At 69.0% G+C, this 57262-nt stretch carries 50 protein-coding genes (2 of these 50 only partly in view); 15 read left to right on the forward strand and 35 right to left on the reverse strand.

Translation table 11 applies throughout. The features are described from left to right. Positions 1-272: the 5' end (the start) of an ABC transporter permease gene (locus ABD658_RS06520; protein ID WP_344683986.1), read on the reverse strand. It extends 760 nt beyond the left edge of the window; the window shows 272 of its 1032 coding nt (coding positions 1-272); its start codon is at positions 270-272; its stop codon lies off the left edge, out of view. Between the two features lie 100 nt (positions 273-372). Then, positions 373-1428 (reverse strand): siderophore ABC transporter substrate-binding protein, encoded by a 1056-nt coding sequence (locus ABD658_RS06525; RefSeq protein ID WP_311024475.1) that lies wholly within the window; start codon positions 1426-1428, stop codon positions 373-375. A gap of 284 nt (positions 1429-1712) precedes the next feature. On the opposite strand from ABD658_RS06525, the gene ABD658_RS06530 reads away from it, so the two are divergent. Continuing rightward, positions 1713-3113: a THUMP-like domain-containing protein gene (locus ABD658_RS06530; RefSeq protein WP_344683984.1), complete on the forward strand. Its 1401-nt coding sequence runs from the start codon at positions 1713-1715 to the stop codon at positions 3111-3113. An 80-nt stretch (positions 3114-3193) separates the two neighbouring features. On the opposite strand, the gene ABD658_RS06535 is transcribed toward ABD658_RS06530, so the two are convergent. Then, on the reverse strand, positions 3194-4063 hold the full coding sequence (locus ABD658_RS06535; protein WP_311024477.1) for an alpha/beta fold hydrolase: 870 nt from the start codon (positions 4061-4063) through the stop codon (positions 3194-3196). 50 nt (positions 4064-4113) lie between these two features. Next, positions 4114-6069 (reverse strand): glycoside hydrolase family 3 N-terminal domain-containing protein, encoded by a 1956-nt coding sequence (locus ABD658_RS06540; protein WP_344683980.1) that lies wholly within the window; start codon positions 6067-6069, stop codon positions 4114-4116. A gap of 305 nt (positions 6070-6374) precedes the next feature. Here ABD658_RS06540 and ABD658_RS06545 point away from each other — a divergent pair, with 305 nt between their 5' ends. Beyond that, a complete protein-coding gene (locus tag ABD658_RS06545; protein ID WP_344683977.1) occupies positions 6375-7550 on the forward strand; it encodes a glutamate--cysteine ligase in 1176 nt (391 codons plus the stop codon). A 15-nt stretch (positions 7551-7565) separates the two neighbouring features. Here ABD658_RS06545 and ABD658_RS06550 read toward each other — a convergent pair whose 3' ends face one another. From ABD658_RS06550 to ABD658_RS06560, 3 genes are read right to left on the reverse strand one after another with little or no spacing between them, the layout of a single operon-like run. Then, positions 7566-8510 carry an ornithine cyclodeaminase family protein gene (locus ABD658_RS06550; protein WP_344683975.1) on the reverse strand — a complete coding sequence of 315 codons (945 nt, stop codon included), beginning with the start codon at positions 8508-8510 and terminating at the stop codon, positions 7566-7568. 35 nt (positions 8511-8545) lie between these two features. Next, the gene (locus ABD658_RS06555) at positions 8546-9565 is read right to left on the reverse strand and encodes a proline racemase family protein (protein WP_344683972.1); all 1020 of its coding nucleotides are present in this window, start codon (positions 9563-9565) and stop codon (positions 8546-8548) included. Position 9566: 1 nt separating this feature from the next. After that, entirely contained in the window at positions 9567-11165 is a 1599-nt protein-coding gene (locus ABD658_RS06560; protein WP_344683970.1) for an aldehyde dehydrogenase (NADP(+)), read from the reverse strand. 371 nt (positions 11166-11536) lie between these two features. Between ABD658_RS06560 and ABD658_RS06565 the strand changes: the two genes are divergently transcribed. From ABD658_RS06565 to ABD658_RS06595, 7 genes are all read left to right on the forward strand, one after another. Next, on the forward strand, positions 11537-13003 hold the full coding sequence (locus ABD658_RS06565; protein ID WP_344683968.1) for an alanine/glycine:cation symporter family protein: 1467 nt from the start codon (positions 11537-11539) through the stop codon (positions 13001-13003). A gap of 111 nt (positions 13004-13114) precedes the next feature. Beyond that, positions 13115-14017 carry a dihydrodipicolinate synthase family protein gene (locus ABD658_RS06570; RefSeq protein ID WP_344683966.1) on the forward strand — a complete coding sequence of 301 codons (903 nt, stop codon included), beginning with the start codon at positions 13115-13117 and terminating at the stop codon, positions 14015-14017. A gap of 99 nt (positions 14018-14116) precedes the next feature. Next, a complete protein-coding gene (locus ABD658_RS06575) occupies positions 14117-15118 on the forward strand; it encodes a proline racemase family protein (protein WP_344683964.1) in 1002 nt (333 codons plus the stop codon). Further along, the gene (locus ABD658_RS06580) at positions 15115-15855 is read left to right on the forward strand and encodes a GntR family transcriptional regulator (protein ID WP_344683962.1); all 741 of its coding nucleotides are present in this window, start codon (positions 15115-15117) and stop codon (positions 15853-15855) included. Before ABD658_RS06575 ends, ABD658_RS06580 begins: the two co-directional genes overlap by 4 nt. Beyond that, complete coding sequence (locus tag ABD658_RS06585) at positions 15852-17018, forward strand: NAD(P)/FAD-dependent oxidoreductase (protein WP_344683960.1); 1167 nt, start codon at positions 15852-15854, stop codon at positions 17016-17018. Before ABD658_RS06580 ends, ABD658_RS06585 begins: the two co-directional genes overlap by 4 nt. Positions 17019-17022: 4 nt before the next feature. After that, positions 17023-17301 carry a (2Fe-2S)-binding protein gene (locus ABD658_RS06590; RefSeq protein ID WP_344683958.1) on the forward strand — a complete coding sequence of 93 codons (279 nt, stop codon included), beginning with the start codon at positions 17023-17025 and terminating at the stop codon, positions 17299-17301. After that, complete coding sequence (locus ABD658_RS06595) at positions 17298-18833, forward strand: FAD-dependent oxidoreductase (protein ID WP_344683956.1); 1536 nt, start codon at positions 17298-17300, stop codon at positions 18831-18833. The genes ABD658_RS06590 and ABD658_RS06595 overlap by 4 nt, the downstream gene beginning before the upstream one ends. Here ABD658_RS06595 and ABD658_RS06600 read toward each other — a convergent pair. The 7 genes from ABD658_RS06600 to ABD658_RS06630 form a co-directional block, all read right to left on the reverse strand. Continuing rightward, a complete protein-coding gene (locus ABD658_RS06600) occupies positions 18827-19615 on the reverse strand; it encodes a GntR family transcriptional regulator (protein ID WP_344683955.1) in 789 nt (262 codons plus the stop codon). The two genes, ABD658_RS06595 and ABD658_RS06600, sit on opposite strands and share 7 nt — an antisense overlap. Before the next feature lie 77 nt (positions 19616-19692). Further along, positions 19693-20472, reverse strand: a complete 780-nt coding sequence (locus ABD658_RS06605; RefSeq protein ID WP_344683954.1) for an inositol monophosphatase family protein — start codon at positions 20470-20472, stop codon at positions 19693-19695. A 94-nt stretch (positions 20473-20566) separates the two neighbouring features. After that, positions 20567-21553, reverse strand: a complete 987-nt coding sequence (locus ABD658_RS06610) for an extracellular solute-binding protein (RefSeq protein WP_344744127.1) — start codon at positions 21551-21553, stop codon at positions 20567-20569. A 112-nt stretch (positions 21554-21665) separates the two neighbouring features. Further along, positions 21666-23381 (reverse strand): ABC transporter permease, encoded by a 1716-nt coding sequence (locus ABD658_RS06615; RefSeq protein WP_344683949.1) that lies wholly within the window; start codon positions 23379-23381, stop codon positions 21666-21668. After that, positions 23378-24460, reverse strand: coding sequence for an ABC transporter ATP-binding protein (locus ABD658_RS06620; RefSeq protein WP_344744129.1), 1083 nt, complete (start codon positions 24458-24460; stop codon positions 23378-23380). Before ABD658_RS06620 ends, ABD658_RS06615 begins: the two co-directional genes overlap by 4 nt. Positions 24461-24770: 310 nt before the next feature. Then, positions 24771-25511, reverse strand: a complete 741-nt coding sequence (locus ABD658_RS06625) for a response regulator (RefSeq protein ID WP_344683947.1) — start codon at positions 25509-25511, stop codon at positions 24771-24773. Beyond that, complete coding sequence (locus ABD658_RS06630) at positions 25508-27208, reverse strand: ATP-binding protein (RefSeq protein WP_344683945.1); 1701 nt, start codon at positions 27206-27208, stop codon at positions 25508-25510. Before ABD658_RS06630 ends, ABD658_RS06625 begins: the two co-directional genes overlap by 4 nt. A gap of 152 nt (positions 27209-27360) precedes the next feature. Between ABD658_RS06630 and ABD658_RS06635 the strand changes: the two genes are divergently transcribed. Continuing rightward, positions 27361-28908, forward strand: coding sequence for a CitMHS family transporter (locus ABD658_RS06635; RefSeq protein WP_344683943.1), 1548 nt, complete (start codon positions 27361-27363; stop codon positions 28906-28908). 175 nt (positions 28909-29083) lie between these two features. On the opposite strand, the gene tsaD is transcribed toward ABD658_RS06635, so the two are convergent. From tsaD to glmS, 10 genes are all read right to left on the reverse strand, one after another. Then, positions 29084-30232 carry a tRNA (adenosine(37)-N6)-threonylcarbamoyltransferase complex transferase subunit TsaD gene (tsaD, locus tag ABD658_RS06640; RefSeq protein ID WP_344683941.1) on the reverse strand — a complete coding sequence of 383 codons (1149 nt, stop codon included), beginning with the start codon at positions 30230-30232 and terminating at the stop codon, positions 29084-29086. Between the two features lie 13 nt (positions 30233-30245). After that, positions 30246-30785, reverse strand: a complete 540-nt coding sequence (gene rimI / locus ABD658_RS06645) for a ribosomal protein S18-alanine N-acetyltransferase (protein ID WP_344683938.1) — start codon at positions 30783-30785, stop codon at positions 30246-30248. Continuing rightward, entirely contained in the window at positions 30782-31444 is a 663-nt protein-coding gene (gene tsaB, locus ABD658_RS06650; RefSeq protein ID WP_344683936.1) for a tRNA (adenosine(37)-N6)-threonylcarbamoyltransferase complex dimerization subunit type 1 TsaB, read from the reverse strand. Before tsaB ends, rimI begins: the two co-directional genes overlap by 4 nt. Positions 31445-31541: 97 nt before the next feature. Then, positions 31542-32900, reverse strand: a complete 1359-nt coding sequence (locus ABD658_RS06655; RefSeq protein ID WP_070159414.1) for a Na+/H+ antiporter family protein — start codon at positions 32898-32900, stop codon at positions 31542-31544. Positions 32901-33193: 293 nt separating this feature from the next. Then, entirely contained in the window at positions 33194-33781 is a 588-nt protein-coding gene (tsaE, locus tag ABD658_RS06660; protein ID WP_344683933.1) for a tRNA (adenosine(37)-N6)-threonylcarbamoyltransferase complex ATPase subunit type 1 TsaE, read from the reverse strand. Then, complete coding sequence (gene alr / locus ABD658_RS06665) at positions 33778-35025, reverse strand: alanine racemase (RefSeq protein ID WP_070159412.1); 1248 nt, start codon at positions 35023-35025, stop codon at positions 33778-33780. Before alr ends, tsaE begins: the two co-directional genes overlap by 4 nt. A 154-nt stretch (positions 35026-35179) precedes the next feature. Further along, the gene (locus ABD658_RS06670; protein ID WP_070159411.1) at positions 35180-35596 is read right to left on the reverse strand and encodes a hypothetical protein; all 417 of its coding nucleotides are present in this window, start codon (positions 35594-35596) and stop codon (positions 35180-35182) included. Positions 35597-35639: 43 nt separating this feature from the next. Further along, the gene (locus tag ABD658_RS06675) at positions 35640-37172 is read right to left on the reverse strand and encodes an NAD(P)H-hydrate dehydratase (RefSeq protein ID WP_344683929.1); all 1533 of its coding nucleotides are present in this window, start codon (positions 37170-37172) and stop codon (positions 35640-35642) included. A 3-nt stretch (positions 37173-37175) separates the two neighbouring features. Then, positions 37176-37532 carry a holo-ACP synthase gene (locus tag ABD658_RS06680; RefSeq protein WP_085437408.1) on the reverse strand — a complete coding sequence of 119 codons (357 nt, stop codon included), beginning with the start codon at positions 37530-37532 and terminating at the stop codon, positions 37176-37178. Between the two features lie 72 nt (positions 37533-37604). Then, entirely contained in the window at positions 37605-39476 is a 1872-nt protein-coding gene (gene glmS, locus ABD658_RS06685; RefSeq protein WP_070159406.1) for a glutamine--fructose-6-phosphate transaminase (isomerizing), read from the reverse strand. A gap of 143 nt (positions 39477-39619) precedes the next feature. On the opposite strand from glmS, the gene coaA reads away from it, so the two are divergent. From coaA to mscL, 3 genes are all read left to right on the forward strand, one after another. Further along, positions 39620-40573, forward strand: coding sequence for a type I pantothenate kinase (gene coaA, locus ABD658_RS06690; protein WP_070159437.1), 954 nt, complete (start codon positions 39620-39622; stop codon positions 40571-40573). 10 nt (positions 40574-40583) lie between these two features. Further along, a complete protein-coding gene (locus ABD658_RS06695) occupies positions 40584-41774 on the forward strand; it encodes a M15 family metallopeptidase (protein ID WP_344683926.1) in 1191 nt (396 codons plus the stop codon). Between the two features lie 79 nt (positions 41775-41853). Continuing rightward, positions 41854-42249 carry a large conductance mechanosensitive channel protein MscL gene (mscL, locus tag ABD658_RS06700; protein ID WP_344683924.1) on the forward strand — a complete coding sequence of 132 codons (396 nt, stop codon included), beginning with the start codon at positions 41854-41856 and terminating at the stop codon, positions 42247-42249. A 100-nt stretch (positions 42250-42349) separates the two neighbouring features. On the opposite strand, the gene glmM is transcribed toward mscL, so the two are convergent. From glmM to ABD658_RS06725, 5 genes are all read right to left on the reverse strand, one after another. Further along, positions 42350-43702, reverse strand: coding sequence for a phosphoglucosamine mutase (gene glmM / locus ABD658_RS06705; RefSeq protein ID WP_344683922.1), 1353 nt, complete (start codon positions 43700-43702; stop codon positions 42350-42352). A gap of 274 nt (positions 43703-43976) precedes the next feature. Further along, on the reverse strand, positions 43977-44471 hold the full coding sequence (gene rpsI / locus ABD658_RS06710) for a 30S ribosomal protein S9 (RefSeq protein WP_070158737.1): 495 nt from the start codon (positions 44469-44471) through the stop codon (positions 43977-43979). A 39-nt stretch (positions 44472-44510) separates the two neighbouring features. Continuing rightward, the gene (gene rplM / locus ABD658_RS06715) at positions 44511-44954 is read right to left on the reverse strand and encodes a 50S ribosomal protein L13 (protein WP_070158740.1); all 444 of its coding nucleotides are present in this window, start codon (positions 44952-44954) and stop codon (positions 44511-44513) included. A 461-nt stretch (positions 44955-45415) separates the two neighbouring features. Then, positions 45416-46558 carry a mannitol-1-phosphate 5-dehydrogenase gene (locus tag ABD658_RS06720; protein WP_344683918.1) on the reverse strand — a complete coding sequence of 381 codons (1143 nt, stop codon included), beginning with the start codon at positions 46556-46558 and terminating at the stop codon, positions 45416-45418. A 26-nt stretch (positions 46559-46584) separates the two neighbouring features. Next, positions 46585-48540 carry a PTS mannitol transporter subunit IICBA gene (locus tag ABD658_RS06725; protein WP_344683916.1) on the reverse strand — a complete coding sequence of 652 codons (1956 nt, stop codon included), beginning with the start codon at positions 48538-48540 and terminating at the stop codon, positions 46585-46587. On the opposite strand from ABD658_RS06725, the gene ABD658_RS06730 reads away from it, so the two are divergent. Next, complete coding sequence (locus tag ABD658_RS06730; RefSeq protein WP_344683914.1) at positions 48539-48682, forward strand: hypothetical protein; 144 nt, start codon at positions 48539-48541, stop codon at positions 48680-48682. The two genes, ABD658_RS06725 and ABD658_RS06730, sit on opposite strands and share 2 nt — an antisense overlap. A gap of 22 nt (positions 48683-48704) precedes the next feature. Here the strand turns inward: ABD658_RS06730 and ptsP are convergent, their stop codons facing one another. Both ptsP and ABD658_RS06740 read right to left on the reverse strand, forming a co-directional pair. Then, complete coding sequence (gene ptsP, locus ABD658_RS06735; RefSeq protein ID WP_344744137.1) at positions 48705-50465, reverse strand: phosphoenolpyruvate--protein phosphotransferase; 1761 nt, start codon at positions 50463-50465, stop codon at positions 48705-48707. After that, positions 50462-50800 carry a PTS sugar transporter subunit IIB gene (locus ABD658_RS06740; RefSeq protein ID WP_344684320.1) on the reverse strand — a complete coding sequence of 113 codons (339 nt, stop codon included), beginning with the start codon at positions 50798-50800 and terminating at the stop codon, positions 50462-50464. The genes ptsP and ABD658_RS06740 overlap by 4 nt, the downstream gene beginning before the upstream one ends. A gap of 230 nt (positions 50801-51030) precedes the next feature. On the opposite strand from ABD658_RS06740, the gene ABD658_RS06745 reads away from it, so the two are divergent. After that, complete coding sequence (locus ABD658_RS06745) at positions 51031-52941, forward strand: BglG family transcription antiterminator (protein WP_344684322.1); 1911 nt, start codon at positions 51031-51033, stop codon at positions 52939-52941. 228 nt (positions 52942-53169) lie between these two features. Here the strand turns inward: ABD658_RS06745 and ABD658_RS06750 are convergent, their stop codons facing one another. The 4 genes from ABD658_RS06750 to ABD658_RS06765 all read right to left on the reverse strand — a co-directional run. Continuing rightward, positions 53170-54603: a sugar porter family MFS transporter gene (locus ABD658_RS06750; protein WP_344684324.1), complete on the reverse strand. Its 1434-nt coding sequence runs from the start codon at positions 54601-54603 to the stop codon at positions 53170-53172. Positions 54604-54873: 270 nt separating this feature from the next. Next, entirely contained in the window at positions 54874-55725 is an 852-nt protein-coding gene (locus ABD658_RS06755) for a tRNA pseudouridine synthase A (RefSeq protein ID WP_344684326.1), read from the reverse strand. A 186-nt stretch (positions 55726-55911) separates the two neighbouring features. Continuing rightward, entirely contained in the window at positions 55912-56457 is a 546-nt protein-coding gene (gene rplQ / locus ABD658_RS06760; protein WP_344684328.1) for a 50S ribosomal protein L17, read from the reverse strand. A 78-nt stretch (positions 56458-56535) separates the two neighbouring features. Next, a protein-coding gene (locus tag ABD658_RS06765; protein ID WP_311024500.1) for a DNA-directed RNA polymerase subunit alpha crosses the window boundary here: on the reverse strand, positions 56536-57262 show its 3' portion. Its footprint extends 287 nt past the window's final position; 727 of the gene's 1014 nt are visible here — the last part of the coding sequence; its start codon lies beyond the right edge, outside the window; it ends in the stop codon at positions 56536-56538.

The raw sequence follows: 57262 nt of genomic DNA on the forward strand, positions 1-57262 counted from the left end.
AGCTGCATGATGACCCCGCACATGGCCATCGAGGCTCCGGCGAGCACGAGCGCGACGGTCCGCGGGATGCGAGTGATGCCGAACATCCAGAAACTGCCCTCGGCGAAGACGTCGAACTGCCCCACCAGCAGTGAGGCGGCCAGCAGGCCGAGGGTGACGACGACGGCGAGCAGGAACGACGGCGTCAGCAGCGGGCGCCGTCGGGAGCGCTGCTCGTCGACGAGGATGTCGCGGCTCGTGTAGGCGATGTCCTGCCGCAGCGTGGAGGTCATGGTGTCTTTCCGGGTGGGTCAGGTGCAAGGGCACGGCCGAGCCCCGCCCGTGAGAAGACGGCCGGGGCTCGACCGGCTCAGCGGTCGGCGTCGAGGACGCTCACCGGGCGGCCTCGAGCGCGTCGGCGAAGTCCTCCAGGAACTCGGTGTAGGCCTGGATGTCCTCGGTGAGGTACATGTTCTGCGGCATGTAGACGATCTGGTCCTCCTGCACCGCAGTGACCTCCTGCAGCGCCGGGGAGTCGGCGATCAGCTCGCCGGCCGGGGTGTACTCGGGGTCGTCGGGAGCCATGCCGTCGCGGTCCAGGACGATGATCCAGTCCGGGTTCGAATCGGCGATGGCCTCCACGGAGATGTCGTCGCCCTCATGGTCGCTGGACTGGTCGTCGACCTCCAGCGCCGGGACGAGGTCGAACTCCTGGAAGATCGGGGCCACGCCGCGGCCCTGGTTCGGGCCGGCGTAGTTGATGTCCCCGCCGGAGGTCAGCACTCCCATCACGCTGGAGTCGCCGTCGTAGGCGGCCTCCACCCGGTCCATGGCGGCCTGCAGACCCTCGACGAGCTCGGCGGCCTCGTCCTCGGCCTCGAATACCTGGCCGAGCTTTTCGGTCATCTCGATGAGCCCGTCGAAGAATGTCTCCGGGTCGGTGGTGGCCTCGTCGAACTCAAGGATCACGCTGTCATCCGGCAGCAGGGCGGCGATGTCGTCGTAGTACTGCTGGTAGCGCTGCCCGGTGACGACCAGGTCCGGCTCCGCGGCGACGATGAGCTCGAGGTTGGGCTCACGGTGGTTGCCGGTGTCGAGGATGTCCTCGTCGTCGGCGTAGTCGGTGATCCCGGTGCCCATCAGAGCCCGGGCGGCGACGGTCAGCTCGACGCCGAAGTCCTCCAGCGTGCGGAAGGTGCGGTTGTCGAACGCGCCGACGGACTCGATGGAGTCCACGTCGATCTCATGGGTGCCGTGGTCGTCGTCGATGGTGACGACACCGGCACCCTGTGACGACGAGGCCGCGTCGGCGTCGGATCCCGCCTCGGATCCGGCGTCGGACCCGGCGGATGCGTCGGAGCAGGCGGTCAGCGCCAGGGCGGCGACGGCGAGCACGGACAGCCCGGCGGCGGCACGGGAGGTGGAGCTGGTGGTCTCAGCAGAGGTCATGGGGCCTTCCTCAAGGTCACGGGTCGGCGCCGGTGCGGGGCGGCCGACAGTGGTGGAGTGTGTGATGGACTCGGGTGCGAGGCGGCGGGTCGGACCACAGACTGCGAAAGAGGTCACACCTACCTTCGCCGAATGACTTAGCCCAGCCTAAGCAAATAAGAACCTATCGACTTGGCTAATGCGCTGCAAGTTGGTGACGACCCCATGACGGATCGCAGCCCTCCACAGCCTCGTCGGACCGGACGGACCAGCATTCGAGGGCGGCTCCGGCTAGGCTGGCGGAGATGTCTGAGACCTCTGCGCTCGCCCCGCTGCTGACGCCCGAGGGCTGGGAGCTGCTGAACTCGCTCCCGCCCTATGATGCCGACGACGCCGCCCGGCTCAACACCGAGCTGCGGCGCGCCGGCCACTCGCCGGAGCTGGTGGCCGCCGCACTGACGCAGTCCCGCCTGCGCCGGGACGCCGCAGCGAAGTTCGGTGACTTCGCCGCCCGGATGCTGTTCACCCAGGACGGGCTGCAGCAGGCCACCCGACTGCCCGTGGCGGCGGGTCACGCCCGGCGCTTCCGCGAGGCGGGCCTCACCCATGTGGCAGACCTGGGATGCGGCCTGGGAGGCGATGCGCTGGCACTGGCCTCCCTGGGACTGGAGGTCATCGCCGTCGACGCCGACGAGGATGCCGCCGCGGCGGCGACGATGAACCTCACGCCGTTCCCAGAGGCCGAGGTCCGGCACACCACCGCGGAGGCCTTCGTCGCGGAGGTGGGCCTGACGATCGGCCAGCCCGACGAGCCGGACGGGACAGACAGGACAGACGGGGCAGACAGGACAGACGGTCCGGGCGGCGCCCCCGCCGGCTGGGGCCTGTGGCTGGATCCGGCGCGCCGGGATGCGGGCCGCGGGCACAGCGCCGACGGCGCCTCGCGCCGCATATGGGACCCGGAGTCCTTCTCTCCGCCGCTGAGCTTCGTGACCTCGCTGGCCGCCACTGGCATCCCCCTGGGCGTGAAGCTGGGGCCGGGGATCCCGCATGAGCTCATCCCCGCCGACTGCGAGGCCGAGTGGGTCAGTGTGGACGGCCACGTGGTGGAGGTGGTCCTGTGGTTCAACGCACTGGCGCGCCCCGGGGTGCGACGCGCAGCGACTGTCCGCAGCGCGGACGCCGTGGAGGAGCTGACCTCCGCCGCTGAGTTCGGCGAGCGCCCCGACGCCGAGGCCCTGGGCCCGGACGGGCTCTCCGGACTGCTGTGTGAGCCTGACGGCGCCGTGATCCGCGCCGGGCTGGTCTCCGATCTGGCCGAACGGCTCGGCGGAGCCATGCTGGACGAGCACATCGCCTACTTCGTGCTCCCCGACCGGGCCGCGCCGCCGTCGACCTCCGCCGTCCGGTGCCACCGCGTGGTGGAGGTCTTCCCGTTCCAGGTCAAGCGACTGCGCGCCTGGGTGCAGGAGCACGGCGTGACCAGCGTGGAGATCAAGAAGCGCGGGGTGGACGTGGTGCCGGAGACGCTGCGCAAGCAGATCCTCGCCGGGCAGGACCGGCGCGGCAAGAATGGACGCAGGAAGGACGGACGGGAGAGGACCGCCGCGACGGCGGATCTGGCGCCCGCCGGACCCCGGCACCGCACCCTGGTGATCACGCGGGTCGGCGACCAGCGGCTGGTCGCCGTCGTCGAGCCGGTCTGAGGTCCCGGGCTTGTCTCAGGCGCCGGTGCGACGCCCGGTGCTGCCGTCGAATCAGGCGCCTGGCTTCCGCTGCGCCTGACTCATCCGCGTGAGGTCAGGCGCTCAGCCAGCCAGGCGTCCAGCTCCCGATGGATGGCCGCCGGAGATTCGACCGGCCCCAAGTGTCCGACGCCTGCGAGCGTGGTCGTCTCCGGGTCCCCGGGGAGGGCGCGACGGAGCCGGTGGGCCTGCTCGACTGCGATCCAGGGGTCGTCCTCACCCCAGCCGATGCGCACCGGGCAGCGCAGCTCGCCCAGGCGGTCGACCACCGGGCGGGTGTCCTCCACCCGCAGCTGGGAGATCTGGCGGTAGAAGGCCGCCTGACCCGTGGGGCCCAACCACGGTTCGGTGAGGATCTCCACCCAAGCCGGAGTCAGGGGCTGACGTGCGGCTCCGGCGATGTACTCGCGGACCAGGGCGGCATGCAGCTCCGGCGGAAGCTGGGAGAAGACCTCCTGATGGGCCGATACGAGGCGGAAGAACGGTGAGCCCCACGGCTCCAGCGCGACGATGTCCCAGAGATGCAGGGAGGCATAGTCCCGCCCGTGCAGAAGGTGCGCGCCGAGGGCGACCGCGCCGCCGATGTCATGAGCGATCACCGAGGGCGCGGAGAGCCGCCAGCGGTCCAGCAGCTGGGCGAAGCGGCGCATCTGCGACCCCAGATCCACCGGAACCTGTTCCTCCTTCGCGGAGGCGCCGTAGCCGGGCATGTCCCACAGGCGCACCCGCCGATGCCGCGCCAGGTGACGGGCCGCCGCGCTCCACACGGCCGCAGACCACGGCGTACCGTGGCAGAGCACCACATCCGGTCCACGGGGCGGCCCATCGGGCTCCAGGAGCCAGGTCGCAACGGCGACGCCGTCGACATCGATGAAGGTGGGCTCAGGAAGGAGGACTGCGTCGTGCGACATGTCAGGAATCTATCTCTCCAGGCTTCGGGCGGCCAACACCTTCCGGCGGCTCAGCAGACCGAGTGGCCGACCTCGTGTTCCCCCACCGGAGTCGGCAGGGCGCCCGGCGCCGGGGCGCCGGCCAGGACCTCCACCAGGGCCGTGAAGCTCTCCTCCCCGCGTCCATAGAGGGCCACCTGGGTCTCGGCCGGGTGCAGACGCAGCGGCTCGGGACGGTCCAGGGCCACCACGACGTCGGCGCCCTGCGACGGCGGCGCCCCCGGCGCCACCAGGCCGATCACGGTGCCTCCGGCGCCCAGCTGATGGCCGGCCGCCTGCAGCGCCGACTCCAATCGCGCGCGGTCCTGCTCCTGTCCGCCGACCACCGTCACCGGACCCTGCAGGACATCGGCCTCGCACTGGCCGGCGACCAGCGTCACCGCGTGACGGGCGACGGCGGCGGCGACCTCGGCGGCGCCGTCGCCCGTGTCCTCACCAGCGTCCTCGCCCGCGTCCTCGCCCGTGATGCTGGGCAGGTCGGCGTACCCGCCGCCGTCCTGTTCGACCTCCTCCTCGAGGCCCTGAAGGACCTCCGGCAGGGCGACGCCGGGGCCGGCGTCGAGCTCCCCGGCAGCCAGATCCTGCTGCCAGAGCATCAGCGCGACCACCCGCTCGGCGGCCTCCGTCAACCGGTCCTCCTCGAGCCGCCCCGACTCCACCGCGTCGACGATCGCCGCGTGGGCGGTACGCACATCCGAGGGCATCAGCAGCAGGTCAGCACCGGTCTCCAGGGCCCGCACGGGCGCCTCGGCCGGACCGGCCTGGTCCACCACGGCGGCCATGTTCAGCGCGTCGGTGACGATCACGCCGTCGTGCCCCATCTCGCGCAGCCGCTCATAGGCCGCCGGCGACAACGACGACGGCACCCCGGCCTCCAGGGCGGGGACGTCGAGGTGCCCCATCATGATCATCGGGGCGCCGGCCTCGATCACCTGCTGGAAGGGCGCCCAGTCATGGTCCTCCAACTCGCTCAGCTCGGCAGGCTGGACCGGCAGCGTGAGGTGGGAGTCCTCGGTGACGCCACCGTGGCCGGGGAAGTGCTTGGCCGAGCCGGCCAGACCGCCCTCGGCGAGCCCGCGGAGCCCTGCGAGCGCCAGGTCGGCCACCAGCTGGGGGTCAGCACCGAAGGATCGGGAGCCGATGGCCACATCCTCAGCGCCGAGGGTGACGTCCGCATTCGGGGCGAAGTCCATGGTGAAACCAAGCTCCGCCAGGTCCTCCCCCATGGCCCGGTGCCCCAGCGCCGCCAGGGCGTCATGACCGGCGACTGCGGCCTCCTCTGCGGCCTCGTCCGGGGCTTCCTCTGGGGCTTCGTCCGAGTGCTGTCCGTCCAGCGCTCCGAGGCGCGCGGCACCATACGCCATGGGCGCGGGCCACTCCGTCAGCGGGTGCCCCACCCGTGTCACCAGGCCGCCCTCCTGGTCCACGGCGACCACCGCGGGCCAGTCCCGGGACACGGCGGCCTGATGCAGGGTGTCCAATTCACCGGCGAGGGCATCGAGGTCCGCACCGTCCTCGCCGCGGGGAACGTTGTCCCCCATCACGATGGCCCCGGCCAGGTGGAGCTCCTCGATGAGCCCTGCCATGCCGGAGGCGTCGGTGCCGCCGTACTCCCCCACGAGCACCTGCCCGGCCTGCTCGTCGATGCTCAGCTCAGCGACCGCCGCGGCCGCCGCATCACGGTGCTGGTCTCCCGGTCCGGCCAGGGCCGCCTCACGGGCCGCGAACGCCTCCCGACGCTCTTGCTCGTCCTGCTCCTGCTGGTCCCGCTCCTGCTGGTCCTGGTTCTGCCCGTCTCCGCTCGCCCCACCACCGGTGCCGTCAGCGTCGTCCCCGGCGCCGCCGTCGTCGCCCGAAGCGCAGGAGCTCAGCAGCAGGGCCGGAACCATCAGCAGGGGCGCCAGACGGCGCAGCGCCGAAGTCATCCGGCCAGCCGCCCGGGGAGCATCAGGAGACGAAGAGATCATGGCCCCAGGGTATCCAGCGTGCGGCATCGAGCGCGCATCGGGCGCCGGGCCCTGGCGACCGTCTCTGACGACCGTCTCCGATGACCGTCTCCGATGACCGTCTCTGACGGCGTCGCGGTCCCCACTCCAGGGACCCACCGGACCGCTGACGCGCTTCATGCCCGGGCCCCATCCCTGCAACGGGGACAGCGATCCTCACCTGAGGCGCCGCGAGACGCGCGAAGGTCGCCTCACCGAAGGCGGAGGGGCGCCCTGTCCCCGGTATCCTGAAGCTCCCCGCCTGTCGTCCCAGCTGAGGAGCCCCCATGGACCTGCCCTTCGCTCCCTCGGAGCGCTCGACCCTCGGCCTTGAATGGGAGCTCGCCCTGGTGGACAGGTCCTCCGGGGATCTGCGCTCCGTGGCGGAGCATGTGCTCACCGCCTGCCTGGACGACGCCCGAAACCCAGGCGTCGAGCCCCATGAGGACGAGGAGCACCCGTATGTGAAGCGGGAGCTGCTCACCAACACGGTGGAGATCATCACCGAGGTGTGCGACGACGTGGCCGAAGGGGTCGGCTCCCTGCGGGAGACCGCCCAGCAGGTGCTGCGCCACTGCGACCCGCTCGATGTGGAGCTCTACTCCCAGGGATCCCATCCCTTCGCCCCGCCCACCGAGCAGCCGGTCACCGACAAGGAGCGGTACGCGGAGCTGATCCGCCGCACCCAGTGGTGGGGCCGCCAGATGGTGATCTACGGGGTCCACGTGCACGTGGGGCTGGACGATCGCCGGCAGGCCATGCCTGTGGTGGACGGCCTGCTCAACTTCTACCCGCACTTCCAGGCGTTGTCGGCGTCGTCGCCGTACTGGTCCGGGGAGGACACCGGCTACGCGTCCCAGCGGGCGCTGATGTTCCAACAGCTGCCCACCGCCGGGCTGCCGTTCCAGTTCGAGGACTGGTCCGGCTTCGAGCACTGCGTCGGGGACCTGGCCCACACCGGGGTCATCGACGACGTCACCGAGGTCCGCTGGGACGTCCGCGCCGTGCCGCGGTTCGGCACCGTGGAGATGCGCATCTGCGACGGCCTGGCCACTCTGGAGGAGATCGCCGGGATCGCGGCCCTGACCCAGTGCCTGGTGCATTCCCTGGTGGAGCGGATCGAGGACGGGGAGAAGATCTCCACCATGCCGCCGTGGTTCACCCAGGAGAACAAGTGGCGGGCCGCCCGCTACGGGATGGACGCCATCATCATTCTCAACGCCGACGGCGACGAGGAGCTGGTGACCGACCACCTCTCCCGCGAGCTCGAACGGCTCGAACCGGTGGCGAAGCGTCTCGGCTGCGCCGACGAGCTCGCCCTGGTCGAGGACATGATGCGCGAGGGCCCCGGCTACCAGCGGCAGCGCAGGGTCGCGGAGAACCACGACGGCGACCTGCGGCAGATCGTGCTGGACTCCTCCGCCCGCACCCGGATGTCCATCAACGGGGGCCGGACCGTCTGAGGGGCGGGGAGCCGGTCACCGGCGGGCTTCCAGGTCGAGACCTGCGACGACCGCGAGGTCCTGCCAGGACATCCCTGTCCCTTTGAAGATGTTCGGACAGTCCTGCCGACGAGTCACCTCCCCACGGACAACGGCGGCCAGGTCCCAGAGGTTCTCCCCCTCTCGTGGGAGCAGACCTTCGCAATGGGCCAGCACAATGTCGCCCGCCTCTCGGAATGCGGTCTCTCGGTCCTCGACGGTCACCAGCGAGCGGCTGAGCAACTGACCTGGCAACTCCCGTCGGGTCGGCTGGTGCGAGCCCACAGCGGCGACGAAAGCGCCAGCACGAATCCATGAATTCTCGACGACCGGATCTGCCGAAGATGTAGCGCACACGACGATGTCTGCCTCGGCGACGTCCTTCGGGCGTCCTGCGGTGGCCCTGTGCCCCCGCTCGCTGAGCTGATCCAAAGCGACACGGGCTCGTCCCTCGTTCCGGCCGATCAGCTTGACGGACCGAATCTGCCGAATCCGTGCCACGGCCTCCACATGCTCCATCGCCTGAGGGCCGCTGCCGAAGACCACGAGGTGAGAGGCCTCGGGGTCTGCCAGCCGGTCGCAGGCCACCGCTGTGGTCGCTGGCGTACGCAGTGAGGTCAGGCCGGCGCCGTCCACCAGGGCCCTCGGCGTGAGGGTCTCGGCGTCCATCAGCACATAGACTGCTTGAATCCGTGGCAACCCCTGCCGGGGGTTGTCTGGCGCCACCGAAGCGACTTTCACCCCGACCCAACGTCCCACGGCCGAGGGCATCAGCAGCAGATGGCCCGAGCCGGCTTCCACGTGCTGTCGTGCCGGATCCCCCGCGGGGTCGTACCCATCCACCAATGCTCCTTCGATCAGCTCACGCGCGCGGTCCGGGGTGATCTGGCGCCGGACTTCCTCCGCGGAGATGAGAGGGAGATCCTTCAGGGTCTGAAGCATGGCGAGGTCCTCCTCGGCAGCGATGGTATGGGGGATCAACGCAGGACGAAACCGCGGCCGAGCGGGTCGGCCGGATCATGCTCGAAGAGGTGTCGTCCCGTACGGAAAGCCATTCCGTTCACCTGCGGGATCACGGCGTCCTGTCCATCCACCGTGACACACTCCTGCCACTGTGCGTAGAAGCGGGTGCCGACGATGGAGTCGTGCAGAAGAACCTGTCCGGGGTGGAGCGTACCGTCGGCTGCCAGTGCGGCCACTCGTGAACCGGTGCCGGACCCGCATGGCGAGCGATCCACCTCTCCGTCGGCGAAAACGGTGATGTTCCTCTGATGCACGGAGCCGGTGGACCGGTCAATGCCGAGGTCGTCGTACAGGATGGTCCCGTAGATGCCGCTGAGTCGATCATCGGCGGGGTGACGGGCCCACGGCGAGTCGGTGAGCGCCCACTTGATCTCGCGTCCGATGTCGATCAACGAGTGATAGTGCTCTGTGGTGACCGACAGTCCGACCGACGAGGCCGGCAGATGGGCGTAGAGGGCTCCCCCATACGCCACGTCGACCAGCACCCGCCCTCGCGAGGTCTCGACAGCCACTTCGCAGTGGAGCACGTAGCTGGGCACGTTGATGAAATCGACGGCGAGGGGTCGACCCTCGGGCGTTGTTGTGACCCGGGCGGTGACCCGCCCGGAGGGAACATCGATGACGACATCCGTCGTGCTGGATGGGTCGGGAGACACCGTTCCAGAGTCGAGGGCCCACACGCCCAGCGCGATCGCGCCGTGCCCACATGCGGTGGAGAAGCCGTCCTTGTGCCAGAACAGCACGCCGAGATCCGCTCCCTCATCATCTGGCGGGACGATGAATCCGCCATACATGTCAGCATGACCGCGAGGTTCGAAGCACAGGAGCTCGCGCAGCTCTCGCGCGGCGTTGTCTTCGACAGCGTTCGCCCGGCGTTCGGCCACTGTGCCGCCGGGAAGCGCCACCGGGGGCCGCTCGACGATGCGGAACGGCTCGCCCGCCGTGTGATAGTCCACCGCGCGCACGGCCTTCATCTCATCGCCCTGTTCTGCCGTCCACGCGTCGGGCACGGATTCCCAGCGGGTTGCCGTCCCGCACCTCTACCGGCTGAAGCCAGTCGGGCACGTCCTGATATGCGACAGGACGCAGCCACCGTTCGATGGCCGTGGCCCCGACCGACGTCGACCGCCCATCCGAGGTGGCGGGGAACGGCCCACCGTGCACTATGGCGTCACCGACGTCGACACCCGTGGGCCAGCCACCGACAAGGATCCTCCCGACGACTTCTTCCAGGCGTCCCACCAAGTCACTGGCCAGCGCGACATCCTCGCCTCCGTTCTCGGCGAAGTGCAGTGAGGCCGTGAGCTGACCCTCCAGCTCGTCGACAACCTGGCGCAGCTGATCCGGTCGGTCCCATCGGACGACCAGGCATACTGACCCGAAGATCTCCTCAGAGAGCTGCGGAGTACACAGATACGTGTCGGCGTCTGTTGCGTAGACTGCCGGAGCGGGCGCGTTCTCCGTAAGCCCGTCCTGACCGCGACCCACCGGCCGCACCCCCTCCACTTGAGCCAAGGCCTGCTCCCTCTCCACACGCGAGGCACAGATTCCGGGAGTCAGCATGGTGGTACCTGCGACACCGCCCAGTCGTTCTGCCACCTCCTGCAGGAAAGCGTCCCCAGCCTCGCCGGAAGGGACGAACAGCAGTCCCGGAGCGGTACACAGCTGACCGGATGAACCGGTGAGGGAAGTGACGAACCCCTGCGCCAAGCCTGCAGGGTCCTCGGTGAGTGCGGAGTTCAGCAGAATGATCGGGTTGACAGAACTCATCTCCGCAAAGACGGGGATCGGACACGGGCGAGCCGCGGCAGCAGCCATCAGTGCCGTACCTCCGCTGCGGGAACCGGTGAACCCCACCGCCCGGATTCCCGGATGCCTTATCAAAGCTTGGCCGATGTCAGCTCCTCGGCCATACACCAGGGAGAACACCCCAGCCGGCAAGTGATGAAGAGCCGCTGCCTCCGTGATCACCAGGCCTACCAGGTAGCTGGTCAGCGGGTGGGCGTTATGGGCCTTGAACACCACGGGCGCCCCGGCCGCCAGCGCTGAGGCCGTATCGCCTCCGGCGACGGAGAAGGCCAGCGGGAAGTTGGACGCCCCAAAGACCAGCACTGGCCCCACGGGGACCCGACGCTGACGGATGTCTGGTCGAGGCAGCGGCGTCCGTTGCGGCAGGGCATGTTCGATCCGCACTCCGTGATGCGTGCCCTCCGTGACGACCTCGGAGAAGAGTCTCAGCTGATTCGCGGTGCGGGCCAACTCCCCGGTCAACCGAGTCTGCGGCAGACCCGTCTCCGTCTTCGCCGCCGCAACGATCTGCTCCGCGTGGCCTTCCAGTCCTTCGGCGATCCCACGAAGGAATCCGGCACGGGCTGCGGGACTCACTCTCCTATATGGACCGAAGGCCTGCTGCGCGGCCTCCACTGCTAGCGAGCCCTGGTCTGGGGTCAGGGCAGTGAAGTGAGGGCCCGTGGGCCGGCCGAGGGCGGGATCCGTCGCGCGGATCTGCTCGGCCTCTCCAGGCAGCGGGGCGCCCGCGATGAGTGAGTGCAGGACGGTATCGGGGCCGTTCATAGTCCAAGACCTCCGGTTCTGAGTGGTATCGGTGAGCATCGTCCACATTGCTGCAATTGTACATATCACACGGCATTCGCGTAAGGCCCAGGAGGCCGCAGGCACGAGATGCAGGCGTGAGCCCCGACCCCTTGACAGGACGACCACCCGCATTGCCTAATCACTAACGTCACATGTGAAATTGTATATTGCGTAGGGATCCTCATGATGCGTGCTGTCGCCGCCCCAGACCTGCCAGCACACTGCACCCGACTCGAACCGCACGCCACAGCCTTCCCGAATGGATCACTCTGGACGCCGAGCCGCCGTTCAACGCCATGAGGAGCCATCCCGCAACGAATCCCCAGACCCGCGCAAAGGAGAGATGTTCAGTGGATCTCATCAACACCATCAACGATTGGATATGGAACCCGATGGCATACTTCGCACTGGCGGTCGGTGCCTTCTTCACCGTGATCACCGGCGCCGTACAGTTTCGCCGCATCGGCGACATGCTCCGCCAGATCACCGCCAAGAAGAACCAGGACGGTGGCATCTCATCCTTCCAAGCCCTGCTGTTGACGCTGTCTAGTCGCATCGGCGTAGGAAACATCGCTGGCGTGGCAACCGCCTTGATGGCAGGCGGACCGGGCGCATTGTTCTGGATGATCGTCACCGCACTGGTGGGAGCGAGCAGCTCATTCGCCGAGACCGTCCTCTCGCAGGTGTACAAGCGCCGCATCGACGGCGAGCTGCGCGGCGGCGCCCCGTTCTACGTGGAGTTCGGACTCAGGATGCGCTGGCTGGCCGTCGGACTCGCTGTCCTCTATCTGCTCGGATACGGACTCATGTTCCCCGGCGTACAGTCCAACAACATTGCCGCCAGCATGGAAGTCGCCTTCGATGTTCCGGTCTGGGCGACCGCGCTGCTGCTGACTGGACTCTTGGCCTTCACAATCATCGGCGGAACACGCCGAATCGTCCGGACCGCACAGGTCATGGTCCCAATCATGGCCGTCGGATACATCCTGATGGCAACCGTCATCATCGGCGCGAACCTGGGCCAGCTGGTTCCCACCATTCAGATGATACTGGGGGCGGCATTCGGCGCTGACCAGGTCTTCGCCGGCATGGCCGGGGCCGCCGTGGCGTGGGGCGTGCGCCGAGCCGTATTCTCCAACGTGGCTGGAGTCGGAGAGGGCACGTTCGGTTCCGCCGCTGCAGCCGTCTCTCACCCCGCTAAACAGGGACTCGTGCAGGCCTTCTCGGTGTTCATCGACACCGTGGTCGTCTGCACCGCCACCGGCGTCATGATCCTGATCACCGAGTCATTCAACGTCGAGCACCGCGGAGCAACCATCGTTGAGCACGCGCCGGGCATAGAAGCTGGCGTGGCCTACACCCAGCTTGCCGTCGATGAGCTACTTCCAGACCTGGGGCCCAGTTTCGTCGCCATCGCCCTCTTCTTCTTCGCCTTCACTGCGTTGATCGCTTTCTACTACATCGCGGACACCAATCTGGCATACATCCGGCGCCGCTCAGGCGGCGCCCCCGAATGGATGCTGAGGGCCGGTTTTCTGGCCATCACCTTTCTCGGATCCGTAGCCTCAGCTGAGGCGATGTGGGGGCTGGGCGACGTCGGCTACGGCCTGCTGGGGTGGATCAACATGCTGGTACTGCTCGCACTGAGCCCCATCGTCTTCAAAGTCACCCGCGACTACGACGCGCAGTGCCGGAGCGGCGTCGACCCCTGCTTCCACCCGAACCAGCTCGGCATTGCCGGTGCGCACCACTGGGACACCCCTGAGGAAGCCTTCGCCGTCAATGCGGAGGAGAGCCGGGGACTTGACCCCGCCTGAATCAACCACCCATAGTGCAATGTCACAGTTGACATTTCTCACGAACGATCGGAGGATGAAGTGAGACGGACACCGTCACACGTCACCTCAGACTCACCGAAGGAGCACCTCATGACCGAGCGCAAACCCTGGCACGGCGTCATCGTCGCCACGGCACTGCCGTTCAACGACGACCACTCCGTGGACTTCGACAGTTTCGCTGACCACGTGCGCTGGCTGGCCGAGAACGGATGCGACGGCGTCGCACCCAATGGTTCGCTCGGCGAGTACCAGACCCTCTCCGATGACGAGCGGGCCCGTGTGATCACCACTGCTCGCGAAGCTTCCCCCGAAGGGTTCACGGTGATGGCCGGAGTGGGGGCTTACGGCTCTCTACAGTCCCAGAAGTGGGCTGACCAGGCAGCGGAGGCCGGGGCGGACTGCGTGATGCTCCTTCCCCCCAACAGCTTCCGCGCCAACGATGAGGAAGTCGTCGAACACTACCGCCGAGTAGGCCGAGCAGGCCTGCCCATCGTGGGCTACAACAATCCCATCGACACCAAAGTTGACCTGACCCCGCAACTGATCGCCCGCATCCATGACGAGGGCAACATGGTCGGTGTCAAAGAGTTCACCGGGGACGTGCGCCGGGCCTATGAGATCAAGGAGCTCGCACCCGAGATGGACCTGATCATCGGCACCGACGACACCGTCCTGGAGATGGGCATCGCCGGTGCTGTCGGTTGGGTCTCGGGCTATCCCAACGCCATTCCACGGGCCAGCGTGGAGCTGTACCGGCTCTCCACCAGCGGAAACACCGAGGACCTCGCTCGAGCCAAGAAGATCTACACCGATCTGCATTCGTTGATGCGGTGGGACTCCAAGACGGAGTTCGTCCAGGCCATCAAGCTCTCCATGGACATCGCCGGGCGCAAGGGTGGGGTATGCCGTCCTCCACGGGGCCCCCTGTCCTCTGCTGCCGTGCAGGCGATCACCGCCGACACCGAAGCGGCGCTGGCCAAGGGGTACAACTGAGTCGTCACACGTTCCACCGGTCGTCAAGCTGACTACAATGTCACAGATCACCACAGTCCATTGGGCCCAGTTCGGCCCGGGAGAGGCGGGGCAGCGCAGGTGAGGACCTCACACGTCTATCATGCAGTGGACTCCCATACCGAGGGCATGCCTACGCGCGTGGTCACCGGCGGTGCTCCGCCGATCCCGGGCAGCACCATGGCGGAGAGGCGCATCTGGTTCCGCGACAACCGGGACAGCTTGAGGCGCCTGTTGATGCGAGAGCCTCGGGGGCACTCCGCCATGAGCGGCGCGATCCTTCAACCCCCGACGCGGGATGACGCCGATTGGGGAGTTCTCTTCATCGAAGTCTCAGGACTCCTGCCCATGTGCGGTCATGGAACGATCGGAGTCTGCACGGTGTTGGTCGAGACCGGCATGGTGGAAGTGACCGAACCTGTCACCACCGTCCGTCTGGACACTCCCGCCGGGCTGGTCGTCGCCGAGGTCGCAGTGGCAGACGGTCGAGCGGAGTCGGTGACCATCACCAACGTCCCTTCCTTCCTGCTCCGCCAGGACGACACCGTCTGCGTTCCCGGCCTCGGAGACGTCACCTACGATCTGGCCTTCGGGGGCAACTTCTACGCGATCGTCGAAGTGGACAAGCTGGGGATCGAGTTCGACCGGGCACACAAGGACCGTCTGCTGGCAGCAGGCCTGGACATCATGGCCGCCATCAACTCGGCCGACGAACCAGTCCATCCCACAAGGGACGACATCCGAGGTTGCCACCACGTCTACCTGCAGGCGCCTGGATCCACCGCGCGACACTCCCGCCATGCGATGGCCATCCACCCCGGGTGGTTCGACCGCTCCCCCTGCGGCACCGGCACCAGCGCGCGCATGGCGCAGCTGTACGCCAGGGGGGAGCTCGGACTGGGCTCCGACTTCATCAACGAATCCTTCATCGGATCACGGTTCATCGGTCGGCTGACTCAGACCACTCAGATCGGTGGGCGAGCGGCCGTCGTGCCGACTGTCACGGGGCGAGCGTGGATCACGGGCACGGCACAATACTTCCTGGACCCCACTGACCCGTATCCGGAAGGCTTTGAACTATGAGCGATCAGCAGATCCCCCTGTCCAGCATCCACCAGCTCCAGAGCCTCCGCAGCACCGTCACCGAAGCTCTGCGCACAGCGATCATCGTCGGCGATCTGGAAGAGGGCAAGCTCTACTCGGCCCCAGCCTTGGCCGAACCTCTGGGGGTCTCCGCCACTCCGGTGCGCGAGGCCATGATGGATCTGACCAACGAGGGGCTGGTGATTCCCGTCAAGAACAAGGGCTTCCGGATCACTGAGATGACGCCCTCGGATCTGCGGGAGATCACCACCGTGCGGCAGCTGCTCGAAGCTCCCGCCACCCGCGCGGTGGTCGGGCACATCCCCGATCACGAGTTTCCCGCCCTCTACCGCAAGGCCGAGCAGATCACCGCGGCCGCAGAGGAAGGAGACCTGCGCACCTATCTGGCGGAGGACCGAGCCTTCCACGCCGCGATCCTTCAGCACACCGGCAACGAACGACTCACACGACTGTGCACCCGCCTGCGCGGCCAGACGCGCCTCAAGGCCCTGCGCACGCTGGTGGACCAGGGCACGTTGACGGATTCCGCCCAAGAGCACGTAGAGCTCCTGGACTGCATGAAAGCCGGCGACGCCGAGGGCGCTTATCAGGTGACCCTGCGCCACATCGGCCACGCCTCCGCACTCTGGGCCGAAGGCGCCGAAACCGGGAACACCATCGAGATCACTCCCCTGCTGATCCCGACCGTCCGTTCGGCAGATGGCGAGCTTCCATGAATCATGCCCGGGACACCGGCAGCGATGTGCTCATCATCGGCGCCGGCGCGGTGGGTGCAGCTATCGCCTACTACTGCACCGTGGCCGGCCTTCGAGTGCGAGTGGTCGACCGGGGCCAGGTCGGCGGAGGCACGTCTTCTCGCTGCGAAGGCAACCTGCTGGTCTCCGACAAGGAGCACGGCCCGGAACTTGACCTTGCCAACTACTCACTGAACCTCTGGCGTGGGGAGCTGTCCGAGTTCGCTGCGCTCTGGGAATTTGAGAACAAGGGCGGCATCATCGTTGCCTCCCATGAGTCCTCCATGTCCTCTTTACAACGGGCCCTGCAGGCACAGCGCGAACACGGCATCTCCGTCGAGGAGATCGACACCGACCACCTCCGAGAGCTCGAACCGTATATCGCCCCACAGGCGGTGGGCGCCGCCTACTACCCCGACGACTGCCAGGTCATGCCCATGCTCCTGGTGGCCCATCTGCTGCGCATGGCGCGCGAGCGCGGAGCTGCCGTGCAAGCCGAGACCGAGGTCACCGGTTTCCTCCGCCGGGGCGAAACCATCACGGGAGTGCGCACCCCCGCCGGAGACTTGACCGCCGACGTCATCATCAATGCCGCCGGCCCCTGGGCCGCCCAGCTGGCGGCCGCAGCCGGCGTGCACGTGCCCATCCAGCCTCGCCGCGGCTACGTACTGGTCACTGAGCCGTTGCCGGCCAGGATCTTCCACAAGGTGTATGCCGCAGAATACATCGACAACGTCGGTTCATCCGACCAGGGTCTCCAGTCTTCGCCTGTCGTCGAGAGTACCCCCGCCGGAAGCATTCTGCTGGGCTCATCTCGAGAACGTGTCGGATTCGATCACACCCCCAGCCCTGACGCTCTGAGCCAGATCGCCACCAACGCCGCGGCATTGTTCCCCTTCCTCTCCGATGTCAGCATTCTGCGCCACTATTTCGGGTTCCGCCCCTACAGTCCCGACCACGTGCCGGTGATCGGCCCGGACCCCCGCGCCCCCGGACTCTGGCACGCCTGCGGTCACGAAGGCGCCGGAATCGGGCTCAGCGTCGGAACCGGCCGCCTCTTGGCCCAGGCAATCACAGGCGCTGCCCCAGACCTCGACCTGAAACCCTTCGCTCCGGACCGGTTCGGCCCATTGCCCACGAGGTGAACTCATGCCCCACAACGATCCCCACACAGTCAGCATCACAGTGGACGCCGCTCCCCTGACCGTACCGGCGGGCCACAGCGTGGCCGCGGCGCTCATACTGACGGCAGACCAGCTCACCTGGCGGACTACACGCGGGGGCGGTTCTCCGCGGGGGCTCTTCTGCGGCATCGGGTCCTGCTTCGACTGCCTGGTCACCGTGGACGAATCGCCCAACCAGCGGGCATGCCTGGTCCCAGTGACCGAGGGCATGAGCGTCACCACTCAGAACGGAGTCTCCCCGTGAACGAGCAGCAGATCGTTGTGATCGGTGCAGGGCCCGCCGGACTCGCGGCGGCCGTCGCCGCGGCCGAGCACGGCGGCCATGTGCTCTTGGTGGATGCGGGGCCGCGCACCGGAGGCCAGTACTGGCGCCATGCCGACCCGGAGAACGACGCGACCCCCGGCCGCTGGCACCATGGATGGTCCCGGTTCCAACGGCTTGTCTCTGCCGCACAGCGACAGATCCGGACCGGCCGACTGGAGCACCTGCCCGGCCACCAGGTACTGGCCCTGCAACCGGGAGAGCCGCTCACTCTGACCCTCCAGAAGGTCCCCGAGCTGCAGCCCGCCGGCGCATCGGCCAACCTGCGGCAGCTGCGAGCGCAGCAGGTTGTCCTGGCACCCGGGACATTTGACCGGCAGCTGCCCGTCCCCGGATGGACCTTACCCGGAGTGATGGCAGCCGGGGGCATCCAGGCGTTCATCAAGACTCACGGACAGGCTCCCGGGCAGCGAGCGGTGGTCGCCGGCACCGGACCGTTTCTTCTGGCCGCTGCGGCCAGCCTGCTGCACGCTGGTGCAGACGTCGCCGCCGTCGTGGAATCCTCCGACCTCACGGGGTGGTTGCCTGACCTGGGCACCCGCTCTGCAGGGGGCACCGCCGGCCTGCTGGTCCCTTCCAAGGCGGCCGAAGGCGCCGAATACCTCACTGTGCTGGCGCGGCATCGCGTTCCCTACCTGCGCCGCGCCGTAGTCACCGCCATCCACGGTGACACACGCGCTGAGGCGGTCACTGTGGCCCGCCTCCAGGATGGCAGGCCGCACTCCGGCAGTGAGCGCCATGTCGAGGGGATCGACATGGTCGGACTCAGCTGGGGATTCACACCCCAGGCAGAGCTGCTGGTCCAATCAGGCGCCGCCACTCGGATCGATGCCGACGGCTCCCTGGTGGGCATTGTGGACGCCGAGCAGCGCTCCAATGTTCCGGGATTGGCTCTTGCCGGTGAGATCACCGGAGTAGCCGGCGCCGTCGCAGCCGTTTTGGAAGGCCGCATCGCCGGCATCAGCGCTGTTCACCATCTTGAAGGCTGTTCCCGTCCCGCGTCGGGTGTGGCCCGTGCGGCACTGGTGCGGGACCGGGTCCAACTGGCCAACCATCGGAGGTTCGCCGCTGCGATGCACCGGGCCCACCGACTGCCGGCTGGATGGACAGACTGGCTGGAGGAAGAGACTCTGATCTGTCGATGCGAGGAGGTGCCGTTCGCGAAGGTCAGGGATGCGGCAGACCAGCTGCGGACCGACGAGCCGCGCGGGCTCAAGGGTGTGACCCGCGTGGGGATGGGATGGTGCCAGGGACGGATGTGTGGCGCCGCCGCGCAATGCTTGTCATCGTCCCGCACCGACACCGGAGGCCCAGAAGCAGACGAACATGGTCATCGCGCCGCTCGCAGCGCAGCTCACAGACCCAGCTCTGCGCCAATGCGTCTCCGAGACATCGCAGCATTGCCTCCAACTCCTGACGACTCTCAGGGACAGGAGCCTCGTCGTCTTCAGTGAGACGCGTGTGACGAAGCACGATCACTGCTCGGAGCGTCGATGGTGACGCGGCTCAGCCCCGGTGTCTGAGCCCGGGTGTTCTCCACTGCGAACGTCGCATGGCTGGGAAGGTAGAAGTTCTCCGCGAAATCCACGGGTCGACCGCGCCCGTCGAACGACTGCCTCCGGACTCTCAGCAGGGGGCTGCCTGCTTCCACTCGCAGCCATTCGCCCTGTTGCGCATCCGCCGCCACCGCGTCGATCACGTTCCTCGCTCGGACGGGACAGATGTCCTGCTCCCGGAGGATCCGATAGATGCTGTTCTCATCGAGATCTGCAGTGAGGAGATGACGACCCACATCGTAGGGATACGCCCCCCGTTCGACCATCACCGGCTCTCCGTCGAGACTTCTCACGCGCACGACCTCGATCACGAAGCTGCCTTCAGGAACTTCAAGCTTCTCTGCGATGACGGCGCCTGCTCCTCTGCGCGCGACTTCGATCGTCACCTGTGTGAGATCGCGACCAAGACTTTCTGCCCATTCCGTGAACGAGATGTAGGTGTCGAAGGGCTGTGAGGGGACGACCTTCTGCACTCGAGGCGGGGCGCCTCTCCCCCCGATCAGAAGACCTTCAGCGCGCAGACGGGCCAGCGCCTGCCGAACAGGACCCCGAGAAGTGCCGAACTCCTCCACGAGCGTCTGTTCGCTGGGGACCTGTTCCCCTTCCCTCCAATGGCCGGACCGGATCCTCTCGACCATGGCAGCGTAGACCTGCTGATGGAGCGGCTCGGCACTGGTCATGTCTTTCACATTACAACCTGTATAGACAGAGTCGCTCGCACCGGGGCGGACTCCCCGATGCGAGCGACTCGATTCCGTCAGTTGAACAGCTGCAGTACCTGGCTGTGGAGCTCCGGCGTGGCTGCGGCGATGCACGCCACTGGATCGGTCGTGGTGATCGGTCCGCCGTGCCCATCGGTGATGACACCTCCTGCGCCCTCGATGATGGGCACCAAGGCACAGACGTCATAAGTTCCGAATCCTCCGCTGTAGGCGCTGATGTCGATGGCCCCTGCGGCGAGTCTCCCGAATCCGTAGGACGCAGCCCCATAGACGCGCCATGCCACACGCTCATTGAGAGCGTCCACGGCATCACGGTGCTCATCGAGCACCTGGTCCGGTTGGCTCCAGGACAGCGTCGCGCCATCAAGCTGTTCCCTGCCGCTGGTCCTCACCTCTGTGCCGTTGAGCGTCGTCGGGCGGCCTTGGACGCCGAGCCAGCGATCCTGAGGGACGGAGGCGTCGATGACCCCGATCACCGGGGAACCTGCATGGCACAGGGCGATCAACGTGGTGAACACGGGAACACCGGCCACGAACGGCTTGGTGCCGTCGATGGGATCCATGACCCATACAAACTCCGCGCCCGGCTCGTGCGCCGGGAACTCCTCCCCGATGATCCCGTGATCCGGATATCGGTCGGCGATCATTCCACGAAGCGTCATCTCGACGCGCCGATCGAATTCGGTGACGGGACTCTGGTCAGCCTTGGTCTCGAATCGACTTCCTTCGTGCCGCTCCACCAGGCATCCTCTCGCTGCGTCGGCCAGCTCGGAGATGAAGGAGACGAACTCCTCCACCTGGGGATGCTCCGCCATAGGTCGGACAGTCTCATTCAGGTGCATGCAGCGGTGTCCTTGTCAGTCGTCGAGAGGGCTTCCCCTGAGGCGGATGCGGTGACGCGAGTGTCCCTCACAGGTTCTCCCACAGGTCCAGGAAATCGTCACGTCCGGCTTCGTCCTCCTCGCCATGGATGTCCACGATGGTGAGATCTTCAAGTCGTTCGAAGTCAACCAACTCACTGGGGTCGATGTCGTCGCGAACCGGCCTCCGGAAGGATTCGAGGAGGTTCTGCTCCTGGGTCTCACGAGCGAGAACGACGTCGATGAGCCTCTGCCCCGCCTCTGGATTGGGCCCGTCCTTGACGAGCATCATGGAGTCGTGCTCGACGAACGTGCCGTCCTCGGGGTACACCATCTCGACACCGGCTTGTCCACCTGCGACATAGGGGTAGATGTTGGATTCATAGCCGATCGAGACCGCGTACTCCCCCTGGGCGACGGCGGGATAGATGTTGCCCGAATTCTCCGTCACATCGAGGTTCTCGGCGAGATCGAGGAATGTGTCCTCCCCCAGCACTTTGTAGGCCCCATAGAGGGCCGTGAGGGCCGTGGTGGACTGGCCCGGGTCAGCGACGACGATCTGCCCCTCCCAGTCAGGGTCAGCGAGTTCCTCCCAGGTCCGCGGAGCTTCTCCTCCCGCGATCTGGTCGACGTTGATCATGAACGCGACCACGTGGGCATTCGTCGCCACCCAACGCTCATCCGGATCCACCAGCTCCTCCGGAATCGCTTCGGTCTCGGGAGACCGATACGGCTCGATGTGCTCGGCGTATCGCTCCAGCACGACTGCCGGGGCACTGTAGAAGACATCTGCCGCGCTGTTTGGAGCCTCCGCTTGGATCCGCTCGAGCAGCGGACCGGAACTTCCGGTCACGACGTCCACTGACAATGGATCGTCGAGCCCAGATGCTGCATCGACGACGACTCCGACAGTCGTCTCGTTGTTCGAGGTGTAGAGGACTGCGGTGGCTTCTCCTTCTCCACCGCCACAGCCGGTGATGGCAAGGGCAGCGACGGAGAGACCGCCGATGAGCGGGATGATGCGATGTGACTGCATGAGGTGAGGACCTTTCGTGACTGCAGGGCCGTGCGGGGCCTGCTTCGGGCAGGGATAGGGTGGACAGGGCAGATCATGGACAGGCCTTGGTCTCCCTTCGTCGCCCCAGGGCTCAGGCGAACAGCCTGATCTTGAACACTTTCGTGGCGACGATGGGCGGGATGACCGCGAGCAGCACGAGGATGAGCCCGTAGGCCGCCGCCTGCCCGTTCAGCCCCGTCCCCATGAGCTGGAAGACCTTGATCGTGATGGTCTCCTTGCCGGCCGAATAGACCACCAGCGACGCTGACAGCTCGGCGATGATCGTGGTCCAGGTCAGCACCGTGGCAGCGGCGATTCCCGGCAGCATCAGCGGCAGGACGACATTGATGAAGGAGCGGAAGGGACTGACCCCTAGGCTGATCGAGGCATCTTCCAGGGAGTCCGGGATCGCGTGGAGGGTCGCCGAGGCGCTGCGAATGCCGTGAGGCAGTCGGCGGATCACGAAGACCAGCACGATGATCGCAGCAGTGCCACCGAGGCTCAGGGGACCGCTTCCGGTCCCGAACGCCGTCATCATGCCGATGCCGAGCACCGTCCCCGACATGGCCAGAGGCAACATGACGATGTAGTCCAGGTATGGCGTGAGGAAGTTCTTCTTCTTCACGATGACCACGGAGACGACGACGCTGACCAGCACGGCGATCAGGCAGGCCAGCCCTCCGAACATCATGGTGTTGAAGATCGGCTGCGGCTCCCGGGCGAGCACGGTGGTGACGTTGTCCAGAGAGAATTCGCCCCAGCGCAGGACTGGTCCGCTGCTCGCGGTGAAGGCGATGACGACCACCATCATCAGCGGCAGCGTGGAGGCGATGAGGATCGCTCCGGCGATCGCGGATTGGATCATTCCGTCGAACCCCCGCAGCGAGATGGGAGTCCAGGCGCGCCCCTGCACCATGTCGTACTTCTTGCGACCCACGGTCAGGCGCTGGATGAAGAGGACTGTGGCGACAATGGCGATGGAGACGGTGGCCAGGGTCGACTGCATCATCGGATCCCCTCCGGTCTCCGCGAGGAACACTCGGTAGATCATCGGAGCCAGCAGATCGACCTGCCCCCCGATGATCGTCGACGTTGCGAAGTTTCCGAGCGTCAGAGTGAATACCAGCAACGACGTCGCCGCCACAGCGGGGAAGATGACCGGGATGGTCACTTTGAGTCGCGCCACCAGAGGAGGCGAACCCAAACTCATCGCGGCCTCCTCCAGCTGGGAGTCGAATCCTTGGAACGCCGCCAGCGTGCCCAGATACACATAGGTGTAATAGAGCAGCGGCAGGATCAGGATCAGTCCCGGCCAGCCATACAGAGACGGGGGCTCGACGCCGATTGCGTCCCTCAGGAACCGTGTGAGGAAACCGTTGTTGCCCAGGAACATCAGCCACGCCTGCGTGACGATGACCTCAGGCACCAGGATCGCCGTGAGCGGCAGGACGGCCACAGCAGATTTCAGCCAGAAGGAATGGCGGGCCGTGAAATAGGCGAGGAACACCCCAAGACAGGTGGCGATCAGAGTCACGATCGTGGCCAACAGGAGCGTGTTGCCGACAGTGCGCAGATACACCGGTTCGGAGAAGAAGGTCTCCCAGCCGGCCAGGAGTCCAGCATCGCTGCTGAGAAAGGAGCGGAGGAAGATGCTGGCGATCGGCCAGCCGAGGAACAGGGCCAAGAGTCCGAAGGCCAGTGCCGTGAGTATCACCCAGGGAGAGAACTGCCTCCGGCGCTTCTCCTGGGTGATGCGGAAGGCCCGGGTCTCAGGCCCCGAGCTCGTGAGGGTCTGGACTGCACTCATGAGGCCATCACCAAGGTGTCAGCCGCGGGAAAGAGCACCTGCACTTCATCGCCCGAGGTGAATCCCGGGCTCGCGGACGGCTCGAACGTCTCGACGTGCCCGCCGGACGCCAGCTTCACGCTGTGCTTCTGCACGCGTCCGAGGAACTGCCGCCTGACGACTTCACCGAGCACCGGGGACGTGAGCGGGTCCAAAGGCGCCCCCGCCGCTGAGAGCCTCACGTGCTCTGGTCTCACGATCGCGTACGCGTCGCCGGGCGCCAACTCTGTCTGCCGTCTCCCGCGCAGGGGATGCTCTCCGAGCATCACCGTGACCTGGTCACCAGATTCGCGCAGCGCGTCGTCCGGGACGGTCACCGGGAGGACGTTGGCCGCTCCGATGAAATCTGCCGCGTACGTGGAGAGAGGCTCCCGGTACATCTCGTCGGGCGTTCCGAGCTGCTCGATCCGGCCGGAGCGGAACAGTGCGATCCGATCCGACATCGCCAGAGCCTCTTCCTGATCATGCGTCACGAAGACCGTCGTGATCCCCAGTTCCCGTTGCAGATCTGAGATCGATTCCCGAATCTGGACACGCAGTTTGGCGTCCAGGTTCGACAGTGGCTCGTCCATCAGCAGCACACTGGGGCGGATGACCAGAGCCCGGGCCAGGCTGACTCGCTGGCGCTGGCCTCCCGACAGCGCCCCTGGCAGTCGATTCCCATAGCCCGCCATGCCGACCTGCTCAAGGGCATCGTCGACGAGGCCGGGGATGCGGGTCTTCTCGACCCCCCGGGCCTTGAGCCCATAGGCGACGTTGGTGGTGACCGTCTTGTCGGGAAACAGTGCGTAGTCCTGGAAGACCATGCCGATGTTGCGCCGATAGGTCGGGACATTCGTGACGTCTCGATCGTCGAAGGCGATCATCCCACCGGCAGGTGAGATGAAACCAGCGATGGTACGCAACAGGGTGGTCTTCCCACAGCCGGACGGACCGAGCAATGTGAAGAACTCCCCGTCGTGGATCGTCAGATCCATACCTTCGATGACCCGTGTGTCCCCATACTTCACCGTGAGCTGATCCAGATGAATGGCCGTCATGTGATGCCCCTCCCCGCGCGGGTGCTGTGATTCCTGAACTGTGACCAACGTAACAGCCTCGAGTTGACTTGTAAATACAAGTCTGGTCGGAATGGTGGAGACTTCACGGTCAGATCCGGTCGGCTCGTGGTCGAACATCCGGCATGGAGGATGCCAACGTGACCAACGGTCGGCCCTAGATCGCCACTGACAAGGAACTATTGAATGAACCCGAGAAGCGAGTCAGCCGGTCTAGGAGCAATCATCCCCAACGATCGATGCACAAAGTAATCATCACTAGATGGCGCTACGGGCGGAGTCGATCCCTGCCTCACGGCACCCAGCGGTAGCGGTGCTCGGGCCTCCCGGCCTGCCCGTAGCGCAGAGTCAGCTCGGCGCGCCCCTCAGAGCACAGATGCTCCAGGTACCGGCGAGCGGTGACCCGGGCGATCCCGGTGCTCTCGGAGAGCTCCGCCGCGGAGACGTCCCCTTCAGCGGAGCGCAGCGCCTCCGCCACCCGCTCCGCCGTCGTCGCGGTCAGCCCTTTGGGCATGGACCGTGACGAGGCGCGAGGCCGCAGCATGCCGAACAGCGAGTCCACGTCACTCTGCGTGACCGTGGACATCGCCTCCATCCGCTTCCGCGCGGACGCGTAGCGCTCCACCAGGTCCCGCAGCTGCCGCAGCGGGAACGGCTTGATCAGGTAGTGCAGCGCCCCCAGCGCCATGGCGGTGCGCACCTGGTCCACATCCCGCAGCGCGGAGATGATGACGGCGTCGACGACGCCGACCTCCCGCCTCCAGCCGGGACTGCGCAGCTCCTCCAGCACGGACAGACCCGTCCTGTCCGGCAGGAACAGGTCCAACAGCAGCAGATCGGGCCGGTGGCGACGCACCTCCTCCAGCGCCTCGGCCCCGGTGTGGACCACTCCGACCACGGTGAGCCCGGGCAGCGACTCCACCAGCTCCCGGTGATTGTGAGCCACGCGGACGTCGTCGTCCACGATCAGCACCCGAACCCCGGAGCCCACCGAGGCAGGCGAGCCTCCCACTGCTCCTCCTCGCTGAGTCATGTCTCCGAGCCTTCCTCTCGCGCCTCAGCCTCTCGCGCCTCAGGTCGGCGCACCGGCAGATAGGCGGCGAACGTCGTCTCCTCTTCGGCCTCCACGGCCACCGTGCCGCCACGACGCAGACAGGCCTGACGGACCAGCGCCAGTCCCATACCCCGCTGGCCGTCGTCGCCCTTGGTGGACCGGCCCACATGGAAGATCTCCCGAGCGATCTCCGGGTCCAGGCCGGGCCCGGAATCGATGACACGGACCTCCACCACGTCTCCCGCACCCTCTCCGGCACCGTCCCCGGCACCGGCACCGGCAGCGCCATGCCGGCGCACCATCAACTCCACCCAGCCGTCGGGTCCGGCCGCGTCCATGGCGTTGTCCACCAGGTTGCCCACCACCAGCAGCAGATCGTCGCGGAGATCGGAGGGCTGGTCCTCCGGCAGATGGGAAAGCTCGGAGAGGCTGAACTGCACGCCCCGTTCTGCCGCCTGCACCGACTTGGCCAGCACCAGCGCCGCCACCGTCATATCCCCGATGCGGGCGGCAATCTGAGCATCAGCCCCCGAGGTGGCGGTGGCCAGCTCGGAGAGGTAGTCCCGGGCCCGGTCCACCGCCCCGAGCTCCAGCATTCCGGACACCGTATGGATCCGATTGGCGAACTCGTGCCGCTGGGCGCGCAGCCCGGCGGTGACCGTCCGGGCCCCGTCCAACTGGTCGGTGAGTCGGGTGAGCTCGGTGCGGTCGCGCAGGGTGACGACGACGCCGCCGTCGGCCTCCCGCACCCGCACCGGCCGGCGCGTGCACACCAGGATCCTCCCGTGGGCGCCCAGCAGCAGATCCCCTCCCGGGTCGTCACCGGGGCCGTCACCGGAGAGCACCTGTTCGGCCTCCGCGCTGAGGCCCAGCTGCGCCGGAGTGCGGCCCAGGTGGTCCTCCGGCAGATGCAGCAGCTCCCGAGCCGGCGTGTTGGCCAGCACCACCCGGCGCTGCCGGTCCAGCCCGATGACCCCTTCCCCGATGGCATGGAGCAGCGCCTCTCGCCCATCCAGCAGCGTGGCGATCTCCTTGGGCTCGAGCCCATGGGTGTCGGCCCGCAGCCGGCGGGACAGCAGCCGGGCGCCCACCGCCCCTGCCCCCACGGCGACCAGGGCGACCCCCAGGATCAGCGGCAGGGTCTGCACCGACGCCAACCGGACCTCCGAAGCCAGGATCCCCACCGAGACGTAGCCGATGACCTCCTCGGCGTCGTCGAAGACCGGCACCCGCGCCCGCAGGGTCAGCCCGGCGTGCCCGTGCTCCACACCGGTCCAGGTCTGCCCGGCCAACACCGGCGCCGGGTCCAGGGACGGCCGTTGACCGATGGCCTCCGGGTCCGGGTGGGACTGACGGATGCCGTGACGGTCCGCGATCATGATGTACTCGAAGCCCGTGGCCGCCCGCAGGGTCTCCGCCCACGGGGCGAGGACCTCCGAAGGATCCTCGGTCTCCAGGGCCTCCTGGACAGTGGGCATCACCGCCACGGACTCGGCCATCGTCAGCACGCGTTCCTCATACTGCTGCCGAGCCTCCACGTACTGGACCACGCCCCAGAGCAGGCTGACCACCGTCACGGCGCCCACCAGCAGCGCCATGTTCCACCGGAACAGCCGCCCGGCCAGAGTCACCTCCCGGCGGGGCGCGCGCGTGCGGCTCCGGATCTTCTGGCTCACGGCACCTCCTGGGGGTGACTGCCGCGTCGGCCGGGGCGGCCGACGTCGTGATCACCGATGTGATGACCAATATGACCACTATGGCCTCGGGATGCACAAAACTGTGGGGCCGGTCACATGAGATCCATGCTGTCACACAGGTCACATTCCCGATGCTGATCCTGCCGTACACCCGCATCCAGGAGGACACCATGCTCAGTCTCATCGGCCTGGCGGTGATCGTCACCATGACGACGCTGCTGATCCTCGGGCGCATCGCCCCCATCGTCGGCCTGACCGTCATCCCCGTCACCGGGGCCCTGGTGGCCGGCTACACCTTCACCGAGATCGGCGACTTCTTCGGCGATGGTCTCAGCTCCGTGCTCAATGTCGCCGTGATGCTGGTCTTCGCGATCCTGTTCTTCGCGATCATGAACCAGGCCGGCCTCTTCGACCCACTGGTCCGCCTGACGGTGAAGCTCACCCGCGGCAACGTGGTGGCCATCTGTGTGGGCACCGTGCTGCTCGCCGCCGTCTGCCACCTCGACGGCGCCGGCGCCTCCACCTTCCTGATCGTCATCCCGGCCCTGCTGCCGCTCTACCGCCACCTGGGCATGAGCCCCTACCTGCTCCTGCTGCTGGCCGCGATGAGCATGGGCGTGCTGAACATGCTCCCGTGGGGCGGCCCTGTCGGCCGCGCCTCCGCCGTCGTGGGCATCGACCCGGTGGAGCTGTGGCGCGGGCTCATCCCGGTCCAGATCCTCTCGCTGGTGCTGCTGGTCATCGCCGCCGTGCTGCTGGGCCTGCGCGAGCAGCGCCGCATCGCCGCCCGCGGAGGCGCCCCGGTCATCGAGGAGGACGTCCAGGAGGAGAGCTCCTCCGAGGCCGCGGCGGAGACCCGCGTGGAGGAGCGCGAGCTGGCCACGGTCGGCGCCGGCGGCTCGTCCGGGTCCATCGGCACCGCCGACGCCGTCGTCGGCGCCTCGACCGGAGGCCCGTCGGACAGCATCCGCCACGGCACCGGTTCCGCCCGGAACACCCAGGACTTCGCCGGAGACAACGACGACGTCTGGGGCGCCCACGACGACTCCCCGGCCACGCCGCGCTGGCGGATGGCCACCAACGCCGTGCTCGTGCTGGCCATGCTGGCCCTGCTGATCTCGGACATCCTGCCCGCCCCGCTGGCCTTCATGCTGGGCCTCAGCGCCGCCCTGATGGTCAACCATCCCCGGGTCAAGGACCAGATGGAGGCCATCAAGTCCCACGGCGGCAGCGCCGTGGCCACCGGCGCCATCGTGCTGGCCGCCGGCTGCTTCCTGGGCATCATGGAGCACTCCGGGATGCTGGACTCGCTGGCCACCGACGCCGTCGCGATCCTGCCCAGCGCGCTGGTGCCCTACCTGCACCTGATCGTCGGCTTCTTCGGCCTGCCGCTGGAGCTGGTGCTGAGCACCGACGCCCACTACTTCGCCCTGCTGCCGGTGGTGGAAGGCATCTCCACCGAGGCCGGCGTCAGCACGCTCTCTGTGGTCTACGCAGTGCTGGTGGGCAACATCATCGGCACCTTCATCAGCCCGTTCGCCGCCGCCCTGTGGCTGGCCCTGGGCCTGGCCGGCTGCGACATCGGCAAGCACATCCGGTACTCCTTCTTCCCGATGTGGATCTTCTCCGTGGTGGTGCTCGTCCTGGCCCTGGCCCTGGGCCTCATCCCCTGGAGCTAGCGGCCCCAGCCAGCGCTCACGCCTCCGTGCTGAGCGCGACGACCCAGCCGAGGTGGTCTGGAGTTGTGGGTACTCGTCTCGATCGAGTCGAGTTCCCAGAACTCCAGACCACCTCGCGTCTGGGGGAAGGGCCGAATGGGCCTCGGGAGGGCCTCGGGAGGGCGCCGAGCTGCGGTCAGACGCTGATGCGGTCCACCGGCTGGGAGGAGTCCGCGGGGATGTCCAGCGATGACGGCGCCACACCGGCGGCCACCAGCTGGGCCCCCAGCGCGGCGACCATCGCGCCGTTGTCCGTGCAGAGGGAGACCGGCGGGATGCGCAGCTCGATGCCGGCGTCGGCGCAGCGCTGCGCCAGCAGCTCGCGGAGGCGGCGATTGGCGGCCACTCCCCCGCCCAGCAGCAGGGTGGTGATCCCGTGCTCACCGGCGGCGCGCACCGCCTTGGCGGTCAGCACGTCCACCACCGCCTCCTGGAAGCTGGCGGCGATGTCCGCCGTCGGGACAGGGCGCCCGGCGACCTCGAACTGCTCCACCGCCCGGGCCACGGCGGTCTTCAGCCCGGAGAAGGACCAGTCGTGCCGGTGCTTGCCGGGCTGCTCCGCGGTGCCGACGAACTTCGGCAGCGTCAGCCCACGCGGGAATCGGAAGGCCTCCGGGTCGCCCTCGGCGGCGAGTCGGTCGATCTTCGGTCCGCCCGGGTACCCCAGGCCCAGCAGCCGGGCGACCTTGTCATAGGCCTCTCCGGCGGCGTCGTCGATGGTGGAGCCCAGCAGCTCCACGTCCCGGGTCAGCGAGCGGACCCGCAGGATCTCGGTATGGCCGCCGGAGACCAGCAGCGCCCCGGTGCCGGGCGGCAGCTCGGTGACCGCGGCGGGCTGGCCCCCACCTGAGACGCCGGCGGCGGCGGCGTCGGCAGCGTCGTCCAGGAGACCCACCCCGACATGGGCCACCAGGTGGTTGACTCCGTAGAGCGGCTTGTCCGCCGCCAGCGCGAGGCCCTTCGCCGCGGAGAGTCCCACCATCAGGGCCCCGGCCAGACCCGGCCCGGAGGTCACGGCGATCGCGTCGACGTCGTCCAGGGTGACTCCGGCGGTGTCCAGCGCCTGGCGCAGGGTGGGGACGAAGGCCTCCAGATGCGCACGGGCGGCGATCTCCGGGATGACCCCGCCGAAGCGCACATGCTCTTCCACGGAGCTGGAGACGGTGTTGGCCAGCAGCTCGGTGCCGCGGACGATGCCCACACCGGTCTCGTCGCAGGAGGTCTCGATGCCCAGCACCAGCGGGGCGGCGGATGGCGGGCTGGCGGATGCGGTGTGCTCAGTCATCGTGTCCTTCTCGTCAGCGCAGCTGGGAGGCCGAGCTCGGGGCGTTCAGGTCGGTGAGCGGCTTCTGCATGATCAGCGCGTCTGTGCCGTCCGGGTAGTAGCGCCGCCGAGTATGGATATGGGTGAAGCCTTCGCGGGTGTACAGGGCCTGGGCGCCGTCGTTGTCCGCACGGACCTCCAGCAGCACCTGCTCCGCACCCCAGACGGCGGCGGTGTCCACCACCAGCCGCAGCAGCCGGGTGCCGAGCCCGCGGCCCTGCGCCTCCGGTGCGACGGCGATGGTCTGCACATCGGCCAGGGGCAGCACGCACATCATGCCCACATAGCCGAGGAGGCGCTCATCGGTGCGAGGGTCGTCGGCCACCGGTTCGGTGAGCACCCAGTAGCGACGGGTCGCCCGCTCGCCCTGGGTGTGGTCCAGCTCATCGAGGAAGAACTGCTCGGGCCAGGCATCATGTGGGAAGAGCCGCCGCTCCAGCGCCATGACCTCCGGGAGGTCCTCCACCACCATGGGACGCAGCCGGACGGCGGGTTCGTCCGGCACAGCACTCACGTGGTGGCCTTCTTCCGGCGCACCGGGGGCTTCGCGTCCGATTCCCGCAGGTACAGCGGTGCGGGGTCCCGCAGCAGCTGCGGCCGCTCCTCGGCGATCAGCCCCAGCTCGGCGGCGTCGGCGGTCCACGACGCCGCCTCCTCGGGCGCGCCGTCCGGCAGCCTGAGCTGCTCCGGGTAGAGGCTGACCCCCACGCCCACGGCCGGCAGCTCCGGGAGCTCCGCGGCCGGCCCCACCTGCGGGCCCTCGAGGTTCTCCACGGCCCGGTACCGCGCCCAGTACACCTCCCGACGACGGGCGTCGGTCGCCACGAGGAACTCCGAGTCCGTGCTCGCCCCGGCGGCGCTGTGCGCCACGGCGCGGCGGGCCAGGGAGTCGAGACTGCAGATGCCATGCAGGGGGGCGCCCCAGACCTCGGCGAGGCTGTGCGCCAGCACCAGCCCCACCCGCAGTCCGGTGAAGGGCCCCGGCCCCACTCCGACGACGACGGCGTCGAGCTGCGCCCCGGTCACACCCGCCTGTGCCATGACGTCCCGCACCGCGCCGGCCAGGACCTCGGCATGGGTGGTGGTGGCGTCGGTGCGCCAGGAAGCCCGCACCTGGGCGTCATGGACGACGGCGGCGGAGGCGCCGGCGGAGGAGTCGATCGCGAGAAGCACCCCACCATGGTAGCCCTGACCGGGATCTCCCGGCTGCGGGCCGATGAGCCTGCCCCAGCCCGAGGTCAGGGCAGGAGATCACGGCCGGGCTCCGGACTCACAGCACCAGTGCCGCGATGACGCCGCCGAGGAACAGCGGGATGTTGAAGTGCAGGAAGGTCGGCACACAGGTGTCCCAGATGTGGTTGTGCTGGCCGTCCGCGTTGAGCCCGGAGGTCGGGCCGAGCGTGCTGTCCGAGGCGGGCGAGCCGGCGTCGCCGATTCCGGCGGCTGAGCCGATGAGCGCGGCGGTGGCCAGCGGGCTGAAGCCCAGACTCACCGCCAGGGGGACGAAGATCGCAGCCAGCACCGGCACGGTGCCGAAGGAGGTGCCGATGCCCATCGTGACCAGCACGCCGACCACCATCATCAGCACGGCCGCCAGCAGCTGGCTGTCACCGATCCAGGCGGCGGCGGCCTCCACCAGGGTCTCCACCGCACCGGTCTCGGTGAGCACCGCCGCATAGCCGGAGGCCACCAGCATGATGAACGCGATGGTGCCCATCATCGCCACACCGCGGTCGATGATCGGGTCGCCCTGCTTCCAGGACTCCCCGCGCGCCAGGAAGACCACCAGGATCCCGGCCAGCGCGGCGATCACCAGCGAGCCATAGACCAGCTGCAGTACGAGCGTGACCACCAGTCCGAGCAGGACGGCGACGTCGCCCCGACCCCACCGCAGCGCGGGGTTCTCGTCCCCGCTCGAGGCGTCGACGTCGTCGTCGGCCCCACGACCGGCGGACGGGCCGGCGGCCGGGCCGATGCCCGGCATGGCATAGACGCGGGGGCGGCGATAGGTGACCAGCACCGCCACCGCGAGCCCCACCACCATGCCCGCCACCGGGATGGCCATGGCCAGCGGCACCTCCCGCAGGGAGATCTCCACGCCGTGGCGAGTCATCTCCTCGGCCACGATGCCCTGGAAGATGAGACCGAAGCCCAGCGGCACCAGCAGGTACGGCGCCTTGAGCCCGAAGGTCAGGGCCGTGGCGATCGCGCGCCGGTCGAACTGCAGACGGTCGAAGGCCGTCAGCAGCGGCGGGATCAGGATGGGGATGAAGGCGATGTGCACCGGCACCAGGTTCTGCGAGAGGCAGGCCACGCCGGCGATCCCGAACAGGACCATCGCCCGGGGGCCGCGCAGCAGGGGCATGACCCTCCGGATGAGCTTCTCGGCCAGCCCGGAGCGGGCCACCATCACGGCCAGCGTCCCCAGCAGGATATAGCTCAGGGCCGTCTCGCCCTGCCCGCCGAGGCCGCCGACCAACGTGGAGAAGGTGGACTCCAGGGACAGCCCGCCGGCCAGCCCGGCCACCACGGCGGCCAGCAGCAGGGCGATGATGACGTTGACCCGTGCCAGGCTCAGGGCGGCCAGGACCAGCACAGAGAGCACCACTGGGTTCAGGAGTTCGGACACTCTCGACTCACCTCGTTCTCGACGACCGACGTCGCCGGGGTTGCTGCCGGGCACCACCACCGGGGAGGACTGAGACCGCCCCTCCGCGACATTTCATACAGCGGCATGCTTGTCCCATCCATTGAAACTGTGATCCGGGCCATAGGCAAATCGAACGCGGACGACGACGTCACGGGGAACCCTCACGACAACCCGGACAGGCCGAAGCAGGGCTCGGCCGACCATGTCAGACGGGCGGCTCAGACGGGCGCGTCAGACAAGACACGCCAGACGAGCCGCGCCGGGCGAGCGCTTCAGACGGGTGGAGTGGACCAGCGGGGACCGTAGCCGCGCAGCACCGCGCGGCGCGCCCCACCCAGCAGGTCCTGGTCCGTCTCGGAGAAGTCGGTGATGATCTGCGGCTCGGCGGACTCGCCACCCTCAGCCGCGGCCTCCGGGGCGATCAGCTCCAAGTCCACCCAGGAGCCCTCCTCCCCCACCAGGGCATGCTCGGCCAGCCGGCGTCCCCATTCGACCACCGTGACCGACTCCTCCACAGTGGCGGCGATGTCCAGGTCCTCGAAACCGGCGGCATCCGTCCGATACGCGTCCACGTGGACGAGGTCGACGACCTCCCCGTGATGGACCCGGCTCAGCACGAAGGTGGGCGAACTGATCTGCCCCTCGACCCGCAGTCCGTCGGCGAGCGCCTGAGTGAAGGTGGTCTTGCCCGCACCGAGCCCGCCGGTGAGGATCAGCAGATCGCCGGCCCGCAGGCTCTGCGCCAGCACCCGTGCCAGAGCGGCGGTGTCCTGCAGGTCCTCCAGCTCCAGAGTGCGGATCCAGCGATGGCCGGCCACCGGCTCCGGCACCATGTCCGCGCCGCCGGCGCCGCGGCTCATGCCCGGCCCTCCTCCGCCCCGGGGGCGGAGACGGCGTCCGACGTCGACCCGTGACCGGCGGCCAGCTCGGCGGAGTCCACCACCAGGCGCGGCACGCGACCTCCGATCCGGGTGATGATCTCGTAGTTGATGGTCTGCGCGGCCCGGCCCCAGTCAGCGGCCGAGATGCCCGAGTCGCCGCCGAAGAGGACGACGTCGTCGCCCACCTGCACCGGAGTGTCCGGGTCCTCCAGGTCCACCACGAACTGGTCCATGGCCACCCGCCCGGCAGACTGGTAGACCCGGCCAGCGATCTGCACCGGGGCATGCACGGCGATCCGCGGCACCCCGTCCCCGTAGCCCAGCGGGATGAGCGCCAGCGCGGTGGGCCGGTCCACCCGGTGGGTGAGTCCATAGCTGATGCCCTGCCCGGCGGGCACCCGCTTCACGTTCGCCACCGTGGTGCGCAGCTCCATGGCCGGCCGCAGGCCCAGCTCCTCGGCGGTGCGGTCCGCGAAGGGGCTCTGCCCGTAGACCCCCACCCCCACGCGCACCATGTCGAAATGCGCGTCCGGGCGCGAGAAGGCCGCCGGAGTGTTGGCGACATGACGCAGGGAGACGCTGAGCCCGGCCTCCTCGGCGACCTGCAGCGCCTCCCGGTAGACCTCCAGCTGCTCGTCGGTCTCCCGCCGGTCAGGCTCGTCGGCCACGGCCAGGTGGGTGAAGATCCCGACCACGGAGATCAGCCCGCGGTCCTGGTGCTCCGCGGCGCGGGCCACCAGCTGCGGCCAGTCGGCCACGGTGCAGCCGTTGCGGCCCAGGCCGGTGTCGATCTTCAGGTGCACGTTGGCCGGCGTCTGCAGGGAGGAGGCCGCCGCGGCCACCTCGTCGAGCTCCCAGCCGGAGATGCCGACGTCCACGGAGCGCTCGATGGCCTCGGCGAAGTCCGTCTGCGCGGTGTGCAGCCAGGCCAGCACCGGCGCCTCGATCCCCGCGTCCCGCAGCGCGATCGCCTCGGTGACGTGTGCGACTCCGATCCAGTCCGCACCGGCCTCCACGGCGGCGCGGGCAGTGGTGACCGCGCCGTGGCCGTAGCCGTCGGCCTTCACAGCGACCATGACCTTGGCGGGACGGACGTAGGAGGCGATGGTCTCCACGTTGTGGCGGATCGCGGCGGGATCGATGATCGCCGCCCGTTCGCAGCCCTCCGGGAGACCTCGCGACGATGCGGGCACACGGCTCTGCGTGCCGGGGGAGGTACTCATGAGGACCACTCTACGCGGAGCCGCTGACGCTCCGGGGCTCCCCCGCGGGCACGTGAGGCGCGCCCCGAGGCCGCCGCCGGGGCCTACCAGGCGACCTGCCGGGCAACCTGCCGGCCGCTGGCCAGAGCCCTTCCCCAGCAGCCTCCCCGAGGGCTCAGCGCAGCCGGTCGGTCAACCAGCTGCCCCAGCCCACACCGAGGCCGAGCAGGACGATCCACACCACCTGCAGCACCGCGCTCAGCGGCGCCCAGAGCAGGCCGAAGGTCACCAGCGCACCCACCCCGGCGCCGGTGACGCCGGCGGTGACGGCGGTGCCCAGCGGGGAGGTCGCCGAGAGCCAGCGGGAGAACATCCCCAGCGCGGCCCCCAGCAGCCCTCCGACCAGGCTCACCGGCGCCAGCAGGCGCAGGTAGGCGGCGAGGACCAGGAGCGCCTCGTCGCCCGCCACGAAACCGGTCAGAAGGTCCACCGGCACGGCGACGATCACCACCAGGGCGACGGCGGTCAGCGACCCGAGGGCGCAGAAGATCAGACGGGCGAGGGGGCGCACGGGCGGCACGGAGACAGTCATAGCAGGCCCATCTTCGCAGACTCCCGGTCCCCGATGACCCGCGTCACCGGGTCGGGGCGACGGTGGAGAGCAGCTCCCCGGCCCCGAAGGCGCCGCAGGCGTAGGGATCCAGCCGCTTGGCGGCCTCGGCATGCAGCCGCACCCCCAGGGCCGCGGTGCGCCACATGGGCGCCTGCGGATCCACCGCGGCCAAGGCGCCGATGATGCCGGTGAGCACATCCCCGGAGCCCGCGGTGGCCAGGCCGGGGGCATGGACCCGGTGCACCACCGTGGGGCCCTGCGGCGCGGCGATGATCGTGGAGGGCCCCTTGAGCAGCACGGTGACGTTGAGTCGGGCCGCCAACTGCTCCACGGCGGTGGCAGGATCCCGGTCCAACACCTCCCGCAGGTCCTCATGGCCGGTGTTGGTCATCACCCGGCGCAGCTCCCCGTAGTGCGGAGTGAGCAGCACGTTCGGGCCGAGATCCTCGTCTGCGAAGTACTCGTCGTCGAGGTTGGCCAGGGCCGACGCGTCGATCACGCACGGGTGCTCCGTGCCGGCCCACTCCACGGCGCGTCCCATCGCGGCGATCTGGAAGACGTCACGGGAGATGCCGGGGCCGATGGCCGCCGCCGTCGCCCGCTCCAGCACGGCGGTGGACTTCCCGGAGGTGGTCACCACCTCCGGCATCATGATGCTCAGGCGTTCCCGGACCTCCTCCGGGGCCTGCAGGGTGACCATGCCGACGCCGGAGGTCACCGCCGCCGTCGCGGTCAGCTGCGCCGCCCCGGGGAACTGCACCGAGCCGGCGATGACATGCAGCACCCCGCGGGAGTACTTGTGATCGCGCGCCGAGACCCGCGGCCGGCTCAACGGGGCCGGTGTGTCGGCCGCATCCGGCGTGGTCGCCCGGAGCCGCTCGTCGCCCACCAGCCAGCGGGCCGGCGTCGGCAGGGTGGCGCCCAGTCCGATGTCCACCGCCCGGATCTCGCCGGCGGCGTGGGAGCCCTCGCCCAGCGCCAGGCCGGACTTGATGCCCCCGAAGGTGACCGTCACGTCCGCGTCGATCACGTCGCCGGCGACCGCCCCGGTCTCCACGTCCACCCCGGAGGGGATGTCGCAGGCGATCACCTGGGTGGACTCATCGGCCAGCACCTCGTCCAGCCCCGGGATGCGCGGCATCTCGAAGCCTACCCGGGAGCCGGTGCCGATGATCGCGTCGATCAGCGCATCGGTGTCAGTGTCCACCACGTCCACGAGGCGACCGCCGGCGGCCAGGAAGGCGCGGGTCCCGGCCTCATGGGCGCGGTCCCGCATCATCACCGCATGGGTCTCCACTCCGCGGCGGCGCAGCATCGCCAGGGCATAGAGGCCGTCACCGCCGTTGTTTCCGGAGCCGATGAGCCCGGTGACCTTCGCCCCGTACACTGACCCGCGGACGGCGCGGAGCCTCTCCAGCACGGCCTGGGCCAACCCGTAGGCGGCCCGCCGCATCAGCGTCTCCCGGTGGCCGGCCTCCAGCAGCGGGGCCTCCGCCTGGCGGATCTGCCGCCCCGTGTAGAGCGGGATCAGCGGGATGCATGACGGTGCGCCCATCGGTCAGTCCTTCCCTTCGGCGACCACCATGGCGGTGGCGACGTCGCCGTCGTGCGACAGCGAGAGATGCCAGCGGGCGACGCCCCGGGCCGCCGCGACGTCGGCCACCGTGCCGGTGACCTCCACCTGCGGGGCGCCCAGCGGGTCCAGCACCACCTGGCAGTCCTGCCAGTTCATGCCGGCCGGGGCGCCGAGCGCCTTGGCCACGGCCTCTTTGGCGGCGAAGCGGGCGGCCAACGACCGGACGTTCAGCTCCCGCTCCGCCGGGACGAACAGCCTCTCCCGCAGGGCGGGGGCCTTCGTCAGCTGCTGGGCGAATCGCGTCACGAGCACGACGTCGACGCCGATCCCGATGATCACGACGACACCTCCTTCAGCAGTCCACTCACCAGGTCATTCCGCTGGCCGTTCCGGGCTCCGCACGGCAGCTGGTCACTCCACCGTGACGGACTTGGCCAGGTTGCGCGGCTGGTCCACGTCGTAGCCCTTCTCGCTGGCCAGGGCGCAGGCGAAGATCTGCAGCGGCACTGTGGTCAGCAGCGGCATCAGCAGCGGCTGGGTCTCCGGCACGTGGAAGACGGCCTCGGAGAACTCCTTGACGGCCTCGTCACCGGACTCCGCCACGGTGATGGTCTTCGCACCGCGCGCGCGGACCTCCTGGATGTTGGAGACCACCTTCGAGTGCAGCGAGTCGCGGCCGCGCGGGGACGGGACGACCACGAACACCGGCTGCCCCTCATCGATCAGCGCGATGGGACCGTGCTTGAGCTCGCCGGCGGCGAAGCCCTCCGCGTGGATGTAGGCCAGCTCCTTGAGCTTGAGCGCGCCCTCCATGGCCACCGGGTAGCCGACGTGGCGGCCCAGGAACAGCACCGAGGGGGTGTCGGCCATGTCGCGGGCCAGCTGCTTGATCTGCTCCGAATTGTCCAGGATCTCCTGGATCTTGGCGGGGATCTTGTGCAGATCGGCCAGGATGTCGGTGATCTGGCCCTGGAAGAGCTGACCACGCAGCTGCGCCAGGTACAGGCCCAGCAGGTAGGCGGCGGCGATCATCGCCAGGAACGCCTTGGTGGAGGCCACCGCGATCTCCGGACCGGCGTGCAGGTACAGCACCGCGTCGGACTCCCGCGGGATGGTGGCCCCGTTGGTGTTGCAGATGGACAGGGTCCGCGCGCCCTGCTCCTTGGCGTAGCGGACGGCCATGAGAGTGTCCATGGTCTCCCCGGACTGGGAGATGGAGACCACCAGGGTGGTCTCGTCGATGATGGGGTCCCGATAGCGGAATTCGTGGGCGAGCTCCACCTCCACCGGGATGCGGCACCAGTGTTCGATCGCGTACTTGGCCACGGTGCCGGCGTAGGCGGCCGTGCCGCAGGCCAGCACGATGATCTTCTGGACGTCCTTGAGTTCCTCCGGGTCGATCCGCAGCTCGTCCAGGGCGAGCCGGCCCTCGGCGTCGGTGCGGCCCAGCAGCGTGTCCTCCACGGCCTTGGGCTGCTCGTTGATCTCCTTCTCCATGAAGGTGTCGAAGCCGCCCTTCTCGGCGGCGGCCGCATCCCAGTCCACGGTGAAGCGCTTGCCCTCGGCGGGGGTGCCGTCGAAGCCGATGATGGCGACGTCGTCATGGGTGATGGTCACGATCTGGTCCTGCTCGAGCTCGACGGCCTCACGGGTGAAGTCGATGAAGCCGGAGACGTCGGAGCCCAGGAAGTTCTCGCCCTCGCCCAGCCCGACCACCAACGGGGAGTTGCGGCGGGCCGCCACCACACGGTCCGGCTGGTCCACGTGGACCGCCAACAGGGTGAACGCGCCCTCCAGCTCCTGGCAGGCCAGACGCATCGCCTCGGTCAGGTCGCCCGCGGCGTCGTCGGCGAAGTGCCGACCGATCAGCTGCGCCGCGACCTCGGTGTCGGTCTGGGACTCGAAGACGCACCCCTCGGCGAGCAGCCGCTCCTTGAGCTCCGCGAAGTTCTCGATGATGCCGTTGTGGATCACCGCCAGCCGGCCGCCGTCGCCCAGATGCGGGTGGGCGTTCTGGTCGGTCGGACCGCCGTGGGTGGCCCACCGGGTGTGCCCGATGCCCACCGTGGCGGGCGCGACCGGCGAAGTCTCGATCTCCGCGACGAGGTTGGCCAGCTTGCCGGCCTTCTTCCTCGACTCGACGACCCCTCCGGAGACGGTGGCGACGCCGGCGGAGTCGTACCCGCGGTACTCCAGGCGGCGAAGCCCCTCGAGGAGCACGTCGAGTGCGTTGTGTTCTGCAGTCTTCTCAGGCAGGCCGATGTAGCCGACGATTCCACACATGCGACATAGCGTATCGTGTTCACGTGTCACCGCACCCTGATGAACACCCGCGCCCGGCGGCCGCCATCCCGAGCGAGCCCCACCCCACCGGCCCCATCCCGGCGGAGGTCGCGGGCACCGCGCCGTGGGCGGGATCACCTCCGCTGGCCTCTGACGCCTCTGACCACTACTCCCCGTTCGTGGAGCTCGACCGCCGCGCCTGGTCCCGGCTGGCCGACACCATCGAGCAGCCGCTGAACCAGGAGGACGTGGACCGGCTCCGCGGCATCGGTGAGCACCTCTCGCTGGACGAGGTCGCCCAGATCTACCTGCCCCTGTCACGTCTGCTGTCCATCTATGTGGAGTCGGCCGCCCACCTGCGCGCCGCGACCAACGACTTTCTGGGCGGCAACGCCCGCCGCACCCCGTTCGTCATCGGCGTGGCCGGCTCGGTGGCGGTCGGCAAATCCACCACCGCCCGCGTGCTGCAGGAGATGCTGCGCCGCTGGCCCTCCACGCCCCGGGTGGAGCTGGTCACCACCGACGGCTTCCTGTATCCGAATGCGGAACTGCGCCGCCGCGGCCTCATGGAGCGCAAGGGCTTCCCGGAGGCCTACGACCGCCGCGCCCTGCTGCGCATGGTCTCCGAGGTGAAGTCGGGCAAGCCCGAAGTCCGCGCTCCCTGGTACTCCCACCTGTACTACGACATCGTGCCGGACAAGGAGGTCGTGATCCGCCGTCCGGACGTGCTGATCGTGGAGGGCCTCAACGTGCTGCAGCCCGCCCGGGTCCGTGCGGACGGCACCACCGGGCTGGCGCTGAGCGACTTCTTCGACTTCTCCATCTATGTGGATGCGAATCCGCGCCACATCGAGCAGTGGTATGTGGACCGGTTCATGCGGTGGCGCACCGGGGCGTTCGCGAATCCGGAGAGCTACTTCCACCAGTACTCGTTCCTCTCCGACGACGAGGCGGTGCAGCGCGCCACCGACATCTGGCACCGGATCAACGGCCCCAACCTGCGCGAGAACATCCAGCCCACCCGTTCCCGGGCCCGGCTGGTGATGAGCAAGGACCGCGACCACTCGGTGTCCCGGGTTCTGCTGAGAAAGGTGTGAACTTCTCCCCGTGACCCCTGGTACACCGATCCCCCGTCCGTCGGCGCCCGGACCGTCCTCGCCGCGCCCGCCCGCTCCGTCTGGGGGCACCCGCCACCGTCGCCGCCCCTCCCCCGCGGTGATCCGGCGACGGCGGCTGGTCGCCGTCGCGCTGCTGGCGCTCGTCCTGGTGGGCGCAGGCTGGCTGGGCGCCAGCCTGGTCGACGCCCTCCGCGGAGGCGACGACGAGCCCGTGGCCGAGCAGGGCGCTTCGCTGACCGAGCACGCCTCCGACGAGGCGGCCGCGGAGGAGTCAGGAGAGGAGTCGTCGGACCAGGACGGAGCAGCGGACGCCTCAGATGAGGACGCTGCCGACGACGCCCGGTCCGGTGCCGGAGATGAGGGAGACGGCGAGGAGACGACGGAGGCCGCTCAGAGCACCGACGAACCGGAGCGCACCGAGGACGAGCGCACCGAGGAGGAGGACGCAGAGGGTGCAGAAGTCGACGACGCCTCGTCAGAGGAGGATGCGGCGGCGGAGGACGGCACCGCTGAAGACGAGCCGGAGCCGCGTCGGACGGAGACCGTGGGCCCGGAGAACTTCTACCCTCCGGTCAGCGAGGCCTCGTCGGACCCGGACTCGATCCATGTGCTGGTCAACAGGCTCAACCCGCTCGACCCGCTGGACCACCAGCCTGACGACCTGACCACCCCGCAGGTGCGGTCCTCCTACGACGGCATGCTGCTGCGCGAACAGGCGGCCGATGCGCTCGCCGACCTGTTCTCCGCCTCCGATGCGGAGGGCCTGCTGATGACGCTGACCAGCGCCTACCGCTCCTACGGCTATCAGCAGCAGCTCTATGACGGCCGGGCCGCGGAGCTGGGAGTCGCCGGAGCCGATGAGTACACCGCACGCCCCGGACACTCGGAGCATCAGACCGGACTCGCCGCCGACGTGATCGCCTATGACAACCCCACCTGCGGGATGGGCGCCTGCTTCGGCGACACGGCCGAGGGCGTCTGGCTGGCGGAGAACGCGCACCGCTTCGGCTTCATCATCCGCTACCAGGAGGGCACAGAGGACATCACGGGCTACGCCTATGAGCCCTGGCACCTGCGCTACGTGGGCGAGGAGACCGCCGAGGCGGTCTACGAGGCCGGGGTGACCCTGGAGGAGTACTGGGGCGAGCCCGCCGCCCCGCACTACCCCGGCGAAGAGTGAGCCGCGGCGCGCCGCGACACGCTGAAGAAAGTTCCCGGACCTGCACACGGCCCTGACATCGCATGCCTAGAATCGCCCCATGATCAAGGGATTCAAGGAATTCATTCTGCAGGGCAACGTGGTCGACCTCGCCGTCGCCGTGGTCATCGGCACCGCGTTCGCCGCCGTCATCAACGCCCTGGTGGAGAGCGTGCTGATGCCGCTCATCTCCGCGCTGGTCGGTTCTCCCGACTTCGACAGCTTCGCTGTGGTGTCCCTCAACGGCAATCAGCTGCTCTTCGGGGTGCTGCTCACCCAGATCGTCAACTTCCTGCTCATCGCCGCCGCGATCTACTTCGTGGTCGTGGTGCCGATGAACAAGATCATCGAGGCCCGCAAGCGCCGGCTGGGCATCGAGGACGAGGAGGAGGTCGAGCCGAACACCCAGCTGCTCACCGAGATCCGCGACCTGCTCCAGCAGCAGGCCACGCGCTGACATCTGCCCCCAGGGGGCTCACGGAGACGGGGCGCGGTCCGGAGCTGATGCTCCGGGCCGCGCCCCGTCTCCTTTGTCAGTGAGCGTCCGTGAGGAGGGCTCAGAGCGCCAGTTCGGCGCGGACGATCTGCGCCAGCGACTCCGACTCCTCCTGGGCGATCTCCGCTGTGGAGGCCTCCACCATGACCCGGACCACCGGTTCGGTGCCGGAGGGACGCAGCAGCACCCGGCCAGCTTCCCCGAGGCGACCCTCCACCTCCGCGACGGCGGCCAGCACGGCGTCATGGGTCTTCACCCGCGCCTTGTCCACTCCGGAGACGTTGACCAGGACCTGCGGCAGCCGGTCCATGGCCTCAGCGGCCAGCGTCTGCAGGGACTTGCCGGTGGCGGCCACCCGGGCGGCCAGCTGCAGCCCGGTGAGCACCCCGTCGCCGGTGGTCGCATAGTCGGAGAAGATCAGATGCCCGGACTGCTCGCCGCCGAGCGAGTAGCCGCCGGAGCGCATGCCCTCGAGCACGTAGCGGTCGCCGACGGCGGTCTCCACCACGGAGATCCCGGCCTTCTTCATGCCGAGCTTCAGCCCGAGGTTGCTCATCACCGTGACCACCAGAGTGTCGTCCTTCAGCTGACCGTCGGACTTCAGCGCCAGGGCCAGGATGCCCATGATCTGGTCGCCGTCCACGACGGCGCCGGTGTGGTCCACGGCCAGGCAACGGTCGGCGTCGCCGTCGTGAGCGATGCCGAGGTCCGCGCCCTGGGAGACCACCGCCTCCTGCAGCTGGTCCAGGTGGGTGGACCCGCAGCCCTCGTTGATGTTGATGCCGTCGGGGTCCGCGCCGATGACGACGACGTCCGCACCGGCGTCGGTGAAGGCCTGCGGCGAACAGCCGGAGGCGGCGCCGTGGGCGCAGTCCAGCACGATCTTCAGCCCACGCAGGGAGGTCTCCCCCAGGGAGCGCAGCAGGTGGACCACATAACGGTCCTCCGCATCCGCGAAGCGCTGCACCCGGCCGACCTCCGCACCCGTGGGGCGGGGCGGCTCGTGGGCGAGCTGGTCCTCGATCTCGTCCTCGAGGGCGTCGTCGAGCTTGTGCCCGCCGCGACCGAGGAATTTGATCCCGTTGTCCGGTGCGGGGTTGTGGGAGGCGGAGATCATCACACCGAAGTCCGCGTCGATGTCCGCCACCAGGAAGGCCGCAGCCGGGGTGGGGAGGACGCCGGCGTCGTGGACGTCCACGCCGGCGCTGGCCAGGCCCGCCTGCACCGCCGCGGAGATGAACTCTCCGCTGACGCGGGGATCACGGGCGACCACCGCCACGGGGCGGCGACCGCCCTCGGTGCGGCGGTGGCCGAGCACCTCTGCGGCGGCCTGGGCGAGCTTGAGTGCGAGCTCCGCGGTCAGCAGCCCATTGGCCACACCGCGGACTCCGTCGGTTCCGAAAAGTCGTGCCATGATGCGGACAAGTCTAGCCATAGCCAAGCAGTGCTCCTGCACCGACACCGTCGCCGGCCGATGACCTGCACCGTCAGATCACGTCTGCCCCCTCAGATCTGACGGTGCAGACGTGATGTCGGTGGGCAGAACGCGCGCTCGAACCGCCTGGGCACAGCGGGCGAACCGGCCGCAGACGCAGGAGGACCCCCCGTCCGGCACGTGCCGAGCGGGGGTCCTCCTGCGGCGCTCGCACCACTGGATCAGCGGGGCGAGGCCGGAGCGGCTGAGACGGTCAGCGCTTCGAGTACTGCGGAGCCTTGCGGGCCTTCTTGAGACCGGCCTTCTTGCGCTCCACGGCGCGGGCGTCGCGGGTCAGGAACCCGGCCTTCTTGAGCGCCGGACGGTTGTGGTCCCGGTCGATCTCGTTGAGCGCACGGGAGATGCCCAGGCGCAGCGCGCCGGACTGGCCGGAGGGGCCGCCGCCGTCGATGCGGGCGACGACGTCATAGGCGCCCTCGAGCCCCAGCAGGGTGAAGGGGTCGTTGACCTCCTGCTGGTGCAGCTTGTTCGGGAAGTAGTCCTCCAGGCTGCGGCCGTTGATGGTCCACTGGCCGGAGCCGGGGACGATGCGGACGCGGGCGCGAGCACGCTTGCGACGGCCGATGGCGGCGCCGCCGACGGTCAGCGGGGCGCGCTCGGTCTCGCCGGTCTCCTGGACGGGGGCGGACTCCGAGGTGTAGCTGGTCAGCTCCTCGGCAGTGTTCAGCTCTTCAGTGTTCTGAGCCACGGTTCTCCTTGAAAATGTTCTCGTGTCGGGTGGCCAGGACTACTGAGCGACCTGGGAGATCTCGTACGGCTTCGGCTGCTGGGCCGCGTGCGGGTGCTCCGGGCCGGCGTAGACGCGCAGCTTCTTGAGCTGGGCGGCACCGAGCTTGTTGTGCGGGAGCATGCCCTTGACGGCGAACTCCACAGCACGGGTCGGGTGACGCTCGATCATCTCGTCGAACGTCATGGAGGAGATGCCGCCCGGGAAGCCGGAGTGGCGCCAGTAGCGCTTCTTCTGGCCCTTGTCGCCGGTCACGGCGACCTTCTCGGCGTTGATGATGATCACGAAGTCGCCCATGTCCTGGTGAGGAGCGAAGGTCGGCTTGTGCTTGCCGCGCAGCAGAGCGGCAGTCTGGCTGGCGAGACGACCCAGCACGACGTCGGTGGCGTCGATGATGTGCCACTGAGCGTCGGCGTCGCCAGGCTTCGGGGTGTACGTACGCACGGTGATGATGCCTTCGGTCGGTGTTCTACGGTTCAGCGCACCGGACACGCGGTGGTGTGAGAGTCACCATGCGCCAGTGGCTGTTTCTTCGCGAGTGCGCCGTCCGGCTTCCCAGGTGAGGGCTGGGAAGATGCCGGGCCCGTGAGTTCCCCTGCCGCTCGTGGAGGCATACGGTCATGCAACTGAACCGCCTCGACACCAGCCCACGCAGGAGTGGACACGCACAACAACCGTTCACTATACCGGGTGGGCCTCACCGCGGCAATGTGAGCTCCCGCTCCCCGGTCAGCGACGAGCTCCTCGTCCATCTCGTACCTCAGCTCGGATTCGCCGCGCCGCGACCCCCAGACGCGTCTGTCCCCGCCATGTTCGTTCGTCCATACGGTATTCCACAGGGACGGACGAACGAACATGGCGGGGACAGACGGCAGGGCGGGACAGACGGCAGGGCGGGGGCGGGATCAGCCGCGACGGCGGGCCACCAGCTCCTCCACCGGCCCGGCCAGCGGGTGGTCGGCCTCCAACCCGGTCACCTGCTCCACGAAGTCCCTCGGCGGCAGATCCGCCAGCAGGCCCTCCAGCTGATTCGCCTGCTCGTCGTCGGCGTCCCGGAAGTCCAGGGCGGCGTCGACGACGGCGAGCAGCGCCTCCGCTCCCAGCCCCTGCTCCACGGCCTGGGAGGCCGGGCCGATCAGCCGTTCGTGGCGGGAGAGCTTGCGCAGCGGCTGACGACCCACGCGCTGCACGGTGTCCGGCAGCGCCGGGTTCCGGAACCGCCCCAGGATCGTCTCCCGGTAGGAGGCCATGTCCTCGGCCGCGAAGCCATGCTTGGCCACCAGCAGCGCGGAGGTCTCCTCCAACGCGGCGGCGACCCCGGACCCCACGGCCTCATCGCCGAGCGCCTCGGCGATGGTCCCGGCACCGGCCCGATAGCCCAGATAGGCGGCCGCGGCGTGCCCGGTGTTCACGGTGAACAGCTTCCGCTCGATGTACGGGCCGAGGTCGTCCACGAAGTGGGCACCGGGGATGTGCGGCGGATTCTCCCCGAACGGCCCACGCTCGATCGCCCACTCGTAGAAGGGCTCCACGGTGACGTCGAGCCCCGCACCCTCGGGCTGTCCGGGCACGATGCGGTCCACCGCCGTGTTGGCGAACACCGCCCGGGCGGAGAGCTCCTCCCAGTCCGCCCCGGCATGCTCCCGCATATGTCCGGCCAGGGTGTCCGTGGCGCCGATCGCGTTCTCGCAGGCCATGACCTGCAGCGGCGGCGCATCCGCGGCGCGCCGCCGCAGCCCGGCCACCACATGCGGGGCGATGTGCTTCAGGATCATCGGCCCGACGGCGGTGGTCACCACCTCCGCGGTGGCCACCTCCTCGGCCACGGCCTCCGGGGACTGCGCGGAGTCCACCGCACGGAACCCGTCGACCACCCGGTCCGTACCGCCGTCGCCGACCTCATGGACCGTATAGCTCTCCGCGGCGTCCAAGGCCTGCACCAGGGGCGCGACGACGTCGGAGAAGACGACCTCATAGCCTCCCTCGTGCAGCAGCAGGCCGACGAAGCCCCGACCGATGTTGCCTGCGCCGAAATGCACGGCCTTCATGACTGGTCCTCCTGTCCTCTCCATGGTCAGCCCTCGTCCACCGCGGAGAGCAGCTCGAGCAGCTCCTCCTCACTGGTGGCCTCCTTGAGCCGCTGGACGGTGGCCTTGTCCCCGAACAGCCGGGCGATGCGGGAGAGGATCTGCAGGTGTTCGTCCCCCACTCCGGCGATGCCGACGACGAAGGTGGCCCGCTGGCCGCCCCAGTCCACGCCGTCGTCGTACCGGGCCACCGAGAGCGCGGAGGCCTTGATGGCGCCCTTGGCCTCGTTGGTGCCGTGCGGAATGGCGAGCTCGTTGCCCATGAAGGTGGACACGGTCTCCTCCCGCTCATGCATGGCGGCCAGGTAGTCCCCGGTGACCGCGCCGGCGGCCTCCAGGGCGGCCGCCGCCTCGGCCATGGCCTCGTCCCGGGTGGCGGAGCCGGAGTGGATGCGGACCCGGTCCAAGGTCAGGATCCCGCCGGTCGCCGAGCCTGAGGGCTCGCTCGCTGCCGGGGCCGCAGCTCCGGCACCCACCGCAGCAGGCTGGGCGCTGCCGACCTCGGCCCGGCTGCGGACCAGCTCGACGACCTCGTCGTACTCCGGAGCGTCCATGAAGCTCTCCACGGAGACATGGATGGCCTCCGGCTCCTGACCGCGGGCTCGGTCGGTGAGCTGCTGCTGGGTGATCACCAGGTCGGTGTCACCCGGCAGCGCCGCCACCGCCTTGTTCGTCACCGTGACGCCCTCGATGCCCGCATCCTTGATCTTCTTCCGCAGCACCGACGCTCCCATCGCGGAGGAGCCCATGCCGGCGTCGCAGGCGAAGATGATCGAGTTGATGCGGCCGGCGGCCTCACCGGAGACGGCCTGCGCGGCCAGGCCGGCGAGCGCCGCCGAGGACTTGCCCTTGGCGGCCTCGGTGCGTGCGACGGCGTCGGAGAAGGAGTCCTCGGCCTGCAGGTCCCGCTTGCGGCTGGCGAGCAGGATGAACGCGGCGATGGTGAAGCTGACCGCGGCGGAGAGGATCACCGAGAGGGTGACACCGAGGTAGGAGTCCGAGGCGGTCTGGATGAGCACGGCGAAGATCGAACCCGGCGCGGCAGGGGCACGCAGGCCCGAGTCGAAGAGCGCATTGGTGGCCACACCGGTGGCGCCGCCGCCGATGACGGCCAGCAGCAGGGCCGGCTTCATCAGCACATAGGGGAAGTAGACCTCGTGGATGCCGCCGGCGAACTGGATCAGCGCCGCCCCCGGAGCCGTGGCCCGGGCGGCCCCGACGCCGAAGACGGTGAAGGCCATCAGCACGCCGAAGCCGGGGCCGGGATTGGCCTCGAGCAGGAACAGAATGGACTTGCCCTCCGCCGCGGCCTCGGAGATGCCCAGCGGGGTGAGCACGCCATGGTTGATGGCGTTGTTGAGGAAGAAGACCTTCGCCGGTTCGATGATGATCGAGGTCAGCGGCAGCAGACCGGTGTCCACCAGGAACCGCACCGCAGCACCGAGGACGTCCATCAGCGCGTTGACGATCGGCGCGAGGGCGAAGAAGCCGACCACGGACATCAGGAAGGCCGTGATGCCGGCGGAGAACATGTTGACCAGCATCTCGAAGCCGGCCTTGACCTTGCCCTCCCACAGGGCGTCCAGCCGCTTGATCACCCAGGCGGCCAGCGGACCCATGATCATCGCGCCGATGAACATGTGGATCTGCCCCAGCTCGTCAGCCCCCTCCGGCAGCGCCGCATTGGCCTGCGCGATGAGGAAGTCCGAGCCGATGATCACACCGAAGGTGGCCGTGGCACCGACGACGGCGCCCCGGACGTCGTAGATCATCTTGCCGCCCTGGACGGCGATCAGGATGGGCAGCAGGAAGTGGATCATCGGGCCGATGATCTCGCCGAACGCATCCGTGGCCGCCGTGCCCTCGGTGAACTCGTTGACGTTCACGATCACGGCAGTGATGATCCCCCAGGCGATGAGCGCGGGGATGATGGGCATGATCATGCCCGAGAGGAAGGATCCGAACTTCTGGACCCCCACGCGCAGACTGCCTGGAGAACTGCTCTCCGAGCTCTGCGCCGCGGGCGACGTCGACGTCGTCGTCATGGCGTATGCCTTTCGTCAGGTGCCCCGTCTGGGCGAGTGATGTGGGTGGATGAGAAGAGAGGTCAGCGGGAGCCGTCGGCGAGCGCCGCCCGGGCCGCCTCGCGCGCGTCCTGCGCGCCGGCGGCGGCCAGCGCCGCCTGGGCCGCGGCCCGAGCGGCTGCGGCCGTGTGTCGGGCCAGCTCGGCGCGGACATCGGCCATCGCGGCCGGAGCCATCGAGAGCGTCTGCACGCCCAGGCCGACCAGCACCACGGCCAGCAGCGGATCCGCGGCGGCCTCGCCGCACACCCCCACAGGGCGGTCCTGGCGTGCTCCGGCGGCGCCGACCTCTCCGATGAGCCGCAGCACCGCGGGATGCCACGGGTCCTGCAGCTCGGCGACGGAGCCCAGCAGCCGGTCGGCGGCCATCGTGTACTGGGTCAGGTCGTTGGTGCCGATCGAGGCGAAACCGGTGCGGGTCAGCAGCTGGTCGGCGATCAGGGCGCTGGAGGGGACCTCCACCATCACCCCGGCGGTGCGCAGCCCGTGCTCGGCGGCGAGGGCGGTGAACGCCTCGGCCTCCTCCGCGGTAGAGACCATCGGAGCCATGACCCACAGGTCGGCCTCGGTGGCGGCGGCGGCCTCGGCCAACGCGGTGAGCTGGCCCCGGAGGATCTCCGGCTGCGCGTTCAGGGCGCGCAGGCCACGGCGCCCCAGCGCCGGGTTCTCCTCGTCCGCGTCGGTGAGGAACGGCAACGGCTTGTCCGCGCCGGCGTCGAGCAGTCGGATGACCACCTTCTGCCCGGGGAAGGCCTCGAGCATCTGCTGGTAGGCGTGGCGTTGGGCGGCAACGTCCGGAGCGGTCTCTGCGCTGAGGAAGAGGAACTCGGTGCGGAACAGGCCCACTCCTTCGGCGCCGAGCTCCACGGCCTCGGCTGCCCCCTCCGGCGATCCCAGGTTGGCCAACAGCGGCACCGGGGTCCCGTCGGCCAGCGCCCCCGGAGTGACCGGGGCGGAGGCCGCGGCGGCCCGCTCCGCGATGCGTGCGCGGACCTCCTTCTCACGCTCAGGGCTCGGGGAGATCTCCACCGCGGAGGCGGCGGCGTCGACCACCACGGTCTCACCATCGGTCAGCTCGGCGGCCCCGGCCACCCCGACCACGGCGGTGAGGCCCTTCTCCCGGGCGAGGATCGCGGTGTGGGAGGTGGGCCCGCCCTCGATGGTCACCACCGCCAGGACCTTCTCCAGATCAAGCAGCGCGGTGTCGGCCGGGGCGAGGTCCTGGGCCACCAGCACGAAGGGATGGCCGGGGTCCGGGACGCCGGGGGCCGGAAGCCCGGAGAGGTGGGCGATGACGCGCTGGGCGACGTCGGCCAGGTCGGCGGCGCGCTCCCCCAGGTAACCTCCGGCCTGCTCCAGGCGGCGACGGAACTGCTCGAAGGACTCATGGACGGCCCGCTCCGCGGTGGCGCCGTCGCCGAGACGGGCCCGCACCGCCTTGTCCAGGGCCGGGTCCTGGGCCATCATCGCCTGGGCCTGCAGCACGCCCTGGGCCGTTCCGCCGGCGGCCTCGCCCCGGGCGGCGAGGTCCTGGGCGACGGCGGCCACGGACTCCTGCACGCGAGCGTGCTCCTGCTCCGGGGTCAGGGCGCTGGGCTCCTCCCCCGGGGCCTGAAGAGGGGCCGCCATCCGGGCCACGGGCCCCAGGGCCACGCCCTGCCCCACGCCGGTGCCGGACAGGGTGCGCGCCCCGGGAGCGGGCTGTTCCCCGGTCGCGGCGGAAGCAGCGGATACAGCGGGCGCGACCTCCTGGGAGGAGGCGTGCGGCAGCAGGGACGAGGTCATGAGGTCTCCTCGGGGTCATTGCGGTCGACGGGGAGCGACTCGAGGATCAGGGCAAGGGTGCGGGATCCGTCGAGGTCGCTGAAGATGTCAGGGGGAAGGGTCACCAGGGGGATGCGCATGCTGTAGGAGTCCAGGCGGTCCTGGACCTGCTCCCGGAAGGCGGCCAACTGGGGCCCCAGCAGGAGGAGGTCGACGTCATCGAGGTCCCCCGACAGGGCGGAGTCGGCGGCGGCGCGCACCGTATGCGGCAGCCCCTCCCGCTGCAGAGCGGCGCGGGCGCGCTGGGCCACGAATGTGCTGGACGCACCGGCGCCGCAGACCACCAGGATCTCCATCGATCATCAGCTCCTTCTTCTCCTGACTGTGATTCTCCGCGCGGCGCGATGCCCGTCACAACCATTGAAGTTTCCGCCTCCCCGGAAATCTGCCGGTCACCGGCCCGCCACCTGCCGGTCGCCCGAGGACCCGGAGACGCGGCGCGGGTATCGTAGGCGTGGATCCTCCCGCCGCCCGAGCGCAGGCGGGCGGCACCTGCTATAGAACAACGGCGCCGAGGGGGCATGCGATGACGCGGCAGCGCCAGGACCAGCTGGTCACCCTGCTGCTGCGCGACCGCGGCTGGACCACGGCGGCCGCGCTGGCGGACCTGCTCGGCGTCACGCCGCGCAGCGTGCGCTCCTACATCGCGGCGATCAACGCCCGCACTCCCGGCGGCGACGCCGTCGAGTCAGGGCCTTCCGGCTACCGCGCCAACCGACCCGTGCTCGCCGGGCTGAGGGCCGGCGGCGAGCGGGAGACTCCCCGGGACCGGCTGCACCGGCTGGTGCGGGCGCTGCTCACCGCCGAGGAAGGGCTCGACGTCTATGAGACCGCCGAGACGCTCTACGTCAGTGACGCCACGGTGGAGTCTGACCTTGCGCGTGTCCGCGGCCTGCTGGACGGGACCGAGCTGCAGCTTCGACGCAGCGGACCGCGGGTGCGCCTGGTGGGCGACGAGCTGGCCCAGCGCCGGCTGGTCTCCCGCCTGGCCCATGAGGAGATGGAGGAGGGAACCTTCGACGTCGAGGCTCTGCGGCGGGCCGCAGGGCTCGGCACCGTGGACAGCGCCGCCTTCGGGGCCTTCACCCGGGAGCTGGCCGCCGAGCTCGCTTCGCTGGGCTGGTACGTCAACGAGTTCGCGGCCGCCGACGTCGCCCTGCACGCTGCCATCGCCGCCGACCGGGTGGCGCGCGGCCGCGCCCTGCACAGGACCCACGGGGAGCCCAGCGACGATCAGCACCGCCTGGGGGCGACCCTCGATGCGCTGAGCCGACGCCATTTCGACGTCGCCCTGGGCCCCGGCGACCTGCAGCATCTCAGTTCTCTGGTGCTGACCCGGGTGGTCGCCCCCGGTGGGGCCGCCGAGGAGCAGGTGCGGCTGGACCCGGAGATCGAGGCCACCGTGCGGCAGGCCGTCACCCACGCCGCCCACGGGTACCTGGTGGACATCGTCGACGAGGAGTTCATCCGGCGCCTCGGCCTGCACGTGCAGAACCTGGTGCTGCGCTCCCGGGAGCATGCGACCGCCCGCAACCCATTGACCCGATCCCTGAAGTCCGCCTACCCGATGATCTTCCAGGTGGCGGTGTCCATCGCCAGCGACGTCGGCCGCCGCCTGGACGTGGAGATCCACGACGATGAGATCGCCTACATCGCCATGCATGTGGGGGGCCGTCTCGAGCGCCGCCGGATGGCGGAGACGGTGCTGACCGCCACCATCGTCTGCCCCGGGTACTACGAGCTGCATGAGCTGCTGCGCTCCCGAATCGCCCGCTCCCTGGGACCCAGCATCGAGGTCACGGGAGTCGAGACCCGGGTGGACCCCGACTGGGCGGCGATCGACACCGACCTGGTGCTGACCACCATCGAACCGCCCCACCGCGACGAACGGACCGTCACCCTGCCCCCGTTCCTCACCGACGCGGACCTGGAACGCATCACCACGGCGGCCTCCCGGATCCGCCGGGGCCGACGGCTGGCCCGGCTGCGGGAGGAGCTCGAGCGCTACCTGAGCCCGGACGCCTTCATCCGTCCGCTGGACACCGCGGACGAGGAGGAGGCCATCCGCGCCCTGGGTGCTCCGCTGGCGGCCCGCGGAGTGATCGACCAGGACTACATCGACCGCACCGTGGAGCGGGAACGGCTCTCCTCCACGGCGTTCACGGAGGCCCTGGCGGTGCCGCATGCACTGCAGATGACCGCCACGCGCACGGCCATCGCTCTGGGCATCGCCGACGGCTCCGTCTCCTGGGGCGACGCCCGCGTCCAGGTGGTGGCGCTGGTCGCCTTCAGCGAGGACGAGCGCGAGGCCTTCCAGACGATCTTCGAACAGCTCGTCGAGGTCTTCAGCGAACGCGAGTCCGTCCAGCGGCTGCTGCGCCGTGGCCAGGACTTCGGCAGCTTCCTGGACGAGCTGGTCGCCGTCATCGACGGGTGAGGGCGGCTCTCTGAGGCTGCCCGCCCCTGGCACGTGCGGCGGGCTCTGGCCCCGCCCCCTGCGGCGGTTCGGCCCCGCGAGCAGGACGGGCATGCGCATGCCCGTCGTCATTCTCCACCGCGTGTCGGAGGGACGGACGACGACGGCCGGCCACCTCCCCCACTGGGGGACGTGACCGGCCGTCGTCTGCGCACGCTCCGGTGCGCCCGATTGATCCGGGCTGCGGGCTCAGTCCTGCTTGGTGTAGGCACCTTCCGCCATGTCCTCAAGCTCGCGGCCCTTGGTCTCCGGGACCCATTTGAGCACGAAGACCAGGGACAGCAGCGCCGAGACCGCATAGAAGCCGTAGGCGAAGACGAGCGAGAGCTCCGCCATGGACGGGAAGACCGTGGAGATCACGAAGTTCGCCGCCCAGTTGGCCGACGCCGTCACCCCCAGCGCGATGGCGCGGATGCGGTTGGGGAACATCTCCCCCAGCAGCAGCCACATGAACGGGCCCCAGGTGGCACCGAAGAACAGCACGAACACGTTGGCCGAGATCAGGGCGACCACGCCCCAGGCCCCGGGGAGCTGGACGTCGTCGCCGACGGTGACGGCCTGGGAGAAGGCCACCGCCATCATCCCGAGGCCCAGGGCCATGCCGGCGGAGCCGACGGCCAGCGGAATGCGGCGGCCCACCTTGTCCACGATGATGATGCCGACCACGGTGGCCACGATGTTCACCGTGGTGGTGATGACCTGGATCAGGAACGACTGGTCCTCGGGGATGCCCACCGACTGCCACAGCGTGTTGGAGTAGTAGAAGATCACGTTGATCCCCACGAACTGCTGGAAGACCGCGAGCCCCAGGCCGACCCACACGATGGGCATGACCTTGCCGGAGACCAGCAGGTCGCGCAGTCGCTGCCGGGACTCCATGTTGATCGTCCGGCCGATCTCCTGGATCTTCGCGCGGATCTCGTCGTCCTGGCGCAGGCCCACGACCTCCCGCAGCACCGTCGCCGCGCGGGCGTCGTCGCCCCGCGAGACCAGGTAGCGCGGCGACTCCGGGATGGAGGTGGCCAGCAGGCCGTAGATCAGGGCGGGGATCGCCTCGATGAGGAACATCCAGCGCCAGGCGTCGACGCCGAACCACAGTTCCCCGGACGCCCCACCGGCGAGGTTGGAGATGAAGGCGTTGGAGACGGCCGCGGCGAAGATCCCGATGACGATGGCCATCTGCCACAGCGAGCCCAGGCGTCCCCGGAGGTTGGTGGGCGCGACCTCGGCGATGTAGGCCGGGGCGATCACCGAGGCCATGCCGACGCCGACGCCGCCGAGCACGCGCCAGACGATCAGGTCCACGGTGTCGAAGGCCAGGCCGGAGCCCAACGCGGAGATGAAGAAAGCTGCGGCGGCGATGAGCATGGCGCGCACGCGACCCAGACGGTCCGAGAGCGTGCCGCCGATCCAGGCGCCGACCATGCAGCCCAGCAGAGCGGAGGAGACGGTGAAGCCGATCAGGACCTCAGAGAGGCCGAACGTGTCTTGGATGGCGCCGACCGCACCGTTGATGACGGCGGTGTCGAAGCCGAAGAGGAAGCCGCCGAACGCGGCGACCAGCACGACCCATGTCACGGCGGTGACCGCGGGGTCCTGCGATCGTGTGGTGGTGATGCTCATCAGAGGGTGATCCTTTGAGTCGAAGAGGTCTGAACCGGTGAGCTGCGTCCTATGAGCCAGGTCGCAACGCATGCGAACTGTGGCACCCTACATCACCGGGCAGGAAGCGCTCTCAGCCGCTCCGCACGCCATTAGTGGAACATCACCCCTGGTCAGAGAGCTATAGCGCTGGAGCAATCGATGCGTGACTCCGCACACTGCGTGCGAAAGATCACATCAGTCGATGTCATGGGTGTCACAGCAGGAATCGCATGACAGTCCGTCCGCGGCTCAGGATCCGCGTGACGGGCGCATGGCCCTAGTCTGCTCCGCACGGCCGGCCAGCTGATCGTCGGGCGGGTAGTCCACAGACTCCAGCACCAGTCCTCGCGGCGGGGCCAGCCGCACTGCGGCGTCCCAGCTGGGCGTGCCCAGCCGCTCCATGAGCCAGCCCGACTCACGGCGCCCCTCCCCCACGTCGATCGTCGCGCCGATCAGGGCCCGCACCATGTGGTGGCAGAAGGCGTCCGCGGTGAGCCGGGCCGCGATGACGCCGTCGTCCCCGCGTGCGATGCTGAACTCCTGCAGCTCTCGGATGGTCGTGCTCATCTCCCGGGGCCGGCAGAAGCTGCCGAAGTCATGCAGCCCCAGCATCCCGACGGTCTCAGCTGCCATGATCGCGTCGTCCAGCCGCGCGCGATGCCAGGCGGTGTCCGCCCGACGCAGCGGATCCCGCAGCGCGGGATGGTCGGCGATCCGGTAGGTGTAGGTGCGGCTCAGGGCCGAGAACCGGGCGTCGAAGCTCGCCGGGACCTCGGCGGCGCTGTGGACGACGACAGCCCCGTCCTCGCGGGCCAGCACCCCGCCCAGCCGGCGCAGGATCGCCTCCTCGGGCGCGATGTCCCGGCCCCGTGACAGACCTTCCCATTCGGCGCGGCTCAGGTCCAGGTGCACCACCTGGCCTCGGGCGTGGACCCCGGCGTCGGTCCGCCCGGCGACCACGACCTTCACAGGCCGACGGATCAGGGTGGCCAGCGCCTCGGTGAGCACACCCTCTACGGTGCGCAGCCCCGGCTGGGCGGCCCAGCCGCGGTAGGCGCCGCCGTCGTAGGCCAGGTCGAGTCGGATCCGCACATCTGCCATGGACACCAGGGTATCCGGGCTCCGCACCGCAGCCCGCACACGCAGAAGCCCCCGATCCCCTGCAGGGGATCGGGGGCTTCTGCGATGCCGAGGGCGCATCGTCACGGCGTGCTGACGATGCGCGGCGCGGAGAACCCGTCAGGACAGGCGCTCTGCCGGATCATCGGACCCGAAGGCCCGGAAGGGTCACTTGTCCTCGATCTCCTCGGAAGTCTCCTCAGCCGGAGTCTCCTCAGCCGGAGTCTCCTCGGTGACCTCCTCGACCTGAGTGTCCTCGGCGACCTCCTCGACCGGCTCCTCCTCGACCGGGGCGGCGGCGGCCTGCTCGGCCTCCTTCACCACAGCCTGCTTCGGGGAGACCGGCTCCATGACGAGCTCGATGACAGCCATGGGGGCGTTGTCGCCCTTGCGGTTGCCGATCTTGGTGATGCGGGTGTAGCCGCCCTCGCGCTGGGCCATGGCCGGAGCGATCACAGTGAACAGCTCGTGGACGATGGCCTGGTTGGTCGAGTTCTTGGCGCTGATCTTGCCGACCACCTGGCGGCGAGCCGCGAGGTCACCCTTCTTGGCGATGGTGATCAGGCGCTCTGCGTACGGACGCAGACGCTTCGCCTTGGTCACCGTGGTGGTGATCGAGCGGTGCTCGAACAGGCTGGCCGACAGGTTGGCCAGCATCATCTTCTCGTGCGACGGGCTCCCGCCCAGGCGCGGTCCCTTGGTGGGGGTAGGCATGGTCTCGTTCTCCTTGGATGGTGCGCCGCCGGGTCACAGCCCCCGCGACGCGCAGATGATGTCGTGTGCGTCAGGCGCTCAGAACTGCTGCTCGCCCTCGAGGTACTCGCCCTCGCCCGCCTCCTGGAAGCGCGCGGCGGTCGGGTCGAAGCCCGCCGGGGAGTCCTTCAGGGACAGGCCGAGCTCGGTGAGCTTGTCCTTGACCTCGTCGATGGACTTCGCACCGAAGTTGCGGATGTCCATCAGGTCGGCCTCGGAGCGTGCCACGAGCTCACCCACGGTGTGGATGCCCTCGCGCTTGAGGCAGTTGTAGGAGCGCACCGTCAGCTCCAGGTCCTCGATGGGCAGAGCCATGTCGGCGGCCAGGGCGGCGTCGGTCGGCGAGGGGCCGATCTCGATGCCCTCGGCGGCGACGTTGAGCTCCCGGGCCAGCGAGAACAGCTCGACCAGCGTGGTGCCCGCGGATGCCAGTGCATCGCGCGGAGCCATCGACGGCTTGGCCTCGACGTCGACGATCAGCTTGTCGAAGTCGGTGCGCTGCTCGACACGGGTCGCCTCGACCTTGAAGCTCACCTTCAGGACCGGGGAGTAGATGGAGTCGACCGGAATGCGGCCGATCTCCGAGTCCGCGACCTTGTTCTGCGAGGCCGACACATAGCCGCGGCCGCGCTCGATGGTCAGTTCCATGTCCAGCTTGCCGTCCTCGTTGAGGGTGGCCAGGTGGAGGTCGGGGTTGTGGACCTCCACACCCGCCGGCGGAGTGATGTCCGCGGCAGTGACCTCACCCGGGCCCTCCTTGCGGAGG

Origin of the sequence: Nesterenkonia aethiopica (assembly GCF_039534665.1) — a bacterium.
GTDB classification, from domain to species: Bacteria; Actinomycetota; Actinomycetes; order Actinomycetales; family Micrococcaceae; genus Nesterenkonia; species Nesterenkonia aethiopica.

Coding starts and splice junctions, on each gene's coding strand:
- ABD658_RS06525 (WP_311024475.1), bottom strand. CDS start 1,428: ATGACCTCTGCTGAGACCACCAGCTCCACCTCCCGTGCCGCCGCCGGG.
- ABD658_RS06530 (WP_344683984.1), top strand. CDS start 1,713: ATGTCTGAGACCTCTGCGCTCGCCCCGCTGCTGACGCCCGAGGGCTGG.
- ABD658_RS06535 (WP_311024477.1), bottom strand. CDS start 4,063: ATGTCGCACGACGCAGTCCTCCTTCCTGAGCCCACCTTCATCGATGTC.
- ABD658_RS06540 (WP_344683980.1), bottom strand. CDS start 6,069: ATGATCTCTTCGTCTCCTGATGCTCCCCGGGCGGCTGGCCGGATGACT.
- ABD658_RS06545 (WP_344683977.1), top strand. CDS start 6,375: ATGGACCTGCCCTTCGCTCCCTCGGAGCGCTCGACCCTCGGCCTTGAA.
- ABD658_RS06550 (WP_344683975.1), bottom strand. CDS start 8,510: ATGCTTCAGACCCTGAAGGATCTCCCTCTCATCTCCGCGGAGGAAGTC.
- ABD658_RS06555 (WP_344683972.1), bottom strand. CDS start 9,565: ATGAAGGCCGTGCGCGCGGTGGACTATCACACGGCGGGCGAGCCGTTC.
- ABD658_RS06560 (WP_344683970.1), bottom strand. CDS start 11,165: ATGAACGGCCCCGATACCGTCCTGCACTCACTCATCGCGGGCGCCCCG.
- ABD658_RS06570 (WP_344683966.1), top strand. CDS start 13,115: ATGACCGAGCGCAAACCCTGGCACGGCGTCATCGTCGCCACGGCACTG.
- ABD658_RS06580 (WP_344683962.1), top strand. CDS start 15,115: ATGAGCGATCAGCAGATCCCCCTGTCCAGCATCCACCAGCTCCAGAGC.
- ABD658_RS06585 (WP_344683960.1), top strand. CDS start 15,852: ATGAATCATGCCCGGGACACCGGCAGCGATGTGCTCATCATCGGCGCC.
- ABD658_RS06590 (WP_344683958.1), top strand. CDS start 17,023: ATGCCCCACAACGATCCCCACACAGTCAGCATCACAGTGGACGCCGCT.
- ABD658_RS06600 (WP_344683955.1), bottom strand. CDS start 19,615: ATGACCAGTGCCGAGCCGCTCCATCAGCAGGTCTACGCTGCCATGGTC.
- ABD658_RS06605 (WP_344683954.1), bottom strand. CDS start 20,472: ATGGCGGAGCATCCCCAGGTGGAGGAGTTCGTCTCCTTCATCTCCGAG.
- ABD658_RS06610 (WP_344744127.1), bottom strand. CDS start 21,553: ATGCAGTCACATCGCATCATCCCGCTCATCGGCGGTCTCTCCGTCGCT.
- ABD658_RS06615 (WP_344683949.1), bottom strand. CDS start 23,381: ATGAGTGCAGTCCAGACCCTCACGAGCTCGGGGCCTGAGACCCGGGCC.
- ABD658_RS06620 (WP_344744129.1), bottom strand. CDS start 24,460: ATGACGGCCATTCATCTGGATCAGCTCACGGTGAAGTATGGGGACACA.
- ABD658_RS06625 (WP_344683947.1), bottom strand. CDS start 25,511: ATGACTCAGCGAGGAGGAGCAGTGGGAGGCTCGCCTGCCTCGGTGGGC.
- ABD658_RS06635 (WP_344683943.1), top strand. CDS start 27,361: ATGCTGATCCTGCCGTACACCCGCATCCAGGAGGACACCATGCTCAGT.
- tsaD (WP_344683941.1), bottom strand. CDS start 30,232: ATGACTGAGCACACCGCATCCGCCAGCCCGCCATCCGCCGCCCCGCTG.
- tsaE (WP_344683933.1), bottom strand. CDS start 33,781: ATGAGCCGCGGCGCCGGCGGCGCGGACATGGTGCCGGAGCCGGTGGCC.
- alr (WP_070159412.1), bottom strand. CDS start 35,025: ATGAGTACCTCCCCCGGCACGCAGAGCCGTGTGCCCGCATCGTCGCGA.
- ABD658_RS06670 (WP_070159411.1), bottom strand. CDS start 35,596: ATGACTGTCTCCGTGCCGCCCGTGCGCCCCCTCGCCCGTCTGATCTTC.
- ABD658_RS06675 (WP_344683929.1), bottom strand. CDS start 37,172: ATGGGCGCACCGTCATGCATCCCGCTGATCCCGCTCTACACGGGGCGG.
- glmS (WP_070159406.1), bottom strand. CDS start 39,476: ATGTGTGGAATCGTCGGCTACATCGGCCTGCCTGAGAAGACTGCAGAA.
- mscL (WP_344683924.1), top strand. CDS start 41,854: ATGATCAAGGGATTCAAGGAATTCATTCTGCAGGGCAACGTGGTCGAC.
- glmM (WP_344683922.1), bottom strand. CDS start 43,702: ATGGCACGACTTTTCGGAACCGACGGAGTCCGCGGTGTGGCCAATGGG.
- ABD658_RS06720 (WP_344683918.1), bottom strand. CDS start 46,558: ATGAAGGCCGTGCATTTCGGCGCAGGCAACATCGGTCGGGGCTTCGTC.
- ABD658_RS06730 (WP_344683914.1), top strand. CDS start 48,539: ATGCCCGAGAGGAAGGATCCGAACTTCTGGACCCCCACGCGCAGACTG.
- ABD658_RS06725 (WP_344683916.1), bottom strand. CDS start 48,540: ATGATCATGCCCATCATCCCCGCGCTCATCGCCTGGGGGATCATCACT.
- ptsP (WP_344744137.1), bottom strand. CDS start 50,465: ATGACCTCGTCCCTGCTGCCGCACGCCTCCTCCCAGGAGGTCGCGCCC.
- ABD658_RS06740 (WP_344684320.1), bottom strand. CDS start 50,800: ATGGAGATCCTGGTGGTCTGCGGCGCCGGTGCGTCCAGCACATTCGTG.
- ABD658_RS06745 (WP_344684322.1), top strand. CDS start 51,031: ATGACGCGGCAGCGCCAGGACCAGCTGGTCACCCTGCTGCTGCGCGAC.
- ABD658_RS06750 (WP_344684324.1), bottom strand. CDS start 54,603: ATGAGCATCACCACCACACGATCGCAGGACCCCGCGGTCACCGCCGTG.
- ABD658_RS06755 (WP_344684326.1), bottom strand. CDS start 55,725: ATGGCAGATGTGCGGATCCGACTCGACCTGGCCTACGACGGCGGCGCC.
- rplQ (WP_344684328.1), bottom strand. CDS start 56,457: ATGCCTACCCCCACCAAGGGACCGCGCCTGGGCGGGAGCCCGTCGCAC.